Origin of the sequence: Streptomyces sp. NPDC048434, from assembly GCF_043200375.1 — a bacterium.
GTDB lineage: Bacteria > Actinomycetota > Actinomycetes > Streptomycetales > Streptomycetaceae > Streptomyces.
Genome location: NZ_JBICXQ010000011.1, coordinates 54,043 through 111,713, shown reverse-complemented (window position 1 = coordinate 111,713; position 57,671 = coordinate 54,043). Strand labels below are relative to the sequence as shown.

The 57,671-nt window shown below is 69.7% G+C and carries 50 protein-coding genes and 4 tRNA genes (2 of these 54 only partly in view); 42 read left to right on the top strand and 12 right to left on the bottom strand.

The window, feature by feature from the left end; genetic code table 11:
- From ACGFWI_RS15335 to ACGFWI_RS15325, 3 genes are all read left to right on the top strand, one after another.
- Window positions 1-262, top strand: the 3' end of a protein-coding gene (locus ACGFWI_RS15335; RefSeq protein ID WP_393906423.1) for an outer membrane lipoprotein carrier protein LolA. It extends 1,022 nt beyond the left edge of the window; only the last 262 of its 1,284 coding nucleotides appear in the window; the start codon falls outside the window, past its left edge; the stop codon is at window positions 260-262.
- Between the two features lie 94 nt (window positions 263-356).
- Window positions 357-1,415, top strand: coding sequence for an ATP-binding cassette domain-containing protein (locus ACGFWI_RS15330; RefSeq protein WP_393906422.1), 1,059 nt, complete (start codon window positions 357-359; stop codon window positions 1,413-1,415).
- The gene (locus ACGFWI_RS15325; protein ID WP_393906421.1) at window positions 1,402-2,274 is read left to right on the top strand and encodes an ABC transporter permease; all 873 of its coding nucleotides are present in this window, start codon (window positions 1,402-1,404) and stop codon (window positions 2,272-2,274) included. Before ACGFWI_RS15330 ends, ACGFWI_RS15325 begins: the two co-directional genes overlap by 14 nt.
- Here the strand turns inward: ACGFWI_RS15325 and rarD are convergent.
- From rarD to ACGFWI_RS15290, 7 genes are all read right to left on the bottom strand, one after another.
- Window positions 2,264-3,289 (bottom strand): EamA family transporter RarD, encoded by a 1,026-nt coding sequence (gene rarD, locus ACGFWI_RS15320; RefSeq protein WP_393906420.1) that lies wholly within the window; start codon window positions 3,287-3,289, stop codon window positions 2,264-2,266. The genes ACGFWI_RS15325 and rarD overlap by 11 nt on opposite strands.
- A 183-nt stretch (window positions 3,290-3,472) precedes the next feature.
- Entirely contained in the window at window positions 3,473-4,339 is an 867-nt protein-coding gene (locus ACGFWI_RS15315) for an SDR family oxidoreductase (protein WP_393906419.1), read from the bottom strand.
- 346 nt (window positions 4,340-4,685) lie between these two features.
- The gene (locus ACGFWI_RS15310; protein WP_393906418.1) at window positions 4,686-5,780 is read right to left on the bottom strand and encodes a 2-oxoacid:ferredoxin oxidoreductase subunit beta; all 1,095 of its coding nucleotides are present in this window, start codon (window positions 5,778-5,780) and stop codon (window positions 4,686-4,688) included.
- Window positions 5,773-7,725, bottom strand: coding sequence for a 2-oxoacid:acceptor oxidoreductase subunit alpha (locus ACGFWI_RS15305; RefSeq protein ID WP_393906417.1), 1,953 nt, complete (start codon window positions 7,723-7,725; stop codon window positions 5,773-5,775). The genes ACGFWI_RS15310 and ACGFWI_RS15305 overlap by 8 nt, the downstream gene beginning before the upstream one ends.
- 297 nt (window positions 7,726-8,022) lie before the next feature.
- On the bottom strand, window positions 8,023-8,682 hold the full coding sequence (locus tag ACGFWI_RS15300; protein ID WP_393906526.1) for a LuxR C-terminal-related transcriptional regulator: 660 nt from the start codon (window positions 8,680-8,682) through the stop codon (window positions 8,023-8,025).
- A gap of 643 nt (window positions 8,683-9,325) precedes the next feature.
- Window positions 9,326-10,639 (bottom strand): sensor histidine kinase, encoded by a 1,314-nt coding sequence (locus ACGFWI_RS15295; protein WP_393906416.1) that lies wholly within the window; start codon window positions 10,637-10,639, stop codon window positions 9,326-9,328.
- 222 nt (window positions 10,640-10,861) lie between these two features.
- Window positions 10,862-12,157, bottom strand: coding sequence for a sensor histidine kinase (locus tag ACGFWI_RS15290; protein ID WP_393906415.1), 1,296 nt, complete (start codon window positions 12,155-12,157; stop codon window positions 10,862-10,864).
- A gap of 364 nt (window positions 12,158-12,521) precedes the next feature.
- Here ACGFWI_RS15290 and eccD point away from each other — a divergent pair, with 364 nt between their 5' ends.
- From eccD to ACGFWI_RS15220, 14 genes are all read left to right on the top strand, one after another.
- Window positions 12,522-13,922: a type VII secretion integral membrane protein EccD gene (eccD, locus tag ACGFWI_RS15285; RefSeq protein WP_393906414.1), complete on the top strand. Its 1,401-nt coding sequence runs from the start codon at window positions 12,522-12,524 to the stop codon at window positions 13,920-13,922.
- Between the two features lie 68 nt (window positions 13,923-13,990).
- Window positions 13,991-15,847 (top strand): hypothetical protein, encoded by a 1,857-nt coding sequence (locus ACGFWI_RS15280; protein ID WP_393906413.1) that lies wholly within the window; start codon window positions 13,991-13,993, stop codon window positions 15,845-15,847.
- Between the two features lie 240 nt (window positions 15,848-16,087).
- Window positions 16,088-16,489 carry an NADH-quinone oxidoreductase subunit A gene (locus ACGFWI_RS15275; protein ID WP_393906412.1) on the top strand — a complete coding sequence of 134 codons (402 nt, stop codon included), beginning with the start codon at window positions 16,088-16,090 and terminating at the stop codon, window positions 16,487-16,489.
- On the top strand, window positions 16,480-17,142 hold the full coding sequence (locus tag ACGFWI_RS15270) for an NADH-quinone oxidoreductase subunit B (protein WP_393906411.1): 663 nt from the start codon (window positions 16,480-16,482) through the stop codon (window positions 17,140-17,142). The genes ACGFWI_RS15275 and ACGFWI_RS15270 overlap by 10 nt, the downstream gene beginning before the upstream one ends.
- The gene (locus tag ACGFWI_RS15265; RefSeq protein ID WP_393906410.1) at window positions 17,139-18,584 is read left to right on the top strand and encodes an NADH-quinone oxidoreductase subunit C; all 1,446 of its coding nucleotides are present in this window, start codon (window positions 17,139-17,141) and stop codon (window positions 18,582-18,584) included. Before ACGFWI_RS15270 ends, ACGFWI_RS15265 begins: the two co-directional genes overlap by 4 nt.
- A complete protein-coding gene (locus tag ACGFWI_RS15260) occupies window positions 18,581-19,549 on the top strand; it encodes an NADH-quinone oxidoreductase subunit H (protein ID WP_393906409.1) in 969 nt (322 codons plus the stop codon). The genes ACGFWI_RS15265 and ACGFWI_RS15260 overlap by 4 nt, the downstream gene beginning before the upstream one ends.
- Entirely contained in the window at window positions 19,546-20,148 is a 603-nt protein-coding gene (locus tag ACGFWI_RS15255) for a NuoI/complex I 23 kDa subunit family protein (protein WP_393906408.1), read from the top strand. The genes ACGFWI_RS15260 and ACGFWI_RS15255 overlap by 4 nt, the downstream gene beginning before the upstream one ends.
- The gene (locus tag ACGFWI_RS15250; protein WP_393906407.1) at window positions 20,145-20,762 is read left to right on the top strand and encodes an NADH-quinone oxidoreductase subunit J; all 618 of its coding nucleotides are present in this window, start codon (window positions 20,145-20,147) and stop codon (window positions 20,760-20,762) included. Before ACGFWI_RS15255 ends, ACGFWI_RS15250 begins: the two co-directional genes overlap by 4 nt.
- The gene (gene nuoK / locus ACGFWI_RS15245; RefSeq protein ID WP_393906406.1) at window positions 20,762-21,124 is read left to right on the top strand and encodes an NADH-quinone oxidoreductase subunit NuoK; all 363 of its coding nucleotides are present in this window, start codon (window positions 20,762-20,764) and stop codon (window positions 21,122-21,124) included. Before ACGFWI_RS15250 ends, nuoK begins: the two co-directional genes overlap by 1 nt.
- Entirely contained in the window at window positions 21,121-23,118 is a 1,998-nt protein-coding gene (locus tag ACGFWI_RS15240) for an NADH-quinone oxidoreductase subunit L (protein WP_393906405.1), read from the top strand. The genes nuoK and ACGFWI_RS15240 overlap by 4 nt, the downstream gene beginning before the upstream one ends.
- A 99-nt stretch (window positions 23,119-23,217) precedes the next feature.
- Window positions 23,218-24,861: a NuoM family protein gene (locus tag ACGFWI_RS15235; RefSeq protein WP_393906404.1), complete on the top strand. Its 1,644-nt coding sequence runs from the start codon at window positions 23,218-23,220 to the stop codon at window positions 24,859-24,861.
- On the top strand, window positions 24,861-26,408 hold the full coding sequence (locus ACGFWI_RS15230; RefSeq protein WP_393906403.1) for an NADH-quinone oxidoreductase subunit N: 1,548 nt from the start codon (window positions 24,861-24,863) through the stop codon (window positions 26,406-26,408). The genes ACGFWI_RS15235 and ACGFWI_RS15230 overlap by 1 nt, the downstream gene beginning before the upstream one ends.
- Before the next feature lie 289 nt (window positions 26,409-26,697).
- Window positions 26,698-27,558, top strand: a complete 861-nt coding sequence (gene htpX, locus ACGFWI_RS15225) for a zinc metalloprotease HtpX (protein ID WP_393906402.1) — start codon at window positions 26,698-26,700, stop codon at window positions 27,556-27,558.
- A 123-nt stretch (window positions 27,559-27,681) separates the two neighbouring features.
- A complete protein-coding gene (locus ACGFWI_RS15220) occupies window positions 27,682-28,074 on the top strand; it encodes a YccF domain-containing protein (RefSeq protein ID WP_393906401.1) in 393 nt (130 codons plus the stop codon).
- Window positions 28,075-28,543: 469 nt separating this feature from the next.
- On the opposite strand, the gene ACGFWI_RS15215 is transcribed toward ACGFWI_RS15220, so the two are convergent.
- On the bottom strand, window positions 28,544-29,032 hold the full coding sequence (locus ACGFWI_RS15215) for a YajQ family cyclic di-GMP-binding protein (protein ID WP_127151683.1): 489 nt from the start codon (window positions 29,030-29,032) through the stop codon (window positions 28,544-28,546).
- Window positions 29,033-29,221: 189 nt separating this feature from the next.
- Between ACGFWI_RS15215 and ACGFWI_RS15210 the strand changes: the two genes are divergently transcribed.
- A tRNA-Tyr gene (locus ACGFWI_RS15210) sits at window positions 29,222-29,303 on the top strand.
- Window positions 29,304-29,561: 258 nt separating this feature from the next.
- Here the strand turns inward: ACGFWI_RS15210 and ACGFWI_RS15205 are convergent.
- Both ACGFWI_RS15205 and ACGFWI_RS15200 read right to left on the bottom strand, forming a co-directional pair.
- Window positions 29,562-30,233: an NAD(P)H-binding protein gene (locus tag ACGFWI_RS15205; protein ID WP_393906400.1), complete on the bottom strand. Its 672-nt coding sequence runs from the start codon at window positions 30,231-30,233 to the stop codon at window positions 29,562-29,564.
- A gap of 76 nt (window positions 30,234-30,309) precedes the next feature.
- A complete protein-coding gene (locus ACGFWI_RS15200; protein ID WP_393906399.1) occupies window positions 30,310-31,572 on the bottom strand; it encodes an amidohydrolase family protein in 1,263 nt (420 codons plus the stop codon).
- A gap of 182 nt (window positions 31,573-31,754) precedes the next feature.
- Here ACGFWI_RS15200 and ACGFWI_RS15195 point away from each other — a divergent pair.
- From ACGFWI_RS15195 to ACGFWI_RS15170, 6 genes are all read left to right on the top strand, one after another.
- A tRNA-Thr gene (locus ACGFWI_RS15195) sits at window positions 31,755-31,827 on the top strand.
- A 47-nt stretch (window positions 31,828-31,874) separates the two neighbouring features.
- Window positions 31,875-31,947, top strand: a tRNA-Met gene (locus ACGFWI_RS15190).
- Between the two features lie 89 nt (window positions 31,948-32,036).
- Window positions 32,037-32,201, top strand: a complete 165-nt coding sequence (rpmG, locus tag ACGFWI_RS15185) for a 50S ribosomal protein L33 (RefSeq protein ID WP_030986111.1) — start codon at window positions 32,037-32,039, stop codon at window positions 32,199-32,201.
- Between the two features lie 84 nt (window positions 32,202-32,285).
- Entirely contained in the window at window positions 32,286-32,738 is a 453-nt protein-coding gene (locus tag ACGFWI_RS15180; RefSeq protein WP_393906398.1) for a MaoC family dehydratase N-terminal domain-containing protein, read from the top strand.
- Window position 32,739: 1 nt separating this feature from the next.
- Window positions 32,740-33,174, top strand: a complete 435-nt coding sequence (locus ACGFWI_RS15175) for a MaoC family dehydratase (protein ID WP_393906397.1) — start codon at window positions 32,740-32,742, stop codon at window positions 33,172-33,174.
- Between the two features lie 61 nt (window positions 33,175-33,235).
- Window positions 33,236-34,291, top strand: a complete 1,056-nt coding sequence (locus ACGFWI_RS15170) for a UDP-N-acetylmuramate dehydrogenase (protein WP_393906396.1) — start codon at window positions 33,236-33,238, stop codon at window positions 34,289-34,291.
- 15 nt (window positions 34,292-34,306) lie between these two features.
- On the opposite strand, the gene ACGFWI_RS15165 is transcribed toward ACGFWI_RS15170, so the two are convergent.
- Both ACGFWI_RS15165 and ACGFWI_RS15160 read right to left on the bottom strand, forming a co-directional pair.
- Window positions 34,307-35,350, bottom strand: a complete 1,044-nt coding sequence (locus ACGFWI_RS15165; protein ID WP_393906395.1) for an adenosine deaminase — start codon at window positions 35,348-35,350, stop codon at window positions 34,307-34,309.
- A gap of 140 nt (window positions 35,351-35,490) precedes the next feature.
- Complete coding sequence (locus ACGFWI_RS15160; RefSeq protein ID WP_393906394.1) at window positions 35,491-36,726, bottom strand: pyridoxal phosphate-dependent aminotransferase; 1,236 nt, start codon at window positions 36,724-36,726, stop codon at window positions 35,491-35,493.
- A 183-nt stretch (window positions 36,727-36,909) separates the two neighbouring features.
- On the opposite strand from ACGFWI_RS15160, the gene ACGFWI_RS15155 reads away from it, so the two are divergent.
- The 18 genes from ACGFWI_RS15155 to rplD form a co-directional block, all read left to right on the top strand.
- Window positions 36,910-36,982, top strand: a tRNA-Trp gene (locus tag ACGFWI_RS15155).
- Window positions 36,983-37,089: 107 nt separating this feature from the next.
- Window positions 37,090-37,386 carry a preprotein translocase subunit SecE gene (gene secE, locus ACGFWI_RS15150; protein ID WP_128507231.1) on the top strand — a complete coding sequence of 99 codons (297 nt, stop codon included), beginning with the start codon at window positions 37,090-37,092 and terminating at the stop codon, window positions 37,384-37,386.
- 73 nt (window positions 37,387-37,459) lie between these two features.
- Window positions 37,460-38,326 (top strand): transcription termination/antitermination protein NusG, encoded by an 867-nt coding sequence (nusG, locus tag ACGFWI_RS15145; protein ID WP_393906393.1) that lies wholly within the window; start codon window positions 37,460-37,462, stop codon window positions 38,324-38,326.
- A 168-nt stretch (window positions 38,327-38,494) separates the two neighbouring features.
- Window positions 38,495-38,929 carry a 50S ribosomal protein L11 gene (rplK, locus tag ACGFWI_RS15140; RefSeq protein ID WP_030883153.1) on the top strand — a complete coding sequence of 145 codons (435 nt, stop codon included), beginning with the start codon at window positions 38,495-38,497 and terminating at the stop codon, window positions 38,927-38,929.
- Between the two features lie 82 nt (window positions 38,930-39,011).
- Complete coding sequence (gene rplA, locus ACGFWI_RS15135) at window positions 39,012-39,728, top strand: 50S ribosomal protein L1 (protein ID WP_393906392.1); 717 nt, start codon at window positions 39,012-39,014, stop codon at window positions 39,726-39,728.
- A gap of 150 nt (window positions 39,729-39,878) precedes the next feature.
- Window positions 39,879-40,745, top strand: a complete 867-nt coding sequence (locus tag ACGFWI_RS15130) for a hypothetical protein (protein WP_393906391.1) — start codon at window positions 39,879-39,881, stop codon at window positions 40,743-40,745.
- Window positions 40,746-41,058: 313 nt separating this feature from the next.
- Window positions 41,059-41,610, top strand: coding sequence for a 50S ribosomal protein L10 (gene rplJ, locus ACGFWI_RS15125; protein WP_393906390.1), 552 nt, complete (start codon window positions 41,059-41,061; stop codon window positions 41,608-41,610).
- A gap of 84 nt (window positions 41,611-41,694) precedes the next feature.
- The gene (gene rplL / locus ACGFWI_RS15120; RefSeq protein ID WP_393906389.1) at window positions 41,695-42,081 is read left to right on the top strand and encodes a 50S ribosomal protein L7/L12; all 387 of its coding nucleotides are present in this window, start codon (window positions 41,695-41,697) and stop codon (window positions 42,079-42,081) included.
- Between the two features lie 627 nt (window positions 42,082-42,708).
- Window positions 42,709-46,194, top strand: coding sequence for a DNA-directed RNA polymerase subunit beta (rpoB, locus tag ACGFWI_RS15115; RefSeq protein ID WP_393906388.1), 3,486 nt, complete (start codon window positions 42,709-42,711; stop codon window positions 46,192-46,194).
- A 96-nt stretch (window positions 46,195-46,290) separates the two neighbouring features.
- Window positions 46,291-50,190, top strand: coding sequence for a DNA-directed RNA polymerase subunit beta' (locus ACGFWI_RS15110; RefSeq protein ID WP_393906387.1), 3,900 nt, complete (start codon window positions 46,291-46,293; stop codon window positions 50,188-50,190).
- 231 nt (window positions 50,191-50,421) lie between these two features.
- Window positions 50,422-50,904 (top strand): DUF1707 and DUF4190 domain-containing protein, encoded by a 483-nt coding sequence (locus tag ACGFWI_RS15105; RefSeq protein WP_393906386.1) that lies wholly within the window; start codon window positions 50,422-50,424, stop codon window positions 50,902-50,904.
- A 399-nt stretch (window positions 50,905-51,303) separates the two neighbouring features.
- A complete protein-coding gene (gene rpsL / locus ACGFWI_RS15100) occupies window positions 51,304-51,675 on the top strand; it encodes a 30S ribosomal protein S12 (protein ID WP_003948652.1) in 372 nt (123 codons plus the stop codon).
- Window positions 51,676-51,677: 2 nt separating this feature from the next.
- Window positions 51,678-52,148 carry a 30S ribosomal protein S7 gene (gene rpsG, locus ACGFWI_RS15095; RefSeq protein WP_168479944.1) on the top strand — a complete coding sequence of 157 codons (471 nt, stop codon included), beginning with the start codon at window positions 51,678-51,680 and terminating at the stop codon, window positions 52,146-52,148.
- Between the two features lie 39 nt (window positions 52,149-52,187).
- Window positions 52,188-54,308 carry an elongation factor G gene (gene fusA, locus ACGFWI_RS15090; protein ID WP_393906385.1) on the top strand — a complete coding sequence of 707 codons (2,121 nt, stop codon included), beginning with the start codon at window positions 52,188-52,190 and terminating at the stop codon, window positions 54,306-54,308.
- Window positions 54,309-54,463: 155 nt separating this feature from the next.
- Window positions 54,464-55,657, top strand: a complete 1,194-nt coding sequence (tuf, locus tag ACGFWI_RS15085; protein WP_127151661.1) for an elongation factor Tu — start codon at window positions 54,464-54,466, stop codon at window positions 55,655-55,657.
- A 478-nt stretch (window positions 55,658-56,135) separates the two neighbouring features.
- Window positions 56,136-56,444 carry a 30S ribosomal protein S10 gene (gene rpsJ, locus ACGFWI_RS15080; protein WP_014054162.1) on the top strand — a complete coding sequence of 103 codons (309 nt, stop codon included), beginning with the start codon at window positions 56,136-56,138 and terminating at the stop codon, window positions 56,442-56,444.
- A 14-nt stretch (window positions 56,445-56,458) separates the two neighbouring features.
- Window positions 56,459-57,103: a 50S ribosomal protein L3 gene (rplC, locus tag ACGFWI_RS15075; protein ID WP_030986140.1), complete on the top strand. Its 645-nt coding sequence runs from the start codon at window positions 56,459-56,461 to the stop codon at window positions 57,101-57,103.
- Between the two features lie 8 nt (window positions 57,104-57,111).
- Window positions 57,112-57,671: the 5' portion of a 50S ribosomal protein L4 gene (gene rplD / locus ACGFWI_RS15070; protein ID WP_393906384.1), read on the top strand. Its footprint extends 91 nt past the window's final position; the window shows 560 of its 651 coding nt (coding positions 1-560); its start codon is at window positions 57,112-57,114; the stop codon falls past the right edge of the window.

Sequence of the window (57,671 nt, the reverse complement as noted above, 5' to 3'; positions counted from 1 at the left end):
CTGGACGTCCATCGCCACGATCAAGGGCGACGGCTCCGGCCTGCCCGCCGGCAAGGACCAGGGCGCCGGCAAGGACCAGGGCGCCGGCGGCGACGCCGGCAAGTTCCTGGACAGCATCGGCGAGAAGGTGAACGGCTCCTTCGGCTCCGGCCGGGTCTTCAGCACTCGCCTGGTCAACGCCCTGGTCACGGACCACGGCACGGTCTACGTCGGCGCCGTCGACAAGCAGGCCCTGATCGACGCGGCCAACGCCGCCAAGTAACGGGCCACCGCAGCAGCGCGGGACCGCCGTGCCACCCCTTTGCGGGTGGCACGGCGCGGCCCGTGGGCCCATCCGTACGACGTTGGGGGAGCCGATGCCACCGCCGCCCGCCTCAGGGTCCGAGGGCGCCCGTCCGCCCGACGACGGGCCCGGCCCCCGGACGGCCGGGGACCCGGCGATCGAGACGCGGGGGCTGACCAAGGCCTACCGCGGCGGCCAGCTCGCCGTCGACGGCCTCGATCTGGCCGTACCGCGCGGCAGCGTCTTCGGCTTCCTCGGCCCCAACGGCTCCGGCAAGACCACCACCATCCGCATGCTGATGGGCCTGATCGAAGCCAGCGCCGGCAGCGCCCGGGTGCTCGGGCAGCCGATGCCCGCCGCGGGCCGCCGGGTGCTCCCCAAGGTCGGGGCCCTCATCGAGGGACCGGCGCTCTACGGCTTCCTCAGCGGCCGGGACAACCTCCGGCGGTTCGACGCCGCCGACCCGCTCGCCGATCCCCGTACCCGTGCCGGGCGGGTCGGCCATGCACTGGAGCGGGTGGGCCTGGCCGCCGCGGCCGGCAAGAAGGCGCGCGCCTACTCCCTCGGCATGAAGCAGCGCCTCGGCCTGGCCGCGGCCCTGCTCCAGCCCCGTGAGCTGCTGGTCCTCGACGAGCCGACCAACGGCCTGGACCCCCAGGGCATGCGGGAGATCCGCGCCCTGATCCGCGAACTGGCGGCGGACGGCACCACCGTCTTTCTCTCCTCCCATCTCCTCGACGAGATCGAGCAGGTCTGCACCCATGCCGCGGTGATGGCCCGCGGCCGGCTGATCACCCAGGGCACGGTCGCCGCTCTCTCCGCCACGGTCCTCGACTCGCGCGGCAACGGCCGGCTGACGGTGACCACCCCCGACACGGCCGACGCGGTCCGGGTCCTCAAGGAGCGCGGCCTGGCCGGCCTCCAGGTCACCGACGACCGGGTGACGGGTGAACTCCCGGACGCGGACGCGCCCATGGCCAGTCCGGAGGGCGGGGACCCGCCGGACCTGGCGGATCTCAACGCCGCGCTGGTGCACGCCGGTGTACGCGTCCGCGGCTTCGGTACGGACCGCGCCTCGCTGGAGGACGTCTTCGTGCAACTGACCGGGGAGGGCTTCGATGTCGCAGGCTGAGGCGGCGTTGCGCACGCCCCGACCGCTGTGGTCGCTGGGTCTGCTGCGCAGCGAGATCCTGACGACGTTCCGGCGCTGGCGCACTCTCGCGCTGCTGGCGGTGCTCGCGGGCGTACCGGTCCTGGTCGGCGTCGCCGTCAAGATCGAGACGGGCGACGGCGGGCCGGGCGGCGGTGGCGGCCCGGGCGGCCCGGCGTTCATCTCCCAGATCACCAACAACGGCCTCTTCCTGGTCTTCACCTCGCTCGCGGTGACGCTGCCGTTCTTTCTGCCGATGTCCATCGGCGTGATCGCGGGTGACTCCCTCGCCGGTGAGGCGCACGGCGGGACGCTGCGCTATCTCCTGGTGGCGCCCGCGGGCCGCACCCGCCTGCTGCTGGTCAAATACGCCACGACCCTGACGTTCTGTCTGGTGGGCACCCTGGTCGTGGCGCTGTCCGCACTGGCGACCGGCGCACTGCTCTTCCCCCTGGGCGATGTCACCCTGCTCTCGGGTACGTCCGTGTCCTTCGGCGAGGGGCTGTTGCGGGCACTGGCCATCGCGGTCGCGGTCGCGCTGTCCCTCATCGGGGTGGCCGCCGTGGGCCTGTTCATCTCGGCCCTCACCACCAGCGGTATCGCGGCCATGGCGACCACGGTCGGCCTGCTGATCACCGTGCAGATCCTGGACACCATCCCGCAGCTGCACGCCATCCAGCCCTATCTCTTCCCGCACTACTGGCTGTCGTTCGCGGACCTGCTCCGCGACCCCGTCTACTGGGACCAGCTGCAGAAGAACATCGGCCTGCAGGCGCTGTACGCCCTGGTGTTCGGCTCGGCCGCCTGGGCGCGCTTCACCACCCGGGACATCACGGCGTGATGCCGGGAGGCGGCGTCGCGGCCGGTGCGCCGGGGTTCTGCGCCGCCGCCCGGTCTGCTTCCGTCCCCTGCACCGCCCCGGCCGCGGCCGCCTCGCCCGCCCGGGCCGCGGCGTCGGCCAGCGCCGTCCGCGCCCGCCGTGCCGTCCGCAGCGCATCCCAGGTCAGTACCGCCAGGGCCGCCCACACCAGAGCGAACCCGGCCCAGCGCTCCGGCGGCATCCGCTCGTGGAAGACGGTGAGCCCCAGCAGGAACTGAAAGGTCGGCGCCAGATACTGCATCATCCCGATCGTCGTCAGCGGCAGCCGCATCGCCGAGGCGCCGAAGCAGATCAGCGGCACCGCCGTCGCGATTCCGCAGCCCGACAGCAGCAGTGCCTGGCCCACCCCGCCGGTGGTGAAGCTGGACTCGCCGTGCAGTCCGAGGAAGACCACGAAGCCCAGCGCGGGCAGCGCCTGCAGGGCCGTCTCGGCGCTGAAGCCCTCGATCCCGTCGAGCTTGATGCCCTTTTTGGCCAGCCCGTACGTCGCGAACGAGAAGGCCAGCCCGAGCGCGATCCAGGGCACCTTGCCGTAGGCGGCGGTCATCACGACGACGGCGAGGAGGCCGATCCCCACCGCCGTCCACTGCAGCGGCCGCAGCCGCTCGCGCAGCACCAGTACGCCGAAGGCGATGCTGACCAGCGGATTGATGAAGTAGCCGAGCGAGGCCTCCAGGACGTGCCCGGCGTTGACCGCCCAGATGTAGAGAAACCAGTTCACCGAGATGACCAGGGCGCAGATCAGGATCAGCCCGAGCCTCTTGGGCTGCCGTAGCAACGGGCCGATCCACGACCAGCGGCGCAGCACGGCCAGGATGACGACGGCGACGGGCAGCGACCACATCATGCGATGGGCCAGGATCTCGGACGGCGCGGCGGCGGCCAGCAGATGCCAGTAGAGCGGCAGCAGGCCCCACATGGTGTAGGCGGCGAGACCGTAGGCGAGTCCGACACGCTGATCGCTTCGAGGCTGCAAGGGGGACCTCCTGAGGGTGCTTCGCCGCCTCTGTGAAAGTAGCGCCGCCGGGCCCTGCTGTCATGCCTGTCTTGGCATACGGTCATGACAGGCCGGCGGAGTGGGGTGCGGGCCGGGGGACATGGGCGTACCGAGAGCCCGCTCAGCCGGGGTACGGGAGCCGCTGCGGACCGGCAGGCCGCTTCAGACGGGGAGTTCCTTCAGCGCCTCCGCGATCGCCTCGGCGATCGGAGTGGTCGGGCGGCCGAGCAGCCGGGACAGCTCGCCGGGCGTCGCGGCGAGTTCGCCGCGGGCGATCCCCGCGTCCGCCTCGGCGACCATCTGCGCGCCCAGCGCCGCTACCCCCGCCTCGACCATCAGCGCCACATACCTCTCCTGCGGCAGGTCCTGGTACGGGATCGTCCGGCCGGTCTGCCGGGACACCTCGGCCGCGTACTCGGCCATCGTCCAGGCGGTGTCGCCGCTCAGCTCGTACACCGTGTTCTCCTGGCCGCTGCCGGTGAGGACGACGGCGGCCGCCTCGGCGTAGTCCCGGCGCGCGGCGGTGGCCACCCGGCCGTCGCCGGCGCTGCCGACGACGGCGCCGGCCTTCAGGGTGCCGGCCAGCGCACCGGTGTAGTTCTCGTGGTACCAGCCGTTGCGCAGCAGGCAGTACGGCACCCCGGACGCGAGCAGCGCCTGCTCGGTGGCGATGTGCTCCTCGGCGATGGAGAAGGTGGCGGTCGGCCCGCCCAGCACGCTGGTGTACGCCAGCAGCCCGACGCCCGCCTCCCGCGCGGCGTCGATGACGGCGCGGTGCTGGGTGAGGCGCCGTCCCGCCTCGTTCCCGGAGATGAGCAGCACCCGGTCGCCGGCCGCGAAGACTCCCTGGAGCGTCTCGGGCCGGCCGTAGTCCGCGATCTTGATCTCGACACCGCGGGCCGCGAGGCCGGCGGCCTTGGCGCGGTCACGGGCGAGCGCGACGAGATCGCCCGGTGCGGTGCGCCTCAGCAGCTCCTCGATGACGAGCCGGCCGAGTGCCCCGGTGGCACCGGTGACGACGATGCTCATGTCCTACCCCCTGGCGGTTGGGAAGCCGCCAGCATGGCACCCGTACCGGGCGCGCAGAAGAGACGCGCCCCGACGGATGCACACGGGGGATCCCGGGGACGCCGGTGGCGCGCGGCCGGTCCGCCCATGGCGCCCAGCGGGTACGCCGGTAGCGCCCAGCCGGTACGCCGATGGCGCGCGGCCGGAGCGAGCCGCGGGTCGCCGGAAACGCAAACGGGTGCCCGTACGGGAACGCCCTGAGACGTTCCCGTACGGGCACCCGCGGAGGGTCGGCGCACTTCCAGGGCGTACCCGCGAGGCGGCTACGCGCTCGGAAGCGCGGTGGACACCCTTCATGGACGGGCCGTCAGCCGACGACCGTCCAGGTGTCGTTGCCGGCCAGCAGGGCGCCGAGGTCGCCCTTGCCCTTCTGCTCGATGGCGTCGTCGAGCTGGTCGGACATCAGGGTGTCGTAGACCGGCCGGTCGACGCTGCGCAGGACCCCGATGGGGGTGTGGTGGAGCGTGTCGGGGTCGGCGAGCCGGGAGAGGGCGAAGGCCGTCGTGGGCGAGGGGTTGTGCGCGTCGTGCATCAGCACACCTCCTGTGCCCTCCTCCCGTACGTCGATGACCCGGAGGTCGCCGGTGGCCGGATCGCGGACCACGCCCATGGAACCGAAGCCGTCGGGGGCCAGGGCGCCGAAGCGGATCGGCTGCCCGTGCTCCAGGCGGATGACGGCCTCCTCGGCCTTCTCCTTGTCCTTGAGGACCTCGAAGGCACCGTCGTTGAAGATGTTGCAGTTCTGGTAGATCTCCACCAGCGCCGTCCCGGGATGGGCGGCGGCCTCGCGCAGCACCGAGGTGAGGTGCTTGCGGTCGGAGTCGACCGTGCGCGCGACGAAGGAGGCCTCGGCGCCGAGCGCCAGTGAGACCGGGTTGAACGGTGCGTCCAGCGAGCCCATCGGCGTCGACTTGGTGATCTTGCCGACCTCGGAGGTGGGGCTGTATTGCCCCTTGGTCAGACCGTAGATCCGGTTGTTGAACAGCAGGATCTTGAGGTTGACGTTGCGCCGCAGGGCGTGGATGAGGTGGTTGCCGCCGATGGAGAGCGCGTCGCCGTCGCCGGTGACGACCCACACGGACAGGTCGCGCCGCGAGGAGGCCAGGCCGGTGGCGATGGCGGGGGCGCGGCCGTGGATGGAGTGCATCCCGTAGGTGTTCATGTAGTACGGGAAGCGGGACGAGCAGCCGATGCCGGAGACGAAGACGATGTTCTCCTTGGCCAGGCCGAGTTCGGGCATGAAGCCCTGCACGGCGGCAAGGACGGCGTAGTCACCGCAGCCGGGGCACCAGCGCACTTCCTGGTCGGACTTGAAGTCCTTCATGGACTGCTTGGCGTCGGCCTTGGGCACCAGGGAGAGCGCCTCGATCTGCGAGGACCCTTCCGTGATCGTCTCAGTCATTGATGGCCTCCTTAAAGACCTCCGCGAGCTGCTCGGCCTTGAACGGCATTCCGCTGACCTGGGTGTGTGACTGTGCGTCGACGAGATACCTGGCACGCAGCAGAGTGGCGAGCTGTCCGAGGTTCATCTCCGGCACGATCACCTTCTCGTAACGCGCCAGGACCTCGCCGAGATTCCCCGGGAAGGGGTTCAGGTGGCGCAGATGAGCCTGAGCGATGCGCTCCCCGGCGCCCCGTACGCGCCGTACCGCCGCGGTGATCGGCCCGTAGGTCGACCCCCAGCCCAGCACCAGGGTGCCGGCGCCCCGGCCGCTGTCGTCGGCGGGGTCGTCGACCTCGATGTCCGGGACGTCGACGCCGTCGACCTTCGCCTGGCGGGTGCGCACCATGAAGTCGTGGTTGGCCGGGTCGTAGGAGATGTTGCCCGTGCCGTCCTGCTTCTCGATACCGCCGATACGGTGCTCCAGGCCCGGCGTGCCCGGCACCGCCCAGGGACGGGCCAGCGTCTGCTCATCGCGCTTGTACGGCCAGAACACCTCGGTGCCGTCCGCCTGCTGATGATTGGGCCCCGAGGCGAACTGGGTCCGCAGATCCGGCAGTTCGTCGACGTCGGGGATCCGCCACGGCTCGGAGCCGTTGGCCAGATACCCGTCGGAGAGCAGGAAGACCGGGGTGCGGTACGTGAGCGCGATCCGGGCCGCTTCCAGCGCCGCGTCGAAGCAGTCGGCCGGTGTCTTGGGCGCCACGATCGGCACCGGTGCCTCACCGTTGCGCCCGTACATCGCCTGCAGCAGGTCCGCCTGCTCGGTCTTCGTCGGCAGGCCCGTCGACGGCCCGCCGCGCTGGATGTCCACGACCAGCAGCGGCAGCTCCAGGCTGACCGCCAGACCGATCGTCTCCGACTTCAGCGCCACACCGGGACCCGACGTGGTCGTCACCGCCAGCGCACCACCGAACGCGGCGCCCAGCGCCGCGCCGATCCCGGCGATCTCGTCCTCGGCCTGGAACGTGCGCACACCGAAGTTCTTGTGCTTGGACAGCTCATGCAGGATGTCGGAGGCCGGGGTGATCGGATACGAGCCCAGATACAGCGGCAGATCCGCCTGCCGGCCGGCCGCGATCAGCCCGTAGGAGAGCGCCAGGTTCCCGGAGATATTGCGGTAGGTGCCGGTCGGGAAGGCCTTGGTCGCCGGCGCGACCTCGTAGGAGACGGCGAAATCCTCCGTCGTCTCCCCGAAGTTCCAGCCCGCCCGGAACGCCGTGACATTCGCCTCCGCGATCTCCGGCTTCTTCGCGAACTTCGTCCGCAGGAACTTCTCGGTGCCCTCGGTCGGCCGGTGGTACATCCACGACAGCAGCCCCAGCGCGAACATGTTCTTGCTGCGCTCGGCCTCCTTGCGGGAGAGCCCGAACTCCTTGAGCGCCTCGACCGTCAGCGTCGTCAGCGGCACCGGGTGGACGTTGTAGGCCTCCAGCGACCCGTCCTCCAGCGGACTGGTCGCATATCCCACCTTCGCCATCGGACGCTTGGTGAACTCGTCGGTGTTGACGATGATGTCCGCGCCCCGCGGCACATCCGCGAGGTTCGCCTTCAACGCGGCCGGGTTCATCGCCACCAGCACATTCGGCGCGTCACCGGGCGTGAGGATGTCATGGTCGGCGAAGTGCAGCTGGAAGCTGGAGACACCCGGCAGGGTTCCGGCAGGCGCACGGATCTCGGCGGGGAAGTTCGGCAGCGTCGACAGGTCGTTACCGAACGACGCGGTCTCCGACGTGAACCGGTCACCGGTGAGCTGCATACCGTCACCGGAGTCACCGGCAAACCGGATGATCACCCGGTCGAGGCGTCGGACTTCTTTGCCTTCGCCGCCGTCACCGGAAGCGCGCTCATCCCCGACAAGCGCTGCGTCGCTCTGCTCGGCTGTGCTACTGACCTGGCTGGTCACTGCTTCGGACCTCCCTCGAGGGGTGCGGCGTCCCCGCCGGAGGCAGGGCTCGGGACGTGTGTCGTACTGACCGGTTGTCCCATAACCATCGTACGTGGGTAAGGGTGGCCTTCCCTGGGGCGCTCGCATGCTGGACGGCAGCATGAGACACCGATCTGGTGTGTTTTGTCATGAAATCACCACCCCCCGTGCCCCCTCATTCATGACGCTCCGGACTCCTCCATTGGTTCTACGGCCAAAGTCCTGGACCCCGGTGGAAAACGCCTCGGGCCACCCATCTGACAGGTTGTCAGGTGGTTAGGAGCTGAGGTAGGTGAGCACCGCGAGCACCCTGCGGTGATCCCCGTCACTCTGCGACAGGCCCAGTTTCAGGAAGATGTTGCTGACGTGCTTCTCGACCGCGCCGTCGCTGACCACCAGCTGCCGGGCGATCGCGGAGTTCGTCCGGCCCTCGGCCATCAGCCCCAGCACCTCCCGCTCCCGGGGCGTCAGATGGGCCAGCACATCCTGCTTACGGCTGCGGCCCAGCAGCTGCGCCACCACCTCCGGGTCCAGCGCGGTCCCGCCCCCGGCGACCCGGACCACCGCGTCGACGAACTCCCGCACCTCGGCCACCCGGTCCTTGAGCAGATAGCCGATGCCCCGGCTCGACCCGGCCAGCAGTTCCGTCGCGTACTGCTCCTCGACGTACTGCGAGAGCACCAGCACCCCGAGGCCCGGGTGGTCCCGGCGCAGCCGGATGGCGGCCCGGACCCCTTCGTCGGTGTGCGTCGGCGGCATCCGTACGTCCGCCACCACCACATCCGGCAGCGCCCCCTCGTCCGCCAGCTCCCCGATCGTCTTGATCAGCGCCTCGGCGTCCCCCACACCCGCCACGACCTCGTGCCCCCGGTCGGTGAGCAGCCGTGTCAGGCCCTCACGGAGCAGCACCGAGTCCTCGGCGATGACCACCCGCACCTTGTCCTCCACGGCTCAGACTCCCCATGCCTCATCGCATCCCACCCCTGTCGGCCTCCAGCATCCCAGCATCCGGATGACCGCGAGGTGGATGAGGGGATCAGGGGCGAAGAAACCGGCGGGAGGCGGGCGGGGCGGCGGCCGGACGGGGCCGCGGGCCGAGTGGGTGCTCGTGGCGCATCTCCGGGTGCCGCACGGTCGAGGCGGGCCCGCCCGGTCGAGGCGGGCCGTGGCACCCAGGGAGGGCGGCCGGGGCCGGGCCCCCGTCCCGGCTCCGGCCGCTGACCGGACGCCGGTGGCCCGGTGGACCTCTGCGCCACGGTGGCCCGGTGGCCCGGTGGACCTATGCGCCAGGGTGGCCCTCCACGGCCCGGTGGCCCGGTGGCTCTCCACGGGCCGGTGGACCTCTGCATCGTGGCGGCCCGCTGGCTCGGTGGCCCTCTGCGCCATGGCGGCGCGGTGGCCTTCGCGCCATGGCGGCTCGGTGGGCACCCGGCGCCGTTGGCGGCTCGACGATCACCCCGCGGCCCGGCGGCTCGGCGGTCACCCCGCCCCCGGCTGCTTGGCGGTCAGCCGCGCTGCGGCCGCTGAGTGGTCACCCGGCAGGGCAGCTCCGCCGTCACCCCGCACGGCAGCTCCGTCGTCACCCGCGCCACGGCAGTTCTGCGGTGATGCGGGTCGGGCCGCCGGCGGGGGAGTCCACTATCAGCAGGCCGTCGACGGAATCCAGCCGCTCGGCGAGGCCGGCCAGGCCGGTGCCAGACCCGGTGTGCGCGCCGCCCCGGCCGTTGTCCGCGACCAGGACCATGATCCGGTCCGCGGCGTGCCAGACGTCCAGCGTCGCGCTGGTGGCCTGGGCATGTGCGGAGACGTTCTGCAGCAGCTCGGAGGCGGTGAAGTACGCGATGCCCTCGATCGCGGCGGCCGGCCGGTGATCCAGGTCCACGGTCACCGTCACCGGAACCGTGCACCGCGCGGACAGGGCCGACAGCGCCGGGCCGAGACCCCGGTCCGTGAGGATCGCCGGGTGGATCCCGCGGGCCAGATCGCGCAGCTCCTGGAGCGCGATCTTCACCTCGCCGTGCGCCTCGTCCACCATTTTCGCGGCGGCCTCCGGATCCTCCGCCAGCTTCTCCCTGGCCAGGCCCAGATCCATGGCGAGCGATACCAGCCGAGCCTGCGCGCCGTCGTGCAGATCACGCTCGATGCGCCGCAGATCGGCCGCCGCGGTGTCCACCGCCACCCCCCGGTCCGACTCCAGCTGGGAGACCCGGGTGGCGAGGGAGGAGGGTCCCAGCAGGCCATGGACCATGACCCGGTCCATCTGCGTCAGCCCGTGGATCACCCACGGTCCGGCCAGCACCAACAGCAGCCCGACCCCGCAGGTGACCGCGGTCTCCGCCGGGGTGTCGAGATAGGCGCCGTTGCCGCGGCCGTCACCCCACAGCTGGATGCCCGACCGGCCGACGTACGCGGGGAACGTCCACCGCCACAGCGGATAGGTCAGCAGCCCCCAGCCGAGCGTCCAGAACGTCACCGAGAAGATGAAGGAGAAGAGCGCCCACGGGAAGTGCAGCAGGGAATAGAGAAGGTGGCGCCAGGACGCCCCGCTCTTCAGTACGGCCCCGACCCACCCCATCAGGCTCGGCTTGGAGGGCCGGACGGGCTCCGGATCGTCGACGTCCAGCCTCAGCAGTGTGCGGGCCCGCGCACGCTCCAGGCCGCCCAGCGCACGGCCACCGGCCAGACCGCCCGCCAGCACCGGGATGCCGAGGAACGTGACCAGCAAGCCGGCGCCCAGCGAGATCACCACCGTCGCGTAGGTGAACATCACGATGGACAGAGGGAGGTTGAGGAGGAGGTACAGGAACTCCCGCCAGGTGCGCCCGGAGAACGGGGCGCGCAGCCCCTCGGGCACACGGGAGCCGCGGGGATGCGGTGCGTATGCGATTTCCATCGTCTCGTCGTCCGTTCTGCCGGATGCGGCCCTTGCCCTGTCGGAGCCGCTGCCCGAACTGCAGCCGCGCGGCTCTTTCCGCTACGACAAGGGTCCGCGGCCGGCGTCCCCCGCACCATGAGGAACTTCGCAGTCTTCGCCTGGGGTTTTCCCCACCCCCGGACCTGAGGCCGCCACCACCTTCCCTCGGCCGGGCGGCAAACGGCTCGGTCAGACGGCCCGTCAGCGCCCCTCTGCCCCGGCCTTCGACGCCGTCCTCGACGACGCCTCCGCCCCCGCCCCCGACGCCGTCCGCGCCCGCCACGGCAGCTCCGCCGTCACCCGCGTGGGCCCGCCCACCGGCGAATCCAGCACGAACAGCCCGTCCACCGACCCCAGTCGCTCGGCGAGCCCGGCCATCCCGCTGCCGCCGTCCAGCCGCGCCCCGCCCTTCCCGTCGTCCGTGACCTGGATCAGCAGCCGGCCGCCCGCCCATCGCCCACCACCGCCCTGGTCCGTGGGCCCTGCCGGCACCCGCCACACCTCGACGGACGCCTGCCGCGCCGCACTGTGCTTGGAGATGTTCTGCAGCAGCTCGGAGACCGTGAAATAGGCGATGCCCTCGATGGCGGGCGCGGGCCGCTCGTCCAGGTCCACGACCGTGGTGGCGGGTACCGTGCAGCGCCCGGCCAGCGAGGCCAGGGCGGGGCCCAGCCCCCGGTCGGTGAGGATCGCCGGATGGATGCCCCGGGCCAGATCCCGCAGCTCCTGCAGCGCCAGCTTCACCTCGCCGTGCGCCTCGTCGACCATCGCCGCCACGCTTGCGTCGGACTGGCCCTCCAGCAGTTTCTCCTTCGCCAGGCCGAGCCCCATGGCGAGCGCCACGAGCCGGGCCTGCGCGCCGTCGTGCAGGTCGCGTTCGATGCGCCGCAGATCGGCCGCCGCGGTGTCGGTGACCGTCACCCGGTCCGACTCCAGCTCGGCGATCCGCCGCTCCAGCTCGTCGGAGGGCGAGAGCAGGCCGCGCACCATCGCCCGGTCCACGTCCGTCAGCCAGCGCGCCAGCCACGGCAGCGCCGGCCACGCCACGAAGAGCGAGACCAGAGTGACCGTGAAGGTGAACGCGGCCCAGGGCAGCCGGATGAACGCGAACAACGCATGCCGCCAGGCGACCGGGTCCTTCAGACACGTCCACAGCCAGGGCAGGAATCCCTGCTCCCGGGCGCGCAGCGGACTCGGTTCCGGCACCCGCACCCCGAGCAGTGCCCGCGCTCGCGCCCGTTCCAGCTTCCCGTACTTCCGGCACGCCACCAGGCCGCTCGCCAGCAGCGGCAGCCCGATCACGGTGACGGCCAGCCCGATCCCGAGGGCCAGCCAGACCACCAGCACCACGAACCCGACGACGTCCAACGGGAAATTGGACAGCAGGTACGCGACCTCCCGCCACGTCGTGCCGCTGAGCGGCCCTCTGGGCGGCGGTGAGACACCGTCAAAGGCGTCATCAGCAGCATTGGCACCGGGCCGGGAACTCTCCGTCATGCGCCCAGCCTGCCCGGCCGCCGCTCCGCGTGCCATGGGGTGGCTGGGGTGATGGGGGTGGGGTTTTCCCCACCAGCCGCCGTCGGCCGTGCTGGACAGCGTGTCGGAGGGGGGCCGTATCGTGTCGCGCTAGGAAACGTGAGGGGGAGCGGGCGATGGCGCGGGATGACGACAGCCAGGTGCCGGATTCCGTTTCCGCGCGCAGCCGCAGGCCGCGGGATGCGTGGATGTCCGGGCGGCGGCGGACGCTGCGGGGTCCGGATGAGAATCTGGGGAAATTCTTCGGGAGCAGCTCCCCGGCGGCCGTGGTGTGTACCGGTCGTGCGGAGCGGTCGTTCCTCACGGGCAAGCGGGCCGACGGTTCGTGGCATCCCGGAGCAAGTCCAACTGGCAGCAACGCAGGGGCCGCGGCGGCATGGTGAGTGTGAGTTCGGGGATGGATTCGGGGGCCGCGGCGCGCACCTCGCTCAGCCGGGTGACCCTCGTGGGCGGACGGCGGCGGGTCGATCTCGTGCTCCCCTCGCAGGAGCCCCTAGGTGTGCTGCTGCCGGACATCCTGCGGCTGCTCGGCGACCGGCCGGATCAAGGGCCGTCGCCCCGGCGGCTGGTGACGGCGGACGGATCGGTGCTTTCGCCGGCCGACTCGCTCGCTTCGGCACGGGTGCCCGACGGTTCGGTGCTGCGGCTCGTCGGGGAACAGGAGACACCGGCGGCGCCGGCCGTGCCGGGCTCCATGGACGAGGTCCCCGACGATCTGGCAGTACGCAGTCGGCGCTGGGGCCGGCGGAGCCGGACGTGGACGGCCGGCGCGGCGAGCGTGCTGTTGGCGCTGGTCGCCGGGGCCGTGGCGGCGAGTGGGTACGGGGCGGGCCGGGCCGCGCTCTGGACCGGTGTCGCCGCGGTGCTCGCCGCGGTCTGTGGAGTCGCCGGCGGATGGCTCGGACGGCGCTCCCTGGGCACCGCACTGCTCGTAGGGGGCGGCGCGCTCGGCGTGCTCGCGTCCTGGCAGGCCGCCTCGACCGGCACGGCGCGGCTGGCTGCCGTGGGACTGACCGTCGCGGCCGCGCTCGCGCTGCTCGGGGTCTGCACGGAGCTGGGGCGCGGCGGACTCGTCGCCGCGGCGACGGTGGCGCTCGCGGTGGGAGCCTGGGAGGCCGGGCTGGCGCTGACCAGCCCGGCCCGTACGGGAGTCGCGCTCGGTGTGGTGTCGGTGCTGGTGCTGGGCCAGCTGCCCCGACTGGCGTTGACGGCGGCCGGGTTGACCCGGCTCGACGACCAGCGGTCCGGCGGCACCCCGGTGAGCCGGCACCAGGTCGTGACCGCCCTCGGCGCGACACATCGTGGTCTCGCGCCGGCCACTGTCGCCATGGCCGCCTCCGCGGGCGCGGCGGGAGTGCTCGCCGCGGGCCCGGGGGACGGCTGGTCGGTCGCCGCCGCGGTCCTTCTGTGCGTGGTGATGCTCTCGCGCGCACGTGCCTATCCCCTGACGGTCGAGGTCGTCGCCCTGCTGGCGGCCGGTGCGGCGGTGGGGGTGAATCCGGTGCTGCGGTGGGCGGCGGACGCGGACGATCCCTCGGGCGCGCTCGCTGTGCTGTGCGTACTGGCGGTGCTGCCGCTGGTGGTGCTCGCGGTGCGTGTGCCGGAGCACCTTCAGGTCCGGCTGCGCCGGCTGATGAACCTCGTCGAGTCGGTCAGCGTGGTGGCGCTGATCCCGGTCGCCCTCGGGGCGTTCGGGGTCTACAGCCGGCTGCTGCACACGTTCTGAACTGGAAAGGCGGCCACGGGACCATGTCAGCAGAGGGATCCAAGGGACCGAGCGGGCCGGGTGGACCTGTGCCGGGAGACCGGCAGCACGATCTGCCGCACGACCTCGGCGGGGCAGCGATGACACCAGGAACGTCCGCGGAAACGGGCGGCACGGCGAGCAGCTCTGCCACGCCCGCCCCCGGGAGCGCGCCGGCCACGCCCGCTCCCTCGGAGGCGACCGTATGGGACACCCCGCTGACGGTGCGGGCGGAGTCGACCGTTCCGGATGCCGCTGCCGCTGCCGTGCCCGTAGCGCCCGCACCGATGCCCGCGCCCTCCGCCATGCCGGGCACCGGCGGTGCGGTGTACCCGCCGCTGCCCTCCGCTCCGCCGCCGGCACCGGACGCCGCTGCCCTACGGGACGGCGTGCCGGCCGCCCATGCCGCACCCGGCTCCCTGGCCGCTCCCGGCCCCTTGCCCACTGCCGTTCCGCAGCCGCAGCCGCAGCCGCAGCCCGTACCGGAACCGGCCCCGCCGTCGGCCCCCTACACCGCACCGACGCCCCACACCACACCGCCGCCGTCCACCGCCGCGGTTCCTTCCGCCTCCGTGCACACGCCCACCCCCGTGCGCAGGTCCGGCCCCACTCCCGTCTCGGTACCGCTGATGCCGCCCGAGCTGGATGCTCTGCGGTCCAAGCCGCGGCACGGTGAGTCCGTCGCGCAGCGTGCGGGGCGGGCCGTCCGGCGGGCGATCGCGTCGTCGCCTGCCGCGGAGACCGCCGCCCTCACAGAGACCGCGTACGCCATCCAGCAGCCGGTGGCCACCGGCCGGCAGATCTCCGTGACGAGCATCCGGGGCGGTGCGGGCAAGTCCACCGTCGCCGCGCTGCTGGCCCTCACCTATGCCCACTACCGCGCCGATCCGGTGCTGGCGATCGAGGCCGATCCGGCGCTCGGCACACTGCCGCACCGGCTGGGTGCGCGGGAGGTGCGCTGGTCGGGCACCGACCTGGCGCAGATAGTGGATCCGTCGATGCTGATCACGGACCTGACGGGCTATCTGATTCCGTTCCCCGGAGGCGGCTGGCTGCTGCCCGGCAGCCAGGGCGCCATCGGGACGCGGCTGGACATCGACACCTACCGGGTGGTGATGACGTCCCTGCGCCGGTACTTCGCCACCACCGTCGTGGACTGCGAGACGCTGCCCGCCGAGGTCGCGCGTACCGCGCTGGTGACGACGCAGGCGCGGGTGCTGGTATCCCCGGCCACCCCGGAGGGGGTGACGGCCACCCGCTCGGTACTGGACTGGGTCGGTGGGCTCCACCCCGGCATGCTGCCGACGACGGTGGTGGTCCTCAGCCATGGGTCCCCCGATTCCGGACTGGAGCTGCGCAAGGCCACCGAGCATCTGAGCATCGGCGGCGCGACCGTGCTCCCGCTTCCGTACGACCGCCATCTCGCGGCGGGCGGGGCGATCCGCACGGAGCTGCTCGGCGAGCGGACGCTGCAGGCGGCGGCGCGGATCGCGGCCGAGGCGATGAACCGGGCCGTCTCCCGCGGACCGGGCCGGCAGCGTACGGACCGGAGCACACCGGCGAACCCCGGCAGCGACCGGCCAGGGCCGGGCGCCCACCCCTCCGCCCCGGACCCTTCCATGCCGTACGCGGCCCCCTACCCGTCAGGGCCAGCCCGTCCCACGCCCTACCAAGCCGCCTCGGCCCCGGGTGACCCCACGCCGTACGGAGCCCCTGCGTCGTACGGAGCCCCTGCCGCCTACGGAGCCCCCTCGTACGGAGCCCCTTCGTACGGAGCCCCTGCCGCCCCGGGTAACGCCGTGCCCCACGGACCTCCCGCCGCCCCTGGGAATCCCACGTCTGACGGTGGCCACTCCGCCCCCGTCCATCCGGCCCCCGTCCACCCCCACGGCGGGCCGCCCCGGTGACTGCGCGCACGGTCACCGGCCCGCCCGTAGAACCGCCCGTCCGTCCGCTTTTTGAGACACCTGCTGAGACAACCGGCCCCGCCGTCTACGCTGCCTGCCGCCCAGGTAGGGCGAAGTAGGGACAACCCCACCGTCCGCGACGATGCGGCTGCTCACCGCGGCCGGGGCAGGGCCTAGACTCCCGTCCGTACAGATCGTCGAAGTCGTTGAACAAGCGCAGTCAGGGAGCGAGGGGCGGACGTGCTGGACGCGACCGTACGGACCACCGTCGCCGCGGACTACTTCCAGGGCTACTCGGTCGTCGGAATCATCGGCGTGATCGGGGTGCTCTTCGTCGCCGTGGCCTTCGGTGCCGGGCGGCTGCTGCGGCCCGTTGTGCCGACGCCCGAGAAGCTGTTGACTTATGAGTGCGGCGTGGACCCCGTCGGCGAGGGCTGGGCGCACACCCAGGTCCGCTACTACGTGTACGCCTTCCTCTACGTCATCTTCGCCGTCGACTCGATCTTCCTGTTCCCTTGGGCAACGATCTTCGCCGCCCCTGGTTTCGGTGGTGTGACGCTGGTGGAGATGTTCATCTTCCTCGGCTTCCTCGCCATCGGCCTGCTCTACGCATGGAAGAAGGGCGTCCTGGAATGGACGTGACCCCCGCCTCCCCCAGCTCCGCAGGCGCGTCCGAGGGCGCTGCCCCGCAGTTCCTGCCGGAGCCGCAGCGCCTGGGCACCCTGGCCCGGCTCGCGCCCGAACCGATGAAGGTGGTCCTCAACTGGGGCCGCCGCTACAGCCTCTGGGTCTTCAACTTCGGCCTCGCCTGCTGCGCCATCGAGTTCATCGCCGCGTCCATGGCGCGGCACGACTTCATCCGGCTCGGCGTGATCCCGTTCGCGCCCGGCCCGCGCCAGGCCGACCTGATGGTCGTCTCCGGCACGGTCACCGACAAGATGGCGCCCGCGGTCAGGCGACTCTACGAGCAGATGCCGGAGCCGAAGTACGTCATCTCCTTCGGGGCCTGCTCCAACTGCGGCGGTCCCTACTGGGACTCGTACTCGGTCACCAAGGGCGTGGACCAGATCATTCCGGTGGATGTGTACGTACCGGGCTGCCCGCCGCGTCCGGAGGCGCTGCTGCAGGGCATCCTCAAGCTTCAGGAGAAGATCGCGCGCGAGTCGCTGGGGGAGCGGTACGCGAAGGGCGGAGCGCCCCGGCCGTCCGCGGCCGCGCTGCGCAGCGGGCTGGTCACGCCGCCCGCGCCGAAGCCGGCGGATGAGCCGCAGGGGCCGGGGGAGGAGCCCCGATGAGCGAGCAGCCGGAGCAGCCTCAGCAGCCGGAGCCGCAGGCGGAGACCCCCGAGCAGCCGGAACAGCCGGTCGCCGAGCCGGTCGTCGGCTGGCTGCCGCGGCCCGCGAGCGAGATCTTCGGTACGGGGGCGGCGGCCGAGCTGGCGTACGACGTGCTGACCGTCGACGTCCCCGTGGACGGCTGGCTCACGGCACTGACGGCGGCCCGCGACGACCTCGGCTGCAGCTACTTCGACTGGCTGAGCGCCGTCGACGAGCCCGGCACCGGCTTCCGGATCTGTGTACATCTCGCCGATGTGGCGCGGCCCGGCACCGTCCACCGGCTGATCGTGCGGACGACCGTGCCGCACGAAGCGGCCGTGCTGCCCACCGCCGTCGGTGTGTACCCGGGCGCGGGCTGGCACGAGCGGGAGACCCACGAGATGTTCGGTGTCGACTTCACCGGCCATCCGCACCTCGTACCGCTGCTGCTCCCGGACAACTTCGAAGGGCACCCGCTGCGCAAGGACTTCGTGCTGGCGGCGCGGGTCGCCAAGGCATGGCCGGGCGCCAAGGAGCCGGGGGAGGCTGCGGCGCACGGCGGGCCCAAGCGCCGCCAGATGCTGCCCCCGGGTGTCCCGGACCCGAACGAGTGGGGCCCGCTGAAGGGCCAGCTGCCGCCTGCGCCCGCGCGTCCGGCGCGGGGTGCGCGGGCGGCCGGCGGCGCACGCGCGGCCGGCGCTGCCGGTGCGGCCGCGGGCGAGCGTCCGGCCCGGCGTACGCGTTCGGCGAGCGAGGGTTCGGCCGGTCAGCGGCGGGCGGCGGGGGAGGGGACCGAGACCACGGCGGCCGAGGCACGTCCCGAGCGCCCGGCGCGCCGTACGCGTTCGGCGAGCGAGGGCTCGGCCGGCCAGCGGCGGGCGGCGGAGGCGGCTGCGACGGAGGAGACGGCTGGGGCGACCCCGACCGAGGGGACACCTGAGGCGACCTCGCCCCAGGAGGCCCCGTCGGCGGCGGTCCCGGCCAAGGAAGCCCCGGCGGGGGCCCCCTCGGAGGAGGCGGCCCCGCGTTCCTCGGACGCGCCCTGGCATCACGCCCGTCCGGCCTTCGACGAGCCGGAGAAGACGGCAGCGCCCGAGGAGCAGACGCCGGAGAAGACGGCAGCGCCCCAGGAGCAGAAGGCCGCACCGGACGAGCCGGCGGCACCGGACGAGCAGGCCGCAGCGCCCGGGAACAAGGCGGAGCCGGAGCCCACGCCCGCACCGGAGCCGAAGTCGGAAGCGGCTCCGAAGCCGGAAGCGGAGCCGAAGCCGCCGCAAACCGGCCCGGCACCGGAGCCGGAAGCCGGCCCGGAGTCCACCCCCGAGCCGGACCCCCGCCCCGCCCCCGAGCCGGACCCCCGCCCCGCTCCCGAGCCCCGACAGGACACCCCTCACGACCCGGCAGGAGGCGACACCCCATGAGCGAGGCTCTCGACACCGCGCTGCGCCTGCTCGCCGTCTTCGCCGTCTTTCTGGTCTTCCCCCTGGTCATCGGGCAGACCGAGCACAAGGTCATGGCCCATATGCAGGGCCGGCTCGGACCCATGTACGCGGGTGGGTTCCACGGCTGGGCGCAACTCGTCGCCGACGGTGTGAAGTTCGCGCAGAAGGAAGACATCGTTCCGGCGGGCGCCGACCGGCGGATCTTCCAACTCGCGCCCGCCGTCGCCCTGTTGCCGTACCTCCTGGTCCTGGTCGCCATCCCGGTCGGCCCGCACAACGCCGTGGGACAGGCCCTGGACGCGGGAATCTTCTTCGTCCTCGCCGTCATGGGCGTCGGCGTGCTCGGCTCGCTGATGGCGGGCTGGGCCTCGGCGAACAAGTTCTCGCTGCTCGGTGGTCTGCGGACGGCCGCGCAGCTGCTCGCGTACGAGCTGCCGATGCTGCTCGCCGCGGCCTCCGTCGCGATGGCGGCGGGCACGCTCTCCCTGCCCGGCATCGTCGAGGCCTTCCACTGGTGGTGGGTGCCGTGGCAGATCGTCGGCGGAGTGGTCTTCTTCACCGCGGGGCTCGCCGAGCTGCAGCGGCCGCCGTTCGACATGCCGGTCGCCGACTCGGAGATCATCTTCGGTGCGTACACCGAGTACACCGGACTGCGCTTCGCGCTCTTCCTGCTCGCCGAGTACGCCGGCATCGTCGTCCTCTGCGCGCTGACCTCCGTCCTCTTCCTCGGCGGCTGGCACGGCCCGTTCGGTGCCGACGGCCTGGGCTGGCTGTGGACGCTGCTGAAGACCGTGATCCTCGCCTTCGGCGTCATCTGGCTGCGGGTGACCTACCCGCGGCTGCGCGAGGACCAGCTGCAAAAGCTCGCCTGGACGGTCCTCATCCCGCTCTCGCTCGCCCAGATCGCCCTCACCGGCGTCATCAAGGTGGTGATCTCGTCATGAGCTTCCCCGGTTCCGGCCTCGCCAAGGGGCTGGCCGTCACCCTGCGGACGATGACGAAACGATCGGTCACCGCGCAGTACCCGGACGTCCAGCCCGACCTCCCGCCCCGTACCCGTGGCGTCATCGGGCTGTTCGAGGAGAACTGCACGGTCTGCATGCTGTGCGCCCGTGAGTGCCCGGACTGGTGCATCTACATCGACTCCCACAAGGAGACGGTGCCGCCGGCCGCCCCCGGGGGCCGGGAGCGCAGCCGCAATGTGCTGGACCGCTTCGCGATCGACTTCGCGCTGTGCATGTACTGCGGGATCTGCATCGAGGTCTGCCCCTTCGACGCGCTCTTCTGGTCACCGGAGTTCGAGTACGCCGAGACGGACATCCGCGATCTGACCCATGAGCGCGACAGGCTCCGCGAGTGGATGTGGACGGTGCCCGAACCGCCGGCGCTCGACCCGGCGGCCGAGGAGCCCAAGGAGCTCGCCGCCGCCCGTAAGGCGGCGGACAAGCTCGCCGCCCAGCAGCAGGCCGAAGCCGAGGCGGCCCAGGCCGTGGACCCGGCAGCGGACCAGAACCGACCGGACACCTCAGGGGAGGGAACGTGACGCTCGCCGCCACCGCAGCCGGCCATGGCTTCCTGTCGCCCTCCGGTGTCGAGATCGCCTTCGTCCTCGTCGGTATCGCCACCCTCGGCGCGGCCGTCATCACCGTCACCACCCGGCAGCTGGTGCACGCCGCCCTCTGGCTGGTCGTCGCCCTCGGCGGGATCGCCGTCGAATATCTCCTGCTGACGGCCGAGTTCATCGCCTGGGTGCAGGTGCTGATCTACGTCGGTTCCGTCGTCGTCCTCCTGCTCTTCGGGCTGATGCTCACCAAGGCGCCCATCGGCCGCTCCCCGGACGCCGATTCGGGCAACCGGTGGGCCGCGCTCACGGTGGCCCTCGCCTCGGCCGCGGCCCTGGTGTGGGTCGTCGTGGACGGCTTCCGCGCCACCTGGGTCAACCTCGACGGCGCCGCCCAGGGTTCCACCGAAGTCTCCGGGCGCAGCCTCTTCCAGTACTGGGTGCTGCCCTTCGAGGCGCTGTCCGTGCTGCTGCTGGCCGCGCTCGTCGGGGCGATCGTGCTGTCCCGCAAGACGGGGGGCGACGTGCCCGCGGCAGCGGCGGGCCTCAAGAACAGCGCCTCCCGTGCCCCCGCCCCGCGAGAGGAGCAGCGCTGATGCATCTCGCCTACCCGGCCGTCCTCGCCGTCCTGCTCTTCTGCACCGGGCTGTACGGCGTGCTCGCGCGCCGCAACGCGGTCCTGGTGCTGATGTCCGTCGAGCTGATGCTCAACGCCGTCAACCTCAACCTCGTCGCCTTCGACGTCTGGCTGCGCGACACCCTGCACACCGGCCAGGCGCTCACCCTCTTCACCATCGCCATCGCCGCCGCCGAGATCGGCATCGGCCTGGCGATCGTGCTGCTCGTCTACCGCAATCGCGGCAGCTCCGACATCGACCGGCTCCGCGACCTCGCCGAGAAGACGGGCGCCGCGGACGGGGACCCGCAGCCGGACACCACGGCGGAGGCCGCCGCGTGACCCTCACGACCACCGCCCTTCTCGTTCCCCTCCTGCCCTTCCTCGGGGCCGTCGCCGGTCTCCTCGTGGGACGCAGTGCGCCCGGCTTCGTCCGGCCGCTGGCCGTGCTGCCGACGCTGGCCGCGGCCGCGCTCACCGTGTCCGTCGCCATCGGACAGGACGGCGGCCCGGCCACCGACGTCGCCACCCGGCTCACCCCCACCGGCTCGATCCCCATCGACCTGTCCCTGCACATCGACGGCTTCGCCGCGCTGATCGCCGTCCTGGTCGGTGTCGTGGCGACCTGTGTGCAGATCTACTCCACCGGCTATCTGCGCGACGACCCGCGCTACCCCTCCTACGCCGCGCTGGTCTCGCTCTTCACGTCCGCGATGCTGCTGGTCGTCTACACCGGCGACCTGATGGTGCTGCTGGTCGGCTGGGAAGTCATGGGCATCTGCTCCTACTTCCTCGTCGGCCACTACTGGGAGACCGAGGCCGCCCGCGCCGCCTCCCTCAAGGCCTTCCTCGTCACCAAGCTCGGCGACGTCCCGTTCCTCTTCGGCATCTTCGCGCTGGCCGCCGACGCCGGAACGTTCCGCATCACCGGCATCCTCGGGTCCGTCACCGCCGGCGGCCTCGACCATCCGACGCTGATCGCGCTGCTGCTGCTCGCCGGTGTCGCGGGCAAGTCGGCGCAGTTCCCGCTGCACACCTGGCTCCCGGACGCGATGGCCGGCCCGACGCCCGTCTCGGCGCTGATCCACGCCGCGACGATGGTGGCGGCCGGTGTCTATCTCGTGGCCCGTCTCCTCCCCGTCTTCGCCGCCTCCGCGGCCGCGTTGGTCGTGCTCGCCGTCATGGCCGCGATCACCATGGTCGGCTCCGGGCTGGCCGCGCTGGCCCAGGACGACATCAAGCGCGTCCTGGCCTACTCGACGGTCGGTCAGCTCGGCTACATGCTCGGCGCACTGGCCGTCGGCGACCGCGGCGCCGCCGTCTTCCACCTCCTCTCACACGGCGCGTTCAAGGCCCTCCTGTTCCTCGGCGCCGGCGTGATCATTCACGCCGCGGGCACCAACTCGCTGGCCGCCATGTCCCGGATGAGCGGCCTGGCCCGGCGCATCCCGGACGCCTACTGGACCGTGACCGTCGCGCTGCTCGCCCTCGCCGCGATCCCGCCGTTCGCCGGCTTCTTCTCCAAGGAAGCCGTCCTGGGCGCCGCCGAACACGCCGCCCTCGGTGACGCGCAGGGCATCCCCGGCGCGGTCGGCTGGACCGTGCTGGTCTCCGGACTGCTCACCGCCCTCCTCACCGCGGCCTACGCCACCCGCCTGTGGCTGCTGGCCTTCAAGGGCAAGGGCGCCGAAGCCCCCGACCACGGCCCGCAGCCGGTCGCCATGAACGCCGTCCTGTGGGTGCTCTTCGTCCCGACCGTCGCGCTCGGCCTCGGCGCCCCCTTCCTGCCCGGCTGGTTCGACGGGCGTTCGCTCGCGCCGACCCTGACCACCTCCGTCCTGGGCACCGGTATCGCCCTCGTCGGCGGCCTGGTCACCTATGCGGCCTGGCGGCACACCACCGCGCTCGCCGCCCGTATCCCCCTCGGCGCGGTCGTCGCCGCTCCGGACGCCGGCCCCGCGATCGCCGAGGAAGTGGCCATCGACACCCACGCCCCGGTCTACGGCGACAACGCCGGCGCCCCGGACCCGGCCGACCCCGGCCGCCTCCTGCTGGGCCCGCTGCACCGCCATGCGGCGGTCGGCTTCCACCTCGACGCCGTCTACTCCGTCCTCTTCGTCCGGCCCGTACGCGCCGCCGCCTCGCTCGTGCGCTTCCTCGACCGCGAGGTCGTCGACACCTACGTCCGCGGCGCGGGCGCCGCCCCCCGCCTGCTGGGCGCCGCGGTCCGCCGCGCCCAGACCGGGAATGTGCAGACCTACCTCGCTGCGCTGCTCGCGGGCTCGCTCGTCCTGGCCGTCGCCGCCGTCCTCGTCGCTACGGGCACGGGAGCCTGACCGATGCCGCAATCCGCTGGTGCACGCACCCCGCACCCCCAGCCGACACCCCTCGCGGCCGGGCTCGCCGGAGCCGAAACCCTGAGGAGGGCCTGACCCGTGAACCCCACCGCTCTGCAGTACCTCCTCGCGGCGGTCGTCGTCCTCCCCCTGCTGGGTGCGGTCGCCGCCCTGCTCCCCGCGCCCCCCGGCCTCAAGGGCCGTAACCCCGACCAGGCGGTACTGCGCCACGGCGTGACCGCCACCGGCGTCGTGCTCGCCGCCGCCCTCGCGCTGGCCGTCGGCTTCGACCACGACCACCCGGCCCGTATGCAGGCCACCACCGACATCAGCTGGATCCCGGCGCTGGACATCCGCATCCACCTCGGCGTCGACGGCATCTCGCTCCCCCTTGTCGTGCTGACCGCGCTGCTGACCTTCCTCTGCGCGCTCTACAGCTACTTCCACATGCCAACGGGCCCGTCTCCCAAGGCATTTGTGGCCCTGCTGCTCACCCTTGAGGCCGGCACCCTCGCCACCTTCGCCGTCCTCGACCTGATGCTGTTCTTCCTCGCCTTCGAGATGGTCCTCATCCCGATGTACTTCCTCATCGCCCGCTGGGGCGGCGCGGGGAAGCAGGCGGCGGCCTGGAAGTTCATCCTCTACACGCTGCTCGGCTCCGTCGTGATGCTGCTCGGTCTCCTCCTCATCGGCGTGAAATCCGGCACGTTCGACATGGTGGCACTCGCCACTGACAACGGCCCGAAAGCCCAGCTCAGCCACACGGTTCAGCTGCTCGCCCTGCTCGCCATCGGCATCGGACTTGCCGTCAAGTCCCCGATGTGGCCGCTGCACAGCTGGCTGCCCGACGCGCACACCGCCGCCCCCACCGTCGGCTCGGTGCTCCTCGCGGGCGTCCTGCTGAAGATGGGCACCTACGGGTTCGTGCGGATCGCGTTGCCCATCACGCCCGAGGGCATGCACACCTTCGCGCCGTACCTCGCCGCGCTGGCCGCCGTCGGCATCATCTACGGTTCGCTCGCCTGCCTCGCCCTCGTACGCAAGGGCGCCAAGGGCGACCTCAAGCGCCTGATCGCCTACAGCTCCGTCGGCCACATGGGCTTCGTGCTGCTCGGCATCGCCAGCATGACCCCGACCGGCGTCAACGGCGCGCTGTTCGCCAACGTCGCCCACGGCCTGATCACCGGCCTGCTCTTCTTCCTCGTCGGCGCGCTCAAGGACCGCTACGGCAGCACCGACCTCGACACCCTTGCGGGCAGCACCGGCGCCGCCCTCTACGGCAAGGCCCCCCGCTTCGGCGGCCTGCTCGCCTTCGGGGCCGTCGCCTCGCTGGGCATCCCCGGACTGGCCGGTTTCTGGGGCGAGATGCTGGCGATGTTCGGCGCCTTCCGGCCGGCCGCCGGCCTCAGCCGCCCCGCCTTCCTGACGTTCATGGTGCTGGCCGGCCTCGGCACCCTGCTGACCGCCGCCTATCTGCTGCTCGTCGTCCGCCGTGTCTGCATGGGCGGCACCCCGGCGGTCGTGGAGGCCGTCCCCGCGGTCGAGGAAGGCACCGCCACGGCGGCCGAAGCGGTCACCGTGGCCCCGGCCGCACCGGCCCCCGTCATCCCCGACCTCGCGCGCTACGAGTACGCGTCCTGGACCCCCCTCGCCGTCCTCACCGTCCTCGCCGGACTGTGGCCCGCGGCCCTCCTCGGCCTCACCGACCCGGCCGTCCAGCAGCTCCTCGGAGGCGGTAAGTGATGAGCACGGTGACCTCGCTGGTCCAGTCCGTCGACTGGCTCGCCCTCGCGCCACCCACCATCGCCGCGGCCGTCGCCCTGGTGGTCCTCGTCGCCGACCTCTTCCTCCCGGCGGCCCGCAAGCCGCTGCTGGGGTGGCTCGCGACGGCGGGCCTCGCGCTCGCCGCGCTGTCCCTGCTGCCCCTCCTGAACGGCGACCGCCGCACCTTCTGCCTCCCGGCCCACCCGGACGTGTGCAGTTATGCGGCCGACCCGTTCGCCCTGGTCATCCAGTTCCTGGTGCTCGGAGGGGCGCTGCTGACCGCCCTGCTGTCCATCGACACCCTCAAGGACCAGGACCTGCCCGCGGGCGAGTACTGGTTCCTGCTGCTCTCCTCGGCGTCCGGCGCCGCGCTGCTGCCCGCCTCCAGGGACCTCACCACCCTGGTCATCGCCCTCGAAGTCGCCTCACTGCCCGCCTTCGCCCTGGTCGGCATGCGGCGCGGCGACCGGCTCTCCTCCGAGGCCGCCCTCAAATTCTTCCTGTCCTCGGTGGCCGCCACCGCCGTGATGCTGCTCGGCGTGAGCTTCCTGTACGCGGCCACCGGCAGCCTGCACCTCTCCCGGGTGGCGCACACCCTCACCGACCTCCCCGACCCGCGGCTGGCCACCCTGGCGAGCGCCGGCGTCGCACTCACCCTCGTCGGCTTCGCCTTCAAGACCGCCGCCGCCCCGTTCCACTTCTGGGTGCCGGACACCTACGTCGGCGCGCCGCTCCCCATCGCGGGCTACCTCTCCGTGGTGGGCAAGGCCGTCGGCTTCTCCGGCCTGATCCTCGTCACGGTCCGGGGCTTCCCCTCGTACGCGAATGTCTGGGCCCCGGCACTGGCCGTCCTCGCCGCGCTCACCATGACCGTCGGCAATGTCGCGGCCCTGCGGCAGGACCCCCGCCGCGCGCACAGCGCCGTACGCCTGCTCGCCTGGTCCTCGGTGGGCCAGGCCGGCTACCTGCTGGTCCCGATCGCGGCGGCGGGCTACTCCCACGACCCGGCACACGCCATCGGCTCCACCGTCGCCTACGCCCTGATGTACGCCGCCGTGAATCTCGGCGCCTTCGCCGTCGCGGCCCTGGTGGCCCGTACCCGCCCCGACAACCGCCTCACCGACTACCGGGGCCTGTACGCCCGCCGCCCCCTGGCCGCGCTCGCTCTCGGCTTCTTCCTGCTCTGCCTCGCCGGTCTGCCGCCCGGCATCATCGGCCTGTTCGCCAAGGTCACGGTCTTCTCCGCAGCGGTCGACGCGGGACTGGCCTGGCTCGCCGTGATCATGGCCGTCAATGTCGTGATCGCGCTCTACTACTACCTGCAGTGGACCACGGTCCTCTTCCGGGGTGCCGAGGAAGCAGAGGGGACCGAGACCCCCGAGGCCGTACCCGCGGGGCACCCGGCCCCCGCCGCCGCGGTCCCGGCCCCCCTCGCCACCGCCATCACGCTCGCCGCCGTCCTCGGCATCGCCCTCTCCGGCGCTCCGCAGCTCGTCCTGCGCTTCGCCTCCGGGGCGCTGCTGTAGAGCGTGCCGTTGGGATCACCGCGGCCCCGGGGCGATCCGAACGGCACGCCCTGACGGCCGCCCGGCGCCGTACGAACCCTCACCGCCGCCCCTACCGCCCCACCGGGCTCCACCCCACTCGTACGGCGGCACGCCCCACCGGACGCGGCCGTGTGCCCCACCCGGACCGCCGCCCGTGCACAAGGGAACCAGGCTCCGTCATCTCGCGTTGACCAGTGAGTAAGGGTCCACTGGAGAGTGGAGAAACGCAGCACAGGGTTCCCCTGCCGCACCGCTTGGAGGGCGTACCGTGCACCGTCGGCACAACGGGCTCAGGACCGCCGTACTCCTCGGGGGACTGTCCGCCCTCATCATCGTCATCGGCAGCCTGTTCGGCCGTACGGGCCTGATCATCGCCGTCGTCGTGGCCCTGGGCACCAACGCCTACGCCTACTGGAACAGCGACAAACTGGCCCTGCGGGCGATGCGCGCCCGCCCGGTCAGCGAGTTCGAGGCGCCACAGCTCTACCGCATGGTCCGTGAGCTCTCCACCGCGGCCCGCCAGCCCATGCCGCGCCTGTACCTCTCCCCGACCCAGGCGCCCAACGCCTTCGCCACCGGCCGCAACCCCCGCAACGCCGCGGTCTGCTGCACCGACGGCATCCTCCAGCTGCTCGACGAACGCGAGCTGCGCGGCGTGATCGGCCATGAGCTCAGCCATGTCTACAACCGCGACATCCTGATCTCCTCCGTCGCGGGCGCGCTGGCCTCCGTCGTGATGTTCCTCGTCAACTTCGCCTGGCTGATCCCCCTGGGCCGTTCCGACGACGACGAGGGCCCCGGCCTCCTCGGCATGCTGCTGATCATGATCCTCGGGCCGGTCGCGGCCTCGGTCATCCAGCTCGCCGTCAGCCGCTCCCGCGAGTACGAGGCGGATGCCGCGGGCGCCCAGCTCACCGGCGACCCGCTGGCCCTGGCCGGCGCCCTGCGCAAGCTGGAGGCCGGAACCCGTCAGCTTCCGCTCCCGCCCGAGCCGCGCCTGGAAACCGCCGGCCACATGATGATCGCCAACCCGTTCCGGGGCGACGGCCTGTCCCGGCTGTTCTCCACCCACCCCCCGATGCGCGAGCGGATCGCCCGCCTCGAACAGATGGCGGGCCACCGCCCCTGACGCCTGCGGGACCGGTGGCCGTCATCGGGCGCCCGTCGCATCATGAACGCAACGATTCACCGGGCTCAGCGCGTCTAGCACGGCAGATACATTCTCCGCCGTGCCCGTGGAAGGCTGTTGATCATGAAGTTCATCCTTAACGTCCTCTGGCTGGTCCTCAGCGGCTTGTGGCTGGCGATCGGTTACGTCGTCGCGGGCATCATCTGCTGCATCCTGATCATCACGATCCCCTTCGGTATCGCGTCCTTCCGGATCGCGGGCTACGCCCTGTGGCCCTTCGGCCGTACGACCGTCGTGCGCGATGACTCCGGCGTCGGCTCGGCGATCGGCAATGTCATCTGGATCATCTTCGCGGGCTGGTGGCTGGCCCTGGGGCACATCATCACGGGCATCGCCCTGTGCGTGACGATCATCGGGATCCCCTTCGGCATCGCCAACTTCAAGATGATCCCGGTCTCCCTCATGCCCCTGGGCCGCGACATCGTCCCCACGGACGAGCCCTTCGCCGCCCGCTGACCGCCCGCCCGCCGGCCCCTCGTCCTCAGACCCGTACGAGCCCCCGAGGGGCCACATACCGCCGGAACCCGACCGGCTCGCCGTCCGGAAGGCGACGCGTACGACGCAGCCGGGCGCCTTCGGCTCCTCGTGGGGCAGCATGCTGCGATACAGCAGGAACCGGCCGGAACCGGAATTCCCGACGTCCCCCACACCGTCCAGCAGCGCCGCGTCCCACCCGCCGATCAGGACGGCACCGGCATCCGCCCGCCGGACCCGCGGAAACACATCGACGAGGAACCCGCCCCGGGTCCGGCAGCAGAACGGCCTTGCGCATCACGAGAAGTCGTCATGTCACGACCCTGCTATCTCAATCGAACTTGAGGTCAAGCACTCCATGGGGCCGCTCCGGTATCCCCGCCCCGACACACCGGTGGGGCGGCACGCCGAAGCGCGCCGCCCCATCCCGTGGCACCCGAAAGCCGGGCTGCTAGCGGTAGTTCACGAACTGCAGGGCGAAGTCCAGGTCCTTGCCCTTGAGCAGCTGCTGCACCGCCTGCAGGTCGTCCCGGCTCTTCGAGCTGACCCGCAGCTCGTCGCCCTGCACCTGTGCCTTGACGCCCTTCGGGCCCTCGTCACGGATGATCTTGGCGACCTTCTTGGCGTTGTCCTGCGAGATCCCCTCCTCGATCGAGGCGAAGATCTTGTACTCCTTGCCCGAGGCCTGCGGCTCGCCGGTGTCCAGCGCCTTCAGCGAGATCCCGCGCTTGACCAGCTTGGACTGGAAGATGTCGAGCACGGCCTTCACCCGCTCCTCGGCGTTGGCCCGCATCTCGATCTTCTCGCCCGACCACTCGATCGACGCGCCCACGCCCTTGAAGTCGTAGCGCTGCGAGATCTCCTTGGCGGCCTGGTTGAGGGCGTTGTCGACCTCCTGCCGCTCTACCTTCGAGACGATGTCGAAACTGGAGTCGGCCATGTTGAGTTGGCTCCTCGTACGTAGATCCGTCAGGGGCGCGGCCCTTCCCGGGCCGCCTGCCAAGCCTAGTCACCCGGCCAAGATCCAGCGCTCCCGAATCGAGTGGCGAACCACCCCCGGCCATCGGGTATGGTTTACGTCGTTGCCACGGAGCGCCGCCGCACAGCGGGTCTCCCGGCAGCAAACCCTGGCGGTGTGCCCGAGCGGCCAAAGGGAGCAGACTGTAAATCTGCCGGCTCAGCCTTCCCAGGTTCGAATCCTGGCGCCGCCACAGGTGGTGAAACGGCCCCCGATCTGCGGAAACGCGGATCGGGGGCCGTTTCCTTTCCGAGTGCTCCGAGTGCTCCGAGTGCTCCGAGTGGCCCGGCCGGTCACCTGTTGTCGACCTCACACCGCCTCCACCGGCCCGTAGCGGCGCCGCAACTGCCGAGGACGACGCCCACGGTGGAAGCCGGTCAGCAGCGAACGACGGGCCCCGGCCCGCACCGGCGGACCGGGGCCCGATGCCTTCGCACTCCCGGCGGACGCCCTACCCCCGCTGCGCCGCCGACACCGCCCGCACCGCATCCACCACCGGCACATCCCCGCCGATCAGCTCCAACGTCCGGCCGATGGTGGCCGGTTCATCGAGCAGCGCCATCAGGGTGGCCGCGACATCGTCGCGGGGGACCGCGTCGCGACCGGTCGCGTCGGCAAGCGTCACCCGGCCCGTGCCGGGGTCGTCCGTCAGCCTGCCGGGCCGCAGGATCGTCCAGTCCAGGCCGGCGCGGGCCCGTACGTCCGCGTCCGCGGCGCCCTTCGCCCGCAGGTACGCGGCGAAGACCGGGTCGGTGCCCTCGGGGATCTCACGGTCCGCGCCCATGGAAGAGACGACGAGGAAACGCCGTACCCCGGCGGCCTCGGCCGCGTCCGCGAAGAGTGCCGTCGCCCCGCGGTCCACCGAGTCCTTGCGTTCGATACCGCTGCCCGGTCCCGCACCCGCCGCGAAGACGGCCGCGTCGGCGCCCTCCATGTGCCGGGCGACGTCCTGCACCGACGCCGACTCCAGGTCGCAGACCACCGGCTCGGCTCCCGCGGCCAGCAGATCGCCGGCCTGTTCCGGCCGGCGGATGATGCCCGCGACCTCGTCCCCGCGCCCGGCGAGCAACCGCTCCAGCCGCAGCGCGATCTGACCATGTCCACCTGCGATGACAATGCGCATGATCCCGACCGTACGCCGAAGCGCCGTGGCGGAGCGCGGGACCGGCCGGGTGACGGTTGCTTCTCGCCGCCGTGGCTCAGCGCTGCGACTGCCGCGGCAGCTCCAGCGCCACCTCCGCCGCCGAGTCGCAGTACTCCCGCACCGCACTGGTACGGGCGACCACCCGCCCGCGGTGGATCACGATCCGGCTGTAGGCCAGCGAGAGCACCCCGGCGATCCGCTCGCCGCGCACCGCCAGCAGCTCCGCGGGGAAGCCCGCCTCGACGCGTACCTCCGGCAGGCCCAGCGTCGCCCGCGCCGCCGAACTCACCGTCTCGTACGCCGCCTCCGGCGTGGCCTCCCCCAGTGAGGCCAGGAGATAGGCGGCCTCCAGAGGGTCGCCGCGCCCCACCGGGTTCGCCACGTCCCGCAGCGCCCCGCTGCCCGCCGCCACCTGCACCCCGGCCGCCCGCAACAGCCGTACGGGCGCCGGCCGCGACACCCGCGAGCCGTACCGCTCCAGCCCCGTGCAGTCGCCCTGCGGCAGACAGATGACGGCGACCCCGGCGGCCGCCAGCTGCTCGGCGACCCGCGCCGCCACGCTCCGCGGCATCCGCGCCATCCCGGCGCACGGCCCGAGGGCGACGCCCGGCCGCAGCCCGCCGGACATCGCCGCGAACCGTGCCAGCCGCGCCGGATCGTCACCGTCGGTGTGCAGATCCACCGGACAGCCGTGCTCCCCGGCCAGCTCCAGGACCGTCTCGACATACCCGGCCGGGTCGGGGTCGAGATCCGGACAGCCGCCGATGACCGAGGCGCCCATCTTCACGGCATCCCGCAGCATCGCCAGCCCGTCCGCACCGGCCACCCCGGTCAGCACCCGCGGCACCGCGACCGCCGCCAGATCGGCCAGCCCGCGCAGCGACCTGCGGGCCTGCAGCACCGCCTCCAGCGAACGCAGGCCCTGTACGTCGCCGATCCGGACGTGACTGCGGGAAGCGGTGGCGCCGTGCCCCAGCTGCAGCAACGCTGCCTCGGTCGTCCGGCGCTGGACGTCCTCGGGGGAGCCGGAGGCAGGGCCGTCGGAGTCCGCCGTCAGAGCGGTGTCGCAGTGCGCATGCGGTTCGACGGGGGCGGGGAGCAGGAGGTAGCCGGCGAGGTCGACGCGGGCGCCCTGCGGGGCGAGGCTGCCGGCCGTTCCGACGGCTTCGATGCGTCCGCCGCCGAGCCGTACGTCCACCGTCCGGCCGTCGCCGAGCCGGGCACCGCACAGCACCAGCGCGCCGCTGTCCGACCTCGCGTAGTGGCCGGCGCCGCCGGGCTTTCCTGGCTGGGGCTGCGGCGAACTGCTGTCGGACATCGCGCTCCTCGAAGCCACCGGCGTGCAAGATCACGCAGCGTTCTTCCGAGCCTAGGGCGCTGCTGGGAGAGCTTCGCGCAGGCGCGAAATAGTCGTACCGGTGTGGTGCGCGAGGCCGTTGAGGCACGGCCCGGATACGGATTTCACGTTTGGCGGCGGGCCGTGTAATGTCTTCATCGCTCGCCCCAATAGCTCAGTCGGCAGAGCGTCTCCATGGTAAGGAGAAGGTCTACGGTTCGATTCCGTATTGGGGCTCTGATGTGTGAGGTACCTCGTCTTCGGGCGGGGGACTCTTGCATCACAGCGGTGTAGCTCAGTCGGTAGAGCAAGCGGCTCATAATCGCTGTGTCACCGGTTCAAGTCCGGTCACCGCTACTGACAGTAGCCGATTGTGGGGTCGGTCCTCCGATCGGCTACTCTTTTATGCGTTAATCCGACCACCCGTCCGTCCAAGGAGCACTCACGTGGCTGCCACCGACGTCCGCCCGAAGATCACGCTGGCCTGCGTGGAGTGCAAGGAGCGGAACTACATCACCAAGAAGAACCGGCGTAATGACCCGGACCGTCTTGAGATGAAGAAGCACTGCCCCCGCTGCAAGTCGCACACCGCGCACCGCGAGACGCGATAACACAGGCTCGTCCGTGAGGCCGTCCCCATTTGTGGGGGCGGCCTCACGGCGTTATCACCATCAGTACAGGGAGGTTGCGAGCCCATGGCGCTCGACCAGTCTTTTGTCGGACGCACGTACCCGCCCACCGACCCGTACGAGGTCGGCCGGGAAAAGATCCGCGAATTCGCCGAGGCGATCGGTGACACCAACCCCGCTTACACGGACGCCGATGCCGCCAAGGCACTCGGGCACTCCGATGTGATCGCGCCGCCGACCTTTGTCTTTGCGATCACCTTCAAGGCCGCGGGGCAGGTCATCGAGGATCCGCAACTGGGCCTGGACTACAGCCGGGTGGTGCACGGCGACCAGAAGTTCGCCTACACGCGGCCGGTGCGCAGCGGGGACCGGCTGAGCGTCACCTCCACCATCGAGGCCATCAGGACCATGGCGGGCAACGACATCATCGACATCCGCGGTGAGGTGCACGACGAGGCGGGCGAACATGTCGTGACCGCCTTCACCAAGCTGGTGGCCCGCGCCGCGAAGGAGGCCTGAGATGACCGCCAAGATTTCTTACGACGAGGTCGAGGTCGGTACGGAACTCCCGGCGCAGACCTTCCCCGTGAGCCGCGCCACGCTCGTCCAGTACGCGGGCGCCTCCGGCGACTTCAACCCGATCCACTGGAACGAGAAGTTCGCCAAGGAGGTCGGACTGCCGGACGTCATCGCCCACGGCATGTTCACCATGGCCGAGGCGATCCGTGTGGTCACCGACTGGGCCGGCGACCCCGGTGCGGTCGCCGAGTACGGCGTGCGCTTCACCAAGCCCGTCGTCGTGCCCAACGACGAGACCGGTGCCCTGATCGAGGTCAGCGCCAAGGTCGCCGCCAAGCTGGACGACGACGCCCGTACGGTCCGCGTCGACCTCACCGCGATGAGTGCGGGCCAGAAGGTGCTGGGCATGTCCCGCGCCGTGGTCCGCCTCGCCTGATCCGCTGCCGCCGGGGGCGGGCGGCCGAGGACAGCCGGATCGCCCCCGTACCCTTGGGCGCGTGCAGGAACTCCACGACGCCCCCCTCGCCCCGCTGACCACCTTCCGCCTCGGCGGCCCGGCCACCCGCCTCGTCACGGCCACCACCGACGACGAGGTGATCGCGGCGGTCCGCGCGGCCGACGAAGCCGGGACCCCGCTGCTGATCATCGGCGGCGGCAGCAATCTCGTCATCGGCGACAAGGGCTTCGACGGCACGGCCCTGCGCCTCGCCACCCGCGGCTTCGCGCTCGACGGCACGGACCTCACGCTCGCCGCCGGCGAGAACTGGTCCGAGGCGGTCGCCCGTACGGTCGAGGCCGGACTGGCCGGTGTGGAGTGCCTGGCCGGCATCCCCGGCTCGGCGGGCGCCACACCGATCCAGAACGTGGGTGCGTACGGCCAGGAGGTCTCCGCGACGATCACCGAGGTCGTCGCCTACGACCGCCGCACCGGCGAGACCGTCACGATCCCCAACGAGGAGTGCGGCTTCTCGTACCGTCACAGCCGCTTCAAGCAGCACCCGGACCGGTTCGTGGTGCTGAGGGTGCGCTTCGCCCTGGAGGACGCGGGAGGCCTCTCCGCGCCCCTGAAGTACGCCGAGACCGCCCGCGCCCTCGGCGTCGATGCCGGAGACCGGGTCCCGGCCGCCGTCGCCCGGGAGACCGTTCTGGCGCTGCGCGCCGGCAAGGGCATGGTGCTGGACGCCGAGGACCACGACACCTGGTCGGCCGGCTCCTTCTTCACCAATCCGATCCTCACCGAGGCCGAGCACGCCGCCTTCGTCCAGCGCGTCCAGGACCGCCTCGGCCCCGACGTCGCCCCGCCCGCCTTCCCGGCCGGCGAGGGCCTGGTGAAGACCTCCGCGGCCTGGCTCATCGACCGGGCCGGCTTCACCAAGGGCTACGGCAGTGGCCCGGCCCGCATCTCCACCAAGCACACCCTCGCGCTCACCAACCGCGGCAGGGCCACCACCGAGGACCTGCTCGCACTGGCCCGCGAGGTCCGCGACGGCGTCCATGCGGCCTTCGGCGTCACGCTCGTCAACGAGCCGGTCACGGTCGGCGTCAGCCTCTAGCGGGCCCCGTGGGCGCTACGCGGCCAGCCAGGCGTCGATCTCCGCCAGCAGCCGCTGCTGCTCGTCCTGCGGGGCGCGTGAGCCGCGGATCGACTGCCGGGCCAGTTCGGCCAGTTCGGCGTCCGTGAAGCCGTGTGCGGTGCGGGCGATCTCGTACTGCGCGGCCAGCCGCGCGCCGAACAGCAGCGGATCGTCCGCGCCCAGCGCCATCGGCACCCCCGCGTCGAAGAGCGTCCGCAGCGGCACGTCCTCCGGCTTCTCGTAGACCCCCAGCGCCACATTCGACGCCGGGCACACCTCGCAGGTCACCCCGCGCGAGGCCAGCCGGCGCAGCAGCACGGGGTCCTCCGCGGCCCGTACGCCGTGCCCCACCCGGCCGGCGTGCAGATCGTCCAGGCAGTCCCGGACGCTCGCCGGCCCCGACAGCTCACCGCCGTGCGGCGCCGCCAGCAGACCGCCCTCCCGGGCGATGGCGAAGGCGCGGTCGAAGTCCCGGGCGAAACCGCGGCGTTCGTCGTTGGACAGTCCGAAACCGATCACACCCTGGTCGGCGTAGCGCACCGCGAGACGCGCCAGTGTGCGGGCGTCCAGGGGGTGCTTCATGCGGTTCGCGGCGACCACGACGCGGATGCCGAGCCCGGTGTCACGGGAGGCGCCGTGCACCGCGTCCAGGATGATCTCCAGGGCCGGGATCAGCCCGCCCAGCCGCGGTGCGTACGAGGTCGGGTCGACCTGGATCTCCAGCCAGCGCGACCCGTCGCGGACGTCTTCCTCGGCGGCCTCGCGGACCAGCCGCCGGATGTCCTCGGGCTCCCGCAGACACGACCGAGCGATGTCGTACAGCCGCTGGAAGCGGAACCAGCCGCGCTCGTCCGTGGCCCGCAGCTTGGGCGGCTCCCCGCCCCGCAGGGCCTCCGGCAGGTGGACGCCGTACTTGTCGGCCAGTTCCAGCAGTGTCGCGGACCGCATCGACCCGGTGAAGTGCAGGTGCAGATGGGCCTTCGGCAAACGGCGCAGGTCTCGAATAGCGGCTCCGCCGCTGGCACGAACACTCTCCATCCCAAGATCTTGCCGCATCCGGGCGGCACGCGGGTAGGGCCTTTCCCGAAGGGGTGTCCGGGGGAACGCGCGAGCGGGCGCCCGGAAGGCTCCGGACGCCCGCTGCGCGACCACCTACGGAGCTCCGCAGGTGGCATTGATCACTTGGCCTCGGCCAGCAGCTTCTGGATGCGCGACACGCCCTCGACCAGGTCCTCATCGCCCAGCGCGTACGAAAGCCGCAGGTAGCCGGGGGTGCCGAAGGCCTCACCCGGGACGACGGCGACCTCCGCCTCCTCCAGGATCAGCTCGGCCAGCTCGACGCTGCTCTGCGGGCGCTTGCCGCGGATCTCCTTGCCCAGGATCTCCTTGACCGACGGGTACGCGTAGAACGCGCCCTCCGGCTCCGGGCACAGCACGCCGTCGATCTCGTTGAGCATCCGCACGATCGTCTTACGGCGCCGGTCGAAGGCGACCTTCATCTCCTCGACGGCCGTCAGATCGCCGGAAACCGCCGCGATGGCCGCGGCCTGCGAGACGTTGGACACGTTGGACGTGGCGTGCGACTGGAGGTTCGCGGCGGCCTTGATGACGTCCTTGGGGCCGATCGCCCAGCCCACCCGCCAGCCGGTCATCGCGTACGTCTTCGCCACGCCGTTGACGACGATGCACTTGTCGCGCAGCTCGGGCACGACCACCGGCAGCGACGAGAACTCGGCATCGCCGTAGACCAGGTGCTCGTAGATCTCGTCGGTCAGCACCCACAGGCCGTGCTCGGCGGCCCAGCGGCCGACCGCCTCGACCTGCTCGCGGGTGTAGACCGCACCGGTCGGGTTCGACGGCGACACGAAGAGCAGCACCTTGGTGCGGTCCGTACGGGCCGCCTCCAACTGCTCGACGTTCACGCGGTAGCCGGTGGTCTCGTCGGCGATCACATCGACCGGCACACCGCCCGCGAGCCGGATCGACTCGGGGTAGGTGGTCCAGTACGGGGCGGGGACGATGACCTCGTCACCCGGGTCGAGGATCGCCGCGAACGCCTCGTAGATGGCCTGCTTGCCGCCGTTCGTCACCAGGACGTTCGCGGCCTCGATCTCGTAGCCGGAGTCGCGCAGCGTCTTCGCGGCGATCGCGGTCTTCAGCTCGGGGAGGCCGCCGGCCGGGGTGTAGCGGTGGTACTTCGGGTTGCGGCAGGCCTCGATCGCCGCCTCGACGATGTAGTCGGGCGTGGGGAAGTCGGGCTCACCGGCACCGAAGCCGATCACCGGGCGCCCGGCGGCCTTGAGGGCCTTCGCCTTGGCGTCCACGGCGAGGGTCGCTGACTCGGAGATCGAACCGACCCGGGCCGAGACCCGGCGGTCGGTGGGGGACGATGCGGAAGGGGTTGCAGCGCTCATATATGCATCGTTGCAGACCTCTGACGAGCCCGGCACACGGGTTTGCGGGCACCACCCGGGAGGATCCTGTTCGACGCCCGGCTCCGAACCACGTACACTCGCTGACCGTTGGCTCCCAACAGGTCGCCGCGGCGCACGCACTTAGTGCAGTCGACCGCATGCGGTAGGTTGGGGGAACCACAAAGGGTCGTAGCTCAATTGGTAGAGCACTGGTCTCCAAAACCAGCGGTTGGGGGTTCAAGTCCCTCCGGCCCTGCTACACGCACTCTCCACCGCAGTGCGTGCACGCGTACGTATGAAATGCACCGCCGTGCGGCTCAACCGGGCGCGGCACGGCCACGACCCGGATTCAGGTGAGGACGAGTGACGGACGCCCTGGGCTCCATCGACATGCCTGAGCGCGGTCGTTCCGAGGACGAGACCGCGGAATCCCAGAAGAAGCCCCGCCGCGGCGGCAAGCGCGGCAAGAAGGGCCCCTTCGCCCGGCTCGCGCTCTTCTACCGCCAGGTTGTGGCGGAACTCCGCAAGGTCGTATGGCCCTCGCGTAGCCAGTTGTCGACGTACACCAGCGTGGTGATCGTCTTTGTTGTCATCATCATCGGTCTCGTAACCGTGATTGACTTGGGAATCAACCGAGTCGTCGGGTACGTCTTCGGCTGATCCCGCGGAGGGCGCCTCAGCGGGCGCCCCTTTCGCATGTTCAACCCCTTGAAGCCAGGAAGAAGCAGCCACCGTGTCTGACCCGAACCTGAACGACGCCGCCGACTCCGCCGAGACGGCAGCGGCCGACGTTGACGCGGCTGCCTCGGCCGAGGTCGAGGGCGACGACACCGCGCTTGAGATCGTCGAGGCCGCCGACGAGGTCGACGAGCTCGACGCCGAGGACGCTGCCGCCGACGAGCCCGCCGAGAAGGCCGCGGTGCACGTCGAAGAGGATGCCGAGGCCACGGCCGAGGTCGCCGAGGACGAGGAGCCGGAGCCGGTCGACCCGGTGACCGCCCTCCGCGATGAACTCCGCGGTCTCCCCGGTGAGTGGTACGTCATCCACACCTACGCGGGCTACGAGAACCGCGTGAAGACCAACCTTGAGCAGCGCGCCGTCTCGCTGAACGTCGAGGACTTCATCTTCCAGGCCGAGGTGCCGCAGGAAGAGGTCGCGCAGATCAAGAACGGCGAGCGCAAGACCATCCGCCAGAACAAGCTCCCGGGCTATGTGCTCGTGCGCATGGATCTGACGAACGAGTCCTGGGGCGTCGTCCGCAACACCCCCGGTGTCACCGGCTTCGTCGGCAACGCCTACGACCCCTACCCGCTGACGCTGGACGAGATCGTCAAGATGCTCGCCCCGGAGGCCGAGGAGAAGGCCGCCAAGGAGGCCGCCGCGGCCGAGGGCAAGCCGGCGCCGTCCCGCAAGGTCGAGGTCCAGGTGCTGGACTTCGAGGTGGGCGACTCCGTCACCGTCACCGACGGTCCGTTCGCGACGCTGCAGGCGACGATCAACGAGATCAACGCCGACTCGAAGAAGGTCAAGGGCCTCGTCGAGATCTTCGGCCGCGAGACCCCGGTCGAGCTCAGCTTCGACCAGATCCAGAAGAACTAGGTTCTTCCGGACCACCAGCCAAACCGACCAGGTCAGACGGGCTCACAGCCGGTCTGACCTGCTCGGTTTTTGGCCGCGCGACGATACCCGTTATCGTGGTGCGGTATGCCTCCATCCGGATGACCGGATGGCTCGGCGAAAAACCTCTCACTAGGACCCGGAGAGAGCATGCCTCCCAAGAAGAAGAAGGTCACGGGGCTTATCAAGCTCCAGATCAGCGCCGGCGCCGCAAACCCGGCTCCGCCGGTCGGCCCCGCGCTGGGTCAGCACGGCGTCAACATCATGGAGTTCTGCAAGGCCTACAACGCCGCGACCGAGTCGCAGCGTGGCATGGTCGTGCCGGTGGAGATCACGGTCTACGAGGACCGTTCCTTCACCTTCATCACCAAGACCCCGCCGGCCGCGAAGCTCATCCTGAAGGCCGCGGGCGTGGAGAAGGGCTCCGGCGAGCCGCACAAGACCAAGGTCGCCAAGATCAGCCGCGACCAGGTCCGCGACATCGCCACCACCAAGATGCCCGACCTGAACGCCAACGACCTGGACGCCGCCGAGAAGATCATCGCCGGCACCGCCCGTTCCATGGGCATCACGGTCGAGGGCTGATCCTCAGCCCCTCTGGCACCACCCGTGGCAGGACCAGGCGCTGGTCCGCACCACGACTCCACCCACTGCATCAGGAGCAGAAGTGAAGCGCAGCAAGACTCTTCGCACCGCGGACGCGAAGATCGACCGGGAGCGCGTGTACGCCCCGCTCGAGGCCGTCCGTCTCGCCAAGGACACCACCTCCGTCAAGTTCGACGCGACCGTCGAGGTCGCCATGCGTCTGGGTGTCGACCCGCGCAAGGCCGACCAGATGGTCCGTGGCACCGTGAACCTCCCGCACGGCACCGGTAAGACCGCCCGGGTCCTGGTCTTCGCGACCGGTGACCGTGCTGCGGCCGCGGAAGCCGCCGGCGCCGACATCATCGGCTCGGACGAACTGATCGACGAGGTCTCCAAGGGCCGTCTGGACTTCGACGCCGTCGTCGCCACCCCGGACCTCATGGGCAAGGTCGGCCGCCTCGGCCGCGTGCTCGGTCCGCGTGGTCTGATGCCGAACCCGAAGACCGGCACCGTCACCCCGGATGTCGCCAAGGCTGTCACCGACATCAAGGGCGGCAAGATCGAGTTCCGCGTGGACAAGCACGCGAACCTCCACTTCATCATCGGCAAGGTCTCCTTCGACGAGACCAAGCTGGTGGAGAACTACGCCGCGGCGCTCGAGGAGATCAACCGCCTCAAGCCGTCCGCCGCCAAGGGCCGCTACATCAAGAAGGCGACCATCACCACCACGATGGGCCCCGGCATCCCGCTGGACGCCAACCGCACCCGCAACCTCCTCGCCGAGGACGAGGCCGTCTGATCTCCCTGATCGACGCCTCGTAGCGCGTGATTCATGCGTCAGGCCCCGTCTCTCCCCTGTGGAGAGACGGGGCCTGACACATGTGCGGTCAGTGGTCTGCACTACAGTCGCCCCCGAGGTCCGTAGAAATGATTTAAGGGGGAGCCTCAAGTGCGTAGCACACGTATAGCCGCCGCCGTGGCGGGTGCCGTGATTCTGGTGGGCGGTCTGAGCGCCTGCAACAACAACGACGGCGGCAAGGCGTCCGGCGGCGGGAGCAGCAGCAGCGGCGGGAGCAGCGATGCGGGCGGGAAGCAGGACCCGGCGCAGAACCCGGCGGACGCACTGAAGGCTGCCCAGCAGGCGACCGAGGGCAAGAAGACCGCGAAGATCGACGGCTCCACGACCACGACCCTTGCCGGCAAGCAGGTGAAGCAGTCCACCAAGGGCGGGCTGGACTGGACGCAGGGCATGCGGATGAACGTGGCGAACACCATGGACGCCGGGGGGAGCCCCGGTAAGCCGATCAAGGCCATCTACACCGCGGACGCCGTGTACATGAACATGGGCGCCGCCATGCCGGGTGGCGGCGGCAAGCCCTGGACGAAGTACTCGTACTCCCTCCTCTCGAAGAAGCTGGGCGGCTCGGGCACCCTGTTCCAGGAAGCGCTGCAGAACGCCAACCCGAGCCAGCCGATCGAGCTGCTGGCCGCCTCCGGCTCGGCCAAGGCCGTCGGCAAGGAGAACGTCAACGGCGTCCAGGCGACGCACTACACCGGCACCATCACGCTGGACCAGCTGAGCGGCAAGCTCGGCAAGGACCTCCGCGACATGATCCGCAAGCAGTTCGAGAAGGGCGGCGCGAAGAGCGAGCAGCTCGACGTCTGGATCGACTCGAACAACCTGCTGGTCAAGAAGAGGGAGAAGCTCGGCGGCAAGCAGCCCAGCGACTCCACCGCGCTCTACACGGACTACGGCACCAAGGTCGACGTGGCCCCGCCGCCGGCGAGCCAGACGGCGACCGCGCCCGGCGCCTGACCGGTACCGCGCACGGATGACGGCGTGGGCGGGGGCTTTCCGATGTCCCCGCCCACGCCGATTTGCCTGACTGCATCCTGCTCCCGTATCTTTTCCCAGAAGCCAAAGACCGCTGGTTGTCTCTGCGCGTCCGGTCCCGGACGTGTGGTGGCCGAAGGATCCGCTAGCTGCGGACGGCCTGCGCAGGTGTGTATGGATGAACTCCCGGACGGATTCCGCTCGGTCGAGTACGCCCCGTGCGCCTGCGCCGGGGCGTTTGTTTTGCCCAGCCCCTTCTGCGCGGTCCTCATCACCCGGAAGGAGGCCGAGGCTCATGGCGACGTCTGACAAGAACGCAGCCGTTGCGGAGATCACTGAGAAGCTCCGTGACTCCCACGCAGCTGTTGTGACTTCTTACACCGGACTGACTGTGGCGCAGCTCAAGGAGCTGCGTCGTTCTCTCGGCGAGAACGCTCAGTACCGTGTGGTGAAGAACACGCTGACCAAGATCGCGGCCAAGGAGGCCGGGATTCAGCTGGACGAGCACCTCAAGGGCTCGACCGCTGTTGCCTTCGTGACCGGTGACCCGGTCACGGCGGCGAAGGGTCTTCGTGACTTCGCCAAGGAAAACCCCGCTCTCGTCATCAAGGGCGGTGTCCTTGACGGCAAGGCGCTGTCCGCCGACGAGATCAAGAAGCTTGCGGACCTCGAGTCCCGTGAGGTTCTGCTCGCCAAGCTGGCGGGTGGCATGAAGGCGTCCATGGTCAAGGCCGCGGCGACCTTCCAGGCCCCCCTCACGAAGTTCGCCCGCACCGCGGACGCGCTTCGCAGCAAGGTCGAGCAGGGCGGTGCCGGTACGCCGGCTCCCGCCGAGGCTGCCGAGTAATCACTCGGACGCCCAGCGGGCCCGTAGTACGCCCGCCAGACATGTACATCCGGCACCAGCCGAATTAGTGGAAGGACCGCCACCATGGCGAAGCTCAGCCAGGAAGACCTGCTCGCGCAGTTCGAGGGCATGACCCTCATCGAGCTCTCCGAGTTCGTGAAGGCGTTCGAGGACAAGTTCGACGTCGAGGCTGCCGCCCCCGTCGCCGTTGCCGCCGCCGGCGCCCCGGGCGCCCCGGCCGCCGCCGAGGTCGAGGAGCAGGACGAGTTCGACGTCATCCTCACCGGTGCGGGCGACAAGAAGATCCAGGTCATCAAGGTCGTGCGTGAGCTGACCTCCCTGGGCCTGAAGGAGGCCAAGGACCTCGTCGACGGCACCCCGAAGCCGGTCCTCGAGAAGGTCGCCAAGGACGCCGCGGAGAAGGCTGCCGAGTCCCTCAAGGGCGCCGGCGCCTCCGTCGAGGTCAAGTGACCCCACTGAGTCTCTGACTCACGTCCACGGCGCCTGAGGCGCTTCGGACACCAGCCAAGGGCGATCACCCATGCGGGTGGTCGCCCTTCGGCGTGCTCGTCACGGCTGCATTGTCTCGCGCCTGCGTGCGAGTATGGTGATCATCGTTGCCCGGACGTGCCCCCATGTGACGATCTCCCAGAGGTGGGGGGCCTTGACGAACCGGACGCGGCGCGCAATTCTCGGGACGCGACGCAGAAGCGATCCAGGGTTCGAGGCATGGATCGTCGGCGAAGAGGGAAGCATCGGTGTGCGCCACTGGCGCAGGGCTTTCGGCAGGCGCAGGGCAATGGGCGTAGAGAAGAACAACGAGGAGCTCCTCCGGCGCGGAGGACATGACCTCCCGGAGGGAGAAGATCGGTATCACGCTGCTGAACCGGTCTCCGGAAACTCGCTCTGGACATCAGTGTGCCAAGTGGCTACACTGACCCTTTGCGCTGCCTGTTAGCTGCTCCCTGCCCGTCACCAGGGGCATACCCGAGCCCGAGCAAAGCTGAATGAACCGCCCTGATCTGGGCTTTCCCTCAGTCTGCTCGATTCGGGACCGGTACGCGCGTAGTGAGTCCGAGCCCTCGGAAGGACCCCCTCTTGGCCGCCTCGCGCAACGCCTCGACTGCCAATACGAACAACGGCGACAGCACCGCCCCGCTGCGCATCTCTTTTGCGAAGATCAAGGAGCCCCTCGGGGTTCCGAACCTCCTTGCGCTGCAGACCGAAAGCTTCGACTGGCTGCTCGGCAATGCCGCATGGAAGGGTCGCGTCGAGGCTGCGCTGGAGAGTGGGCAGGAAGTCCCCACCAAGTCCGGTCTTGAAGAGATCTTCGAAGAGATCTCCCCGATCGAAGACTTCTCCGGGTCGATGTCGCTGACGTTCCGCGACCACCGCTTCGAGCCCCCGAAGAACTCCATCGACGAGTGCAAGGAGCGCGACTTCACGTACGCGGCTCCGCTCTTCGTCACCGCGGAGTTCACGAACAACGAGACCGGCGAGATCAAGTCCCAGACGGTCTTCATGGGCGACTTCCCGCTCATGACGAACAAGGGCACCTTCTGCATCAACGGCACCGAGCGTGTCGTCGTCTCGCAGCTGGTCCGCTCGCCGGGCGTGTACTTCGACAGCTCCATCGACAAGACGTCCGACAAGGACATCTTCTCGGCCAAGATCATCCCGTCCCGGGGTGCCTGGCTGGAGATGGAGATCGACAAGCGCGACATGGTCGGTGTGCGCATCGACCGCAAGCGCAAGCAGTCCGTGACCGTTCTGCTCAAGGCTCTCGGTTGGACGACCGAGCAGATCCTCGAGGAGTTCGGCGAGTACGAGTCCATGCGCGCCACCCTGGAGAAGGACCACACCCAGGGCCAGGACGACGCGCTGCTCGACATCTACCGCAAGCTGCGTCCGGGCGAGCCGCCGACCCGTGAGGCCGCGCAGACGCTGCTCGAGAACCTGTACTTCAACCCCAAGCGCTACGACCTCGCCAAGGTCGGCCGCTACAAGGTCAACAAGAAGCTCGGCGGCGACGAGCCGCTCGACGCCGGCGTGCTGACCACCGATGACGTCATCGCGACGATCAAGTACCTGGTCAAGCTGCACGCGGGCGAGACCGAGACGATGGGCGAGTCCGGTCGTTCGATCGTCGTCGAGACCGACGACATCGACCACTTCGGCAACCGTCGTCTGCGCAACGTCGGCGAGCTCATCCAGAACCAGGTCCGCACGGGTCTGGCTCGTATGGAGCGCGTCGTGCGTGAGCGCATGACCACCCAGGACGTCGAGGCGATCACGCCGCAGACCCTGATCAACATCCGGCCGGTCGTCGCCTCCATCAAGGAGTTCTTCGGCACCAGCCAGCTGTCCCAGTTCATGGACCAGACCAACCCGCTGTCGGGTCTGACCCACAAGCGTCGCCTGTCGGCGCTCGGCCCGGGTGGTCTCTCCCGTGAGCGGGCCGGCCTGGACGTCCGTGACGTGCACCCCTCGCACTACGGCCGTATGTGCCCGATCGAGACCCCTGAAGGTCCCAACATCGGTCTGATCGGCTCGCTGGCCTCCTACGGCCGGGTCAATGTCTTCGGCTTCATCGAGACGCCCTACCGCAAGGTCGTCGACGGCCAGGTCACCGAGGAGGTGGACTACCTCACCGCTGATGAGGAGGACCGCTTCCTGATCGCCCAGGCCAACGCGAAGCTCTCCGAGGACATGCGGTTCTCCGAGCAGCGTGTCCTGGTCCGCCGCCGTGGTGGCGAGGTCGACCTGGTCCCGGCCGACGAGGTCGACTTCATGGACGTCTCGCCGCGCCAGATGGTGTCGGCCGCGACCGCCATGATCCCGTTCCTCGAGCACGACGACGCCAACCGTGCGCTCATGGGATCGAACATGATGCGCCAGGCCGTTCCGCTGATCAAGGCGGAGGCGCCGCTGGTCGGCACCGGCATGGAGTACCGCTGTGCGGTCGACGCCGGTGACGTCATCAAGGCGGAGAAGGACGGTGTGGTCCAGGAAGTCTCCGCGGACTACATCACCGTCGCCAACGACGACGGCACGTACACCACGTACCGCGTCGCCAAGTTCACCCGCTCCAACCAGGGCACCTCCTTCAACCAGAAGGTCGTCGTCGACGAGGGCGCGCGCGTCATCGAGGGCCAGGTCCTCGCCGACGGTCCGTCCACGGACGAAGGCGAGATGGCGCTCGGCAAGAACCTGCTCGTGGCGTTCATGCCGTGGGAGGGTCACAACTACGAGGACGCGATCATCCTGTCGCAGCGCCTCGTGCAGGACGACGTCCTCTCCTCGATCCACATCGAGGAGCACGAGGTCGACGCCCGTGACACCAAGCTCGGCCCCGAGGAGATCACCCGGGACATCCCGAACGTCTCCGAGGAGGTCCTCTCCGACCTCGACGAGCGCGGCATCATCCGTATCGGTGCCGAGGTCGTCGCCGGCGACATCCTCGTCGGCAAGGTCACGCCCAAGGGTGAGACCGAGCTGACCCCCGAGGAGCGCCTGCTCCGCGCGATCTTCGGTGAGAAGGCGCGCGAGGTGCGCGACACCTCGCTGAAGGTGCCGCACGGTGAGATCGGCAAGGTCATCGGCGTCCGCGTCTTCGACCGCGAAGAGGGCGACGAGCTGCCCCCGGGCGTGAACCAGCTGGTCCGCGTCTATGTCGCGCAGAAGCGTAAGATCACCGACGGTGACAAGCTCGCTGGCCGTCACGGCAACAAGGGCGTCATCTCGAAGATCCTGCCGGTCGAGGACATGCCGTTCCTGGAGGACGGCACCCCGGTCGACATCATCCTCAACCCGCTGGGTGTCCCGTCCCGAATGAACCCGGGACAGGTCCTGGAGATCCACCTCGGCTGGCTCGCCAGCCAGGGCTGGAAGGTCGAGGGTGCCGAGGAGGAGTGGAAGAAGCGTCTCCACTCGATCTCCGCCGACGAGGTCGCCCCCGGCTCCAACGTCGCCACCCCGGTGTTCGACGGTGCGCGCGAGGACGAGATCTCCGGCCTCTTCGAGTCGACGATCCCGAACCGTGACGGCGAGCGGATGGTCAAGGGTTCCGGCAAGGCGCGGATGTTCGACGGCCGCTCCGGTGAGCCGTTCCCGGACCCGATCTCGATCGGGTACATGTACATCCTCAAGCTCCACCACCTGGTCGACGACAAGCTCCACGCGCGTTCGACCGGTCCGTACTCCATGATCACCCAGCAGCCGCTGGGTGGTAAGGCTCAGTTCGGTGGCCAGCGGTTCGGCGAGATGGAGGTGTGGGCGCTGGAGGCTTACGGCGCCGCATACGCCCTCCAGGAGCTGCTGACGATCAAGTCCGACGACGTCACCGGCCGCGTGAAGGTCTACGAGGCCATCGTCAAGGGCGAGAACATCCCCGAGCCCGGCATTCCCGAGTCCTTCAAGGTGCTCATCAAGGAAATGCAGTCCCTGTGCCTCAACGTGGAGGTGCTGTCCTCGGACGGCATGTCCATCGAGATGCGCGACACCGACGAGGACGTCTTCCGCGCAGCGGAAGAGCTCGGCATCGACCTGTCCCGGCGCGAGCCGAGCAGCGTCGAAGAGGTCTGACGGGAGTCTGACGGAGCCCAGCCCGCTGGGTTCCGTCGGCCCCAAGACCCCCGTTTCAGACCACAGACTTACAACCCTGAGAGGGATTGACGCATAGTGCTCGACGTCAACTTCTTCGATGAGCTCCGGATCGGTCTGGCCACCGCTGACGACATCCGTCAGTGGAGCCACGGCGAGGTCAAGAAGCCCGAGACCATCAACTACCGCACCCTCAAGCCCGAAAAGGACGGACTCTTCTGCGAGAAGATCTTCGGTCCGACCCGGGACTGGGAGTGCTACTGCGGTAAGTACAAGCGCGTCCGCTTCAAGGGCATCATCTGCGAGCGTTGCGGCGTCGAGGTCACTCGCGCCAAGGTGCGTCGTGAGCGGATGGGCCACATCGAGCTGGCCGCTCCCGTTACCCACATCTGGTACTTCAAGGGCGTGCCGAGCCGGCTGGGCTACCTGCTGGACCTCGCGCCCAAGGACCTCGAGAAGGTCATCTACTTCGCCGCCTACATGATCACGTGGGTGGACGAGGAGCGCCGTACGCGCGACCTGCCCTCGCTGGAGGCGCATGTCTCCGTCGAGCGTCAGCAGATCGAGCAGCGCCGCGACTCCGACCTGGAGGCCCGCGCCAAGAAGCTCGAGACCGACCTGGCCGAGCTCGAGGCCGAGGGTGCCAAGGCCGATGTGCGCCGCAAGGTGCGCGAGGGTGCCGAGCGTGAGATGAAGCAGCTGCGCGACCGTGCGCAGCGCGAGATCGACCGTCTCGACGAGGTGTGGAACCGCTTCAAGAACCTCAAGGTCCAGGACCTCGAGGGCGACGAGCTGCTCTACCGCGAGCTGCGTGACCGCTTCGGCACGTACTTCGACGGCTCCATGGGTGCCGCTGCCCTGCAGAAGCGCCTGGAGACCTTCGACCTCGACGAGGAGGCCGAGCGCCTCCGCGAGATCATCCGTACCGGCAAGGGCCAGAAGAAGACCCGTGCGCTCAAGCGCCTCAAGGTCGTCTCCGCCTTCCTGCAGACCCGCAACAGCCCCAAGGGCATGGTGCTGGACTGCATCCCGGTGATCCCGCCGGACCTGCGTCCGATGGTGCAGCTGGACGGTGGCCGCTTCGCGACCTCCGACCTGAACGACCTGTACCGCCGTGTGATCAACCGCAACAACCGCCTCAAGCGTCTCCTTGACCTCGGTGCCCCCGAGATCATCGTGAACAACGAGAAGCGGATGCTGCAGGAGGCCGTCGACGCGCTGTTCGACAACGGCCGCCGCGGTCGCCCGGTGACCGGTCCCGGTAACCGTCCGCTGAAGTCCCTCAGCGACATGCTGAAGGGCAAGCAGGGCCGGTTCCGTCAGAACCTGCTCGGTAAGCGAGTCGACTACTCGGCGCGTTCCGTCATCGTCGTCGGCCCGCAGCTCAAGCTGCACCAGTGCGGTCTGCCCAAGGCCATGGCGCTGGAGCTCTTCAAGCCGTTCGTGATGAAGCGCCTGGTGGACCTCAACCACGCGCAGAACATCAAGAGCGCGAAGCGCATGGTCGAGCGCGGCCGCACGGTCGTCTACGACGTGCTCGAAGAGGTCATCGCCGAGCACCCGGTGCTGCTGAACCGTGCACCGACCCTGCACCGTCTGGGCATCCAGGCCTTCGAGCCGCAGCTGGTCGAGGGCAAGGCCATTCAGATTCACCCGCTCGTCTGCACCGCGTTCAACGCGGACTTCGACGGTGACCAGATGGCCGTCCACCTCCCGCTGTCCGCGGAGGCCCAGGCCGAGGCCCGCATCCTGATGCTGTCCTCGAACAACATCCTCAAGCCGGCCGACGGCCGTCCGGTCACCATGCCGACCCAGGACATGGTGCTCGGTCTCTTCTTCCTCACCACGGATGAAGAGGAGCGCAAGGTCATCGGTGAGGGCCGCGCGTTCGGCTCCGCCGCCGAGGCGATCATGGCGTTCGACGCCAAGGAGCTCTCGCTCCAGGCGAAGGTCGACATCCGCTTCCCGATCGGCACCGTCCCGCCCCGTGGCTGGACCCCGCCGGTTCCGGAAGAGGGCGAGCCCGAGTGGCAGCAGGGCGACAGCTTCCGGCTGCGGACGACCCTGGGCCGTGCGCTCTTCAACGAGCTGCTGCCCGAGGACTACCCGTTCGTCGACTACTCGGTGGGCAAGAAGCAGCTCTCCGCGATCGTCAACGACCTGGCAGAGCGCTACCCGAAGGTCATCGTGGCGGCGACGCTCGACAACCTGAAGGCGGCCGGCTTCCACTGGGCGACCCGTTCCGGCGTCACCGTCGCCGTCTCGGACATCGTCGTGCCGGAGGCCAAGAAGGCCATCGTCGCGGGCTACGAGGCCCAGGACGAGAAGGTCCAGAAGCAGTACGAGCGCGGTCTGATCACCAAGGACGAGCGCACGCAGGAACTGATCAACATCTGGACCAAGGCGACCAATGAGGTCTCCGAGGCGATGAATGAGAACTTCCCCAAGACGAACCCCATCTTCATGATGGTTGACTCGGGTGCCCGAGGAAACATGATGCAGATGCGGCAGATCGCCGGTATGCGTGGTCTGGTGTCGAACGCGAAGAACGAGACCATCCCGCGTCCGATCAAGGCGTCGTTCCGCGAGGGTCTGTCCGTGCTGGAGTACTTCATCTCCACGCACGGTGCCCGTAAGGGTCTGGCGGACACCGCTCTGCGTACCGCCGACTCCGGTTACCTCACCCGTCGTCTGGTCGACGTCTCCCAGGACGTCATCATTCGCGAGGAGGACTGCGGCACGGAGCGTGGCCTCAAGCTGCGGATCGCCTCGAAGGATGCCGCCGGCGTCCTGCGCAAGGCGGACGACGTCGAGTCCAGCGTCTACGCACGCATGCTGGCCGAGGACGTCGTCGTCGACGGCAAGGTCGTCGCTCCGGCGAACGTCGACCTCGGTGACGTGCTCATCGACGCGCTGGTCAACGCGGGCGTCGAGGAGGTCAAGACCCGCTCGGTCCTGACCTGTGAGTCCGCGGTCGGCACCTGTGCCTTCTGCTACGGCCGTTCGCTGGCCACCGGCAAGCTGGTCGACATCGGTGAGGCGGTCGGCATCATCGCCGCCCAGTCCATCGGTGAGCCCGGCACCCAGCTGACGATGCGTACCTTCCACACCGGTGGTGTGGCCGGTGACGACATCACCCTGGGTCTGCCGCGTGTCGTCGAGCTCTTCGAGGCCCGTACGCCCAAGGGTGTCGCCCCGATCTCGGAGGCGGCCGGCCGCGTCCGGATCGAGGAGACCGAGAAGACCAAGAAGCTCGTCGTCACCCCGGACGACGGCAGCGACGAGACCGCCTACGGCGTCTCCAAGCGTGCCCGTCTCCTGGTGGGCGAGGGCGACCACGTCACCGTCGGTCAGCCGCTGACCGTGGGTGCGGTCAACCCGCACGACGTGCTGCGGATCCTCGGCCAGCGCGCCGTCCAGGTCCACCTGGTCGGCGAGGTCCAGAAGGTCTACAACAGCCAGGGCGTGGCGATCCACGACAAGCACATCGAGATCATCATCCGGCAGATGCTGCGCCGTGTGACGATCATCGAGTCCGGCGACGCGGAGCTGCTGCCGGGCGAGCTGGTGGAGCGCACGAAGTTCGAGGGCGAGAACCGTCGCGTCGTGGCGGAAGGCGGCCACCCGGCCTCCGGCCGTCCGCAGCTGATGGGTATCACCAAGGCTTCGCTGGCCACCGAGTCCTGGCTGTCGGCGGCGTCCTTCCAGGAGACGACCAGGGTCCTGACCGACGCGGCGATCAACGCCAAGTCGGACTCCCTGATCGGCCTCAAGGAGAACGTCATCATCGGTAAGCTCATCCCGGCCGGTACGGGCCTGTCCCGCTACCGCAACATCCGGGTCGAGCCCACCGAGGAGGCCAAGGCCGCGATGTACTCGGCCGTCGGTTACGACGACATCGACTACTCGCCCTTCGGCACCGGCTCCGGCCAGGCGGTCCCGCTGGAGGACTACGACTACGGTCCGTACAACCAGTAAGCCCGGTCAGTACGACAGCAACAGGGCGGCCATCCCTTGCGGGGTGGCCGCCCTGCGGCGTTGTCCGGCCCTCCCACCGGGTCGGGGGCCGCGCGGGGGAACTTGTCCTCCCATTGCTGCGTCTCTGATGAGAAGATGGAGAGTACTGTCGAGCGGGGGGAGGTTCGCGAAGTGGCATTCCAGCCGTGGCAGGGCGGGCAGCCGGCTCAGCCGTCGAATCAGGTGCCTGCCATGCGTGCCTCGCACGCCGATCGTGAGCGGGCGGTCGATGTGCTCAAGGCGGGGTTCGCCGAGGGGCGGCTGCAGCAGCCGGAGTACGAGCAGCGGATCACACGGGCCTACAAGGCGCAGACGCATGCCGAATTGCAGATGCTGGTAGCGGATCTTCCGCAGGGGCCGGTACCGCAGGCGCAGTTCGTGCCGCAGCGGCCCATGGTGCCGGCGACGTTCATGCCGATGCAGATGCCGGTGCCGGTGCACACCAACAGCTCGGCGACGGGCGCGCTGGTCTGCGGGATCATGACGCCGGTGACGTGGGGGCTGACGGCGATTCCGGCGGTGATCCTGGGGCACAAGGCGCGCGCCGAGATCCGCCGCACCGGGGAGCGCGGGGATGGCCAGGCCATGACGGGGCTGGTGCTGGGCTGGCTGGCGATCGGCGGCTGGGCGCTGTTCCTGCTGGTCTTCATCCTGACGGCGGCGGTCAACCTCTGACCGGTCCGCGGGCCGGGGCCACGGCGGGCGGTGCGCGGCCGCGGTGTGTTGCGGGGGCGTGGCGCCTTCTTCCGTACCGTCGCTGATCGCACTACGGTGACCGCAACGCCGTGACGAGTCCGGCGTGTCCTTCGCGTGTGCATTTGTTTTGACCGCAGCCCATGCGGTAGGTACGCTCTGACCTTGTGCCTGGGGTGTCCCTGGGCTGCCGTGCGCGCAATCTCCATAGCCTCTGGCCGGAGAGCCACAGCACGGAAGCCAGGTTTTGACACCGCAATCTGCCGCCTCACTCGTTCCAGCGAGGGATCGGACTGCAGTATTCGACACACCCGACCGCGTGGGTCGGGGAATGTTCCAGGTTAGCTTTACCGAGACTGGCACACAGAAACCGGAGAAACGGTGCCTACGATCCAGCAGCTGGTCCGAAAGGGCCGGCAGGACAAGGTCGAGAAGAACAAGACGCCCGCGCTCGAGGGTTCGCCCCAGCGCCGTGGCGTCTGCACGCGTGTTTTCACGACCACCCCGAAGAAGCCGAACTCGGCCCTGCGTAAGGTCGCGCGTGTGCGTCTGACCAGCGGGATCGAGGTCACCGCTTACATTCCGGGTGAGGGCCACAACCTCCAGGAGCACTCGATCGTGCTCGTGCGTGGCGGCCGTGTGAAGGACCTGCCGGGTGTTCGGTACAAGATCATCCGCGGCTCCCTCGACACGCAGGGCGTCAAGAACCGCAAGCAGGCTCGCAGCCGCTACGGCGCCAAGAAGGAGAAGTAAGAATGCCTCGTAAGGGCCCCGCCCCGAAGCGCCCGGTCATCATTGACCCGGTCTACGGTTCTCCTCTGGTGACCTCCCTCATCAACAAGGTGCTGCTGAACGGAAAGCGCTCCACCGCCGAGCGCATCGTTTACGGCGCCATGGAGGGTCTGCGCGAGAAGACCGGTAACGACCCGGTCATCACGCTCAAGCGCGCGCTCGAGAACATCAAGCCGACCCTCGAGGTCAAGTCCCGCCGTGTCGGTGGCGCGACCTACCAGGTCCCGATCGAGGTCAAGCCCGGCCGTGCCGGCACCCTCTCGCTCCGCTGGCTCGTGGGCTACTCCCGCGCCCGCCGCGAGAAGACCATGACCGAGCGCCTCATGAACGAACTGCTCGACGCCTCCAACGGCCTCGGCGCTTCGGTCAAGAAGCGTGAGGACACGCACAAGATGGCCGAGTCCAACAAGGCCTTCGCGCACTACCGCTGGTAGTCGCAACCCACATCGAGACCGAGAGAAGATTGAGCCACTATGGCCACCACTTCGCTTGACCTGGCCAAGGTCCGCAATATTGGGATCATGGCCCACATCGACGCGGGCAAGACGACCACCACCGAGCGGATCCTGTTCTACACCGGCGTTTCTTACAAGATCGGTGAGGTCCACGACGGCGCTGCCACGATGGACTGGATGGAGCAGGAGCAGGAGCGCGGCATCACGATCACGTCTGCCGCGACGACCTGCCACTGGCCGCTGGAAGACGTCGACAACACCATCAACATCATCGACACCCCGGGCCACGTCGACTTCACGGTCGAGGTGGAGCGCTCGCTGCGCGTCCTGGACGGTGCGGTGACGGTGTTCGACGGCGTTGCCGGTGTCGAGCCCCAGTCCGAGACCGTCTGGCGTCAGGCGGACCGCTACGGCGTTCCGCGTATCTGCTTCGTCAACAAGCTCGACCGCACGGGTGCCGAGTTCCACCGCTGCGTCGACATGATCGTGGACCGCCTCGGCGCGACCCCGATCGTGATGCAGCTCCCGATCGGCACCGAGGCCGACTTCAAGGGCGTCGTCGACCTCGTGACGATGAAGGCCCTGGTCTGGTCGGCCGAGGCCGCCAAGGGCGAGATGTACGACACCGTCGACATCCCGGACACCCACATCGAGGCTGCCGACGAGTGGCGCGGCAAGCTGCTCGAGGCCGTTGCCGAGAACGACGAAGAGAGCATGGAGCTGTACCTGGAGGGCCAGGAGCCCACCGTGGAGCAGCTCTACGCGGCGATCCGTCGGATCACCATCGCTTCGGGCAAGGCCGAGAACACCACCGTCACCCCGGTGTTCTGCGGTACCGCGTTCAAGAACAAGGGCGTGCAGCCCCTGCTCGACGCGGTTGTGCGCTACCTCCCCTCCCCCCTGGACGTCGAGGCCATCGAAGGCCACTCCGTCAAGGACCCGGAAGAGATCATCAAGCGCCAGCCGTCCGAGAGCGAGCCGCTGGCCGCTCTGGCGTTCAAGATTGCGAGCGACCCCCACCTGGGCAAGCTCACCTTCATCCGCATCTACTCGGGCCGCCTTGAGGCCGGCTCGCAGGTGCAGAACTCGGTGAAGGGCAAGAAGGAGCGCATCGGCAAGATCTACCGGATGCACGCGAACAAGCGTGAGGAGATCGAGTCGGTGGGTGCCGGTGACATCGTCGCCGTCATGGGTCTGAAGCAGACCACCACCGGTGAGACCCTCTGCGACGCGGGCAACCCGGTCATCCTGGAATCGATGGAGTTCCCGGCCCCGGTCATCCAGGTCGCCATTGAGCCCAAGTCCAAGGGCGACCAGGAGAAGCTGGGTGTCGCCATCCAGCGACTCGCCGAAGAGGACCCCTCGTTCCAGGTGCACACCGACGAGGAGACCGGCCAGACCATCATCGCGGGTATGGGCGAGCTGCACCTCGACGTGCTGGTCGACCGTATGAAGCGTGAGTTCCGGGTCGAGGCCAACGTCGGCAAGCCGCAGGTCGCGTACCGCGAGACCCTGCGCAAGCCGGTCGAGCGTCTCGACTACACGCACAAGAAGCAGACTGGTGGTTCCGGCCAGTTCGCGAAGGTGCAGATCGCGATCGCGCCCCTCGAGGGCGACGGTTACGAGTTCGAGAACAAGGTCACCGGTGGCCGTATCCCGCGGGAGTACATCCCGTCCGTGGACGCGGGCTGCCAGGAGGCCATGGAGTTCGGTGTTCTCGCCGGCTACCCGCTGACCGGCGTCAAGGTCACGCTGCTCGACGGTGCGTTCCACGAGGTCGACTCCTCGGAAATGGCCTTCAAGATCGCCGGTTCGATGGCCTTCAAGGAGGCCGCGCGCAAGGCCTCCCCGGCCCTGCTCGAGCCGATGATGAAGGTCGAGGTCACCACGCCCGAGGACTACATGGGCGATGTGATCGGCGACATCAACTCGCGCCGTGGACAGATTCAGTCCATGGAGGAGCGCAGCGGCGCCAAGCTCATCACGGGCCTGGTCCCCCTGTCGGAGATGTTCGGCTACGTCGGCGACCTCCGCAGCAAGACCTCGGGTCGCGCAAGCTACTCGATGCAGTTCGACTCCTACGCCGAGGTTCCCCGGAACGTCGCCGAGGAGATCATCGCGAAGGCCAAGGGCGAATAGCTCCGTCTCCCGAGAGTCGGAACACGCTTTAGGCTTGACACCGTCTGATGGGGCAATCCCCGCAATCCGTGAGGATTGCCCCGTCAGCCGGCATCCCAGCAAAGATCACCTGGCGCCGATGAGTAAGGCGTACAGAACCACTTCAGGAGGAACCAGTGGCGAAGGCGAAGTTCGAGCGGACTAAGCCGCACGTCAACATCGGCACCATCGGTCACATTGACCACGGTAAGACGACCCTCACGGCCGCCATTACCAAGGTGCTGCACGACGCGTACCCCGACCTGAACGAGGCCTCGGCCTTCGACCAGATCGACAAGGCTCCTGAGGAGCGCCAGCGCGGTATCACGATTTCGATCGCGCACGTCGAGTACCAGACGGAGAACCGTCACTACGCCCACGTCGACTGCCCCGGTCACGCGGACTACATCAAGAACATGATCACGGGTGCGGCGCAGATGGACGGCGCCATCCTCGTGGTTGCCGCCACCGACGGCCCGATGCCGCAGACCAAGGAGCACGTGCTCCTGGCCCGCCAGGTCGGCGTTCCGTACATCGTTGTCGCCCTGAACAAGGCCGACATGGTGGACGACGAGGAGATCCTGGAGCTCGTCGAGCTCGAGGTCCGTGAGCTCCTCTCCGAGTACGAGTTCCCCGGCGACGACGTTCCGGTCGTCAAGGTCTCGGCGCTCAAGGCGCTCGAGGGCGACAAGGAGTGGGGCGACTCCGTCCTCAAGCTCATGAACGCCGTCGACGAGTCGATCCCGCAGCCCGAGCGCGACGTCGACAAGCCGTTCCTGATGCCGATCGAGGACGTCTTCACGATCACCGGCCGTGGCACCGTTGTCACCGGTCGTATCGAGCGTGGTGTCCTCAAGGTCAACGAGACCGTCGACATCATCGGCATCAAGACCGAGAAGACCACCACCACGGTCACCGGTATCGAGATGTTCCGGAAGCTCCTCGACGAGGGCCAGGCCGGTGAGAACGTCGGTCTGCTGCTTCGCGGTATCAAGCGCGAGGACGTCGAGCGCGGCCAGGTCATCATCAAGCCGGGTTCGGTCACGCCGCACACCTCGTTCGAGGCCCAGGCGTACATCCTGTCGAAGGACGAGGGTGGCCGCCACACCCCGTTCTTCAACAACTACCGCCCGCAGTTCTACTTCCGCACCACCGACGTGACCGGCGTCGTGACCCTCCCCGAGGGCACCGAGATGGTCATGCCGGGCGACAACACTGAGATGACCGTTGAGCTCATCCAGCCCGTCGCGATGGAAGAGGGCCTGAAGTTCGCCATCCGTGAGGGTGGCCGGACCGTCGGCGCCGGCCAGGTCACCAAGATCACGAAGTAATTTCGCTGATCCGGGTGATCCGGTAGCTCCCGGCCTTCGGGCCGGGGGTGCGGGGCGCTGTCCCGAAAAAGCACGGCAAGGAGCCCTGTCCACCATCAGGTGGGCGGGGCTCCTTGACAGTTGGGTCCCGATTGGCCTTAGGCGTCCGGGGTATGGCACACTGTCCAGGTTGCTCGGTTGAGTGCCAATGCTGCGCGCCTCTCGCCGGGAGGACCGGAAGCGAGTCCCAGGTATTCGTCGTCCCTTCTCAGGGCCGGAAATACGGGAATCTTTCGGGAAGCGTCAGCGGGGTGCCTCGACCAGGCGTCCGGTGGGTGTTCTTCCCCTGCCTACTCCTTCTGAAGGATCTCCTTTACGGAGATTTACGGGAAGGGGTGCGACACGCCCGACCGCGTGGGTCGGAGAAGAACGGTGCTTCCCAGGGAGCACAGCACACCGGGTCCCAGAGCGTTACGAGAGACAGGACTACGAAGTAGCCATGGCGGGACAGAAGATCCGCATCCGGCTCAAGGCCTACGACCACGAGGTCATCGACTCTTCGGCGAAGAAGATCGTCGAGACGGTGACCCGTACTGGTGCGTCGGTCGCGGGCCCGGTGCCGCTGCCCACTGAAAAGAACGTGTACTGCGTCATCAAGTCGCCGCACAAGTACAAGGACGCGCGCGAGCACTTCGAGATGCGCACGCACAAGCGCCTGATCGACATCCTCGACCCGACGCCCAAGACCGTTGACTCGCTGATGCGCCTGGACCTTCCGGCCGGCGTTGACATCGAGATCAAGCTCTGAGAGGCGCGGAAGAGATGGCTAAGCAGATCAAGGGCATCCTGGGCGAGAAGCTCGGCATGACCCAGGTCTGGGACGAGAACAACCGTGTCGTCCCGGTGACCGTGGTGAAGGCCGGCCCCTGCGTCGTTACCCAGGTGCGTACCAATGACCAGGACGGTTACGACTCCGTCCAGATCGCCTTCGGCGAGATCGACCCGCGCAAGGTGAACAAGCCCCTCAAGGGCCACTTCGCGAAGGCCGACGTCACCCCCCGTCGCCACCTCGTCGAGGTTCGTACCACCGATGCCGGTGAGTACACCCTCGGCCAGGAAGTGACCGCTGAGACCTTCGAGTCCGGCGTCAAGGTGGATGTGACCGGCAAGAGCAAGGGCAAGGGCTTCGCCGGTGTCATGAAGCGTCACGGCTTCCATGGCGGCAAGGCCTCCCACGGTGCCCACCGTGTGCACCGTAAGCCTGGCTCCATCGGTGGCTGCGCCACCCCGGGCCGTGTGTTCAAGGGCATGCGGATGGCCGGCCGTATGGGCAATGAGCGGGTCACCACCCAGAACCTGACCGTCCATGCCGTTGACGCGGAGAAGGGTCTGCTGCTCATCAAGGGCGCAGTTCCTGGTCCGAACGGCGGCCTCGTCCTGGTCCGTACCGCGGCCAAGGGGGCCTGAGGTAACCGATGAGCACCATTGACATCCTTTCGCCGGCAGGCGACAAGGCCGGTACCGTCGAGCTCCCCACGGAGATCTTCGACGCGAAGGTCAGCGTTCCGCTGATCCACCAGGTCGTTGTCGCACAGCTGGCCGCTGCCCGTCAGGGCACGCACAAGACCAAGACTCGCGGCGAGGTCCGCGGCGGTGGCAAGAAGCCGTACCGCCAGAAGGGCACCGGCCGTGCGCGTCAGGGTTCGACCCGCGCGCCGCAGTTCGCCGGCGGTGGCGTCGTCCACGGCCCCGTGCCGCGTGACTACAGCCAGCGGACCCCGAAGAAGATGAAGGTCGCCGCCCTGCGCGGTGCCCTCACCGACCGGGCCCGCAACAGCCGCATCCACGTCGTTGCCGGCGTGGTCGAGGGCGACATCTCCACCAAGGCCGCCAAGACTCTTCTCGGCAAGGTCAGCGAGCGCAAGAACGTGCTCCTGGTCGCCGAGCGCAGCGACGAGGCCGCGTGGCTGTCCGCCCGCAACCTGCCCCAGGTTCACATCCTGGAGCCGGGCCAGCTGAACACGTACGACGTGCT

What these genes read in the sequence shown, in the direction of transcription:
- rplJ (WP_393906390.1), top strand. Translation starts at nt 41,059, where the DNA reads ATGGCGACGTCTGACAAGAACGCAGCCGTTGCGGAGATCACTGAGAAG.
- rpsG (WP_168479944.1), top strand. Translation starts at nt 51,678, where the DNA reads ATGCCTCGTAAGGGCCCCGCCCCGAAGCGCCCGGTCATCATTGACCCG.
- ACGFWI_RS15180 (WP_393906398.1), top strand. Translation starts at nt 32,286, where the DNA reads ATGGCGCTCGACCAGTCTTTTGTCGGACGCACGTACCCGCCCACCGAC.
- ACGFWI_RS15325 (WP_393906421.1), top strand. Translation starts at nt 1,402, where the DNA reads ATGTCGCAGGCTGAGGCGGCGTTGCGCACGCCCCGACCGCTGTGGTCG.
- ACGFWI_RS15230 (WP_393906403.1), top strand. Translation starts at nt 24,861, where the DNA reads ATGAGCACGGTGACCTCGCTGGTCCAGTCCGTCGACTGGCTCGCCCTC.
- rplK (WP_030883153.1), top strand. Translation starts at nt 38,495, where the DNA reads ATGCCTCCCAAGAAGAAGAAGGTCACGGGGCTTATCAAGCTCCAGATC.
- ACGFWI_RS15165 (WP_393906395.1), bottom strand. Translation starts at nt 35,350, where the DNA reads ATGGAGAGTGTTCGTGCCAGCGGCGGAGCCGCTATTCGAGACCTGCGC.
- nuoK (WP_393906406.1), top strand. Translation starts at nt 20,762, where the DNA reads ATGCATCTCGCCTACCCGGCCGTCCTCGCCGTCCTGCTCTTCTGCACC.
- ACGFWI_RS15330 (WP_393906422.1), top strand. Translation starts at nt 357, where the DNA reads ATGCCACCGCCGCCCGCCTCAGGGTCCGAGGGCGCCCGTCCGCCCGAC.
- fusA (WP_393906385.1), top strand. Translation starts at nt 52,188, where the DNA reads ATGGCCACCACTTCGCTTGACCTGGCCAAGGTCCGCAATATTGGGATC.
- ACGFWI_RS15105 (WP_393906386.1), top strand. Translation starts at nt 50,422, where the DNA reads ATGCGTGCCTCGCACGCCGATCGTGAGCGGGCGGTCGATGTGCTCAAG.
- ACGFWI_RS15160 (WP_393906394.1), bottom strand. Translation starts at nt 36,726, where the DNA reads ATGAGCGCTGCAACCCCTTCCGCATCGTCCCCCACCGACCGCCGGGTC.
- ACGFWI_RS15220 (WP_393906401.1), top strand. Translation starts at nt 27,682, where the DNA reads ATGAAGTTCATCCTTAACGTCCTCTGGCTGGTCCTCAGCGGCTTGTGG.
- ACGFWI_RS15260 (WP_393906409.1), top strand. Translation starts at nt 18,581, where the DNA reads ATGAGCGAGGCTCTCGACACCGCGCTGCGCCTGCTCGCCGTCTTCGCC.
- ACGFWI_RS15255 (WP_393906408.1), top strand. Translation starts at nt 19,546, where the DNA reads ATGAGCTTCCCCGGTTCCGGCCTCGCCAAGGGGCTGGCCGTCACCCTG.
- ACGFWI_RS15200 (WP_393906399.1), bottom strand. Translation starts at nt 31,572, where the DNA reads ATGTCCGACAGCAGTTCGCCGCAGCCCCAGCCAGGAAAGCCCGGCGGC.
- rpsJ (WP_014054162.1), top strand. Translation starts at nt 56,136, where the DNA reads ATGGCGGGACAGAAGATCCGCATCCGGCTCAAGGCCTACGACCACGAG.
- rplC (WP_030986140.1), top strand. Translation starts at nt 56,459, where the DNA reads ATGGCTAAGCAGATCAAGGGCATCCTGGGCGAGAAGCTCGGCATGACC.
- ACGFWI_RS15295 (WP_393906416.1), bottom strand. Translation starts at nt 10,639, where the DNA reads ATGGAAATCGCATACGCACCGCATCCCCGCGGCTCCCGTGTGCCCGAG.
- ACGFWI_RS15175 (WP_393906397.1), top strand. Translation starts at nt 32,740, where the DNA reads ATGACCGCCAAGATTTCTTACGACGAGGTCGAGGTCGGTACGGAACTC.
- ACGFWI_RS15215 (WP_127151683.1), bottom strand. Translation starts at nt 29,032, where the DNA reads ATGGCCGACTCCAGTTTCGACATCGTCTCGAAGGTAGAGCGGCAGGAG.
- rplL (WP_393906389.1), top strand. Translation starts at nt 41,695, where the DNA reads ATGGCGAAGCTCAGCCAGGAAGACCTGCTCGCGCAGTTCGAGGGCATG.
- ACGFWI_RS15310 (WP_393906418.1), bottom strand. Translation starts at nt 5,780, where the DNA reads ATGACTGAGACGATCACGGAAGGGTCCTCGCAGATCGAGGCGCTCTCC.
- ACGFWI_RS15290 (WP_393906415.1), bottom strand. Translation starts at nt 12,157, where the DNA reads ATGACGGAGAGTTCCCGGCCCGGTGCCAATGCTGCTGATGACGCCTTT.
- ACGFWI_RS15265 (WP_393906410.1), top strand. Translation starts at nt 17,139, where the DNA reads ATGAGCGAGCAGCCGGAGCAGCCTCAGCAGCCGGAGCCGCAGGCGGAG.
- ACGFWI_RS15205 (WP_393906400.1), bottom strand. Translation starts at nt 30,233, where the DNA reads ATGCGCATTGTCATCGCAGGTGGACATGGTCAGATCGCGCTGCGGCTG.
- ACGFWI_RS15315 (WP_393906419.1), bottom strand. Translation starts at nt 4,339, where the DNA reads ATGAGCATCGTCGTCACCGGTGCCACCGGGGCACTCGGCCGGCTCGTC.
- ACGFWI_RS15270 (WP_393906411.1), top strand. Translation starts at nt 16,480, where the DNA reads ATGGACGTGACCCCCGCCTCCCCCAGCTCCGCAGGCGCGTCCGAGGGC.